Origin of the sequence: Bradyrhizobium sp. 134, assembly GCF_023074155.1 — a bacterium.
GTDB lineage: Bacteria > Pseudomonadota > Alphaproteobacteria > Rhizobiales > Xanthobacteraceae > Bradyrhizobium.
Genome location: NZ_JADPKX010000074.1, coordinates 115,343 through 172,753, shown reverse-complemented (window position 1 = coordinate 172,753; position 57,411 = coordinate 115,343). Strand labels below are relative to the sequence as shown.

The window sequence follows — 57,411 nt, the reverse complement described above, 5'->3', positions numbered from 1 at the left end:
AAGGTGGTTGTTGGTTGCGAATGCGCCGGAAGCTTAATGCTTTGCCGCGGTGATCGGGCCCCAGCACCGTCCTCCCGGTGTCACACGCGGCGAGGTCGTCGAGCCCGTCGGTACCGGTTGATCAGAATGGAGGCATGCGTCTTGTGCGGTGCACGCAAACTCGAGGCCGAATTTCTGGCTTTGACCTTGCGCCAGGATGCCCGATCATGGGCTGCGTCCATGTCCAAGCGAAACGTCAGACAGGGAGTAAGACGATGAGGATCTGGAAAACGGCAATTGCCTGTTCGCTGGCCGGCGCGGTCATGGCCGGCCAAATCGAGCCGGCCGCTGCGGGCCCGATGCCCACGAATGTCGCGACCATGAAGGCCGCGGCCGGCGATGATGTCACGCAGGTGTATTGGCGCGGCCGAGGTTTTGGATGGGGCATTGGCGGCCTCGCAGCCGGTGCGATCATCGGTAGCGCCATCGCCAGCAGCTCGCCTTACGGCTACGGCTACTATGGCGGCGGGCCTTATTATGGCGGCTACGGATACCCGGGGCCGGCTTACGGCTATGCTCCTGCCTATTATGGTGGCTATGGACCGGGTTACGGTTATGGCGGCTACTACGCGCGTCCCCGCTATTACGGCTATCGCGCCTATCGTCCATATTACGGTCCGCGCTACGGCTACTACCGGCCGTACCGGGCCTATCACCGCGGATATTGGTGATCGATCAAACGGGCGGACCGCCTCGCCGCAGCGCCACGATGCCGAAGAGGTTTGTGGGCCGCTGCAGGCAAGCGGCCCGATCGGCTTGCGCGCGTTGAACCCGGTGATGCGGCACGACGAGCCGGCCATGCCCGCCCGCGACAATCCCGATGCAGATCGCGACGATGATCGCGATCTCGATGCACCATTCGAGCGGTCCCGAGCTCATGGCAGCGCGATGGTGTTGGCGAGATCGAACTCGGACAGGCCCGGGCCGCCGCAGGCAAGGTAGATTGCGAGGAGGAAGACGCGGCTGAGGACGGTGATGCCCAATATCACCCTGACGTCGTAATGGCGAATGGCAAAAGCGAGAGGCGGGATCGCCAAATGTCTTAAAATGCTCATGGCCAACTCCTTGCCAAAATTCAGGCATCGACTGCCTGTCGACTGAAATGACAGCGTGATGAAAAGGCCGTCCGACGCCTTGCCGGCGTCTCTGAAATGGACAGGCTAATGCTAGTGCCGGCGCAGGGCGCAGGTCTTTATCGTGTCCTTACATTTGGCTGAGCTTTCCCTTAAGGTGGGGGAGCATCCGGGGGTCGGAGCCGTGCGTACAGACGCGCTTGCCTTTGGTGAATTCCGCCTCGACCGTGCCAACGCGCTATTGTGGCGAGGCGGGGAGCGGATCGCGCTGGCGCCGAAGCCGTTCGAGGTTCTTTGCCATCTTGTCGGTCGGCCCGGTGAGCTCGTCACCAAGGAAGAGTTGCTCGACGCGGTCTGGTCCGATCTGCACGTCAGCGAGTCGAGCCTCGCCGTTGCCGTGAACGCGCTACGCTCGGTGCTCGGCGACGACAGGCAGTCCCCCAATTACATCGAGACAGTCACGCGGCGCGGCTATCGCTTCATTGCGGCGGTCGCGACCGTCGAATTGCCTGCGATCGAGCGAGCGCGCGAACAGGAGGCGGCGTCCGCCACGGAGCAGGCCGTCGATCGACGCCGGCACTGGAGGGTCGGGCGCACTGGGGCACTCGATACGCTGGACAAGGCGTTGCAACTCGCCCGTACCGGACAGCGTCAGGTCGTCTTCATCACCGGCGAGGCCGGGATCGGCAAGACCACCCTCTTGCAAATGACGCTCGAGAGGATGAACCAGCAGGGACTGGGCGTGCTGCATTGTAGCTGCAACGAATTGTTCGGCACCCATGAGGCCTTTCTTCCGCTGATCGGCGCGCTGAACGAGTGCTGCCGTCGAACCGATGGAGCATCGCTGCTGACGTCGATCCGCGAGCACGCCCCGACCTGGCTCGCGCAAATGCCCGGTTTCCTCGGCGAAGCAGACCGGGCCGCATTCCAGCACGAGGTCTTCGGCGCAACCCGGGAGCGCATGCTGCGCGAATTTGCCGATCTCATGGAACATCTCGCCGTCACGCGACCATGGGTGATCATCCTGGAAGATCTGCATTGGAGCGACTTTGCCACCGTGGATGTGCTCTCCCGGCTTGCGCGCCGGGATCGGAGGGCTTCTATCCTCGTGCTCGCCACGTATCGGCCGATGGAAGTCGCCGTCGGCGGACATCCTATCCGTGCCGTTCACCAGGACTTGCGCATTCACGGCCACGCCACCGAGCTCGCGCTCGACCGACTGACCGGGACCGACGTCGAACGCTATCTTTCCCTGCGCTTCAGCTCGGCCGATTTTGCCAAAGAGCTGGTCGAGCGCATCTTCGCGCGGACCGGCGGGCATCCTCTGTTCGTGTCGTCTCTGCTCGATCATCTCGTGGCCCAAGGCGCGCTGGTCGAGCACGAATTGGGCTGGCGGCTGGTCAGTGAAGACGCGGCCTCGCAGGACAGCATGCCGCGCGATCTGGAAGGAATGATCAAGCAGCAGATCGATCACCTCACCGCGGACGAGCGCTGCCTGCTCGAGGTCGCCAGTGCGGCGGGAGCGGAGTTTTCCGCGCTCCATATCGCCGGTGCGCTGGACCGTCCCGTGCTGGATGTCGAGCAGATGTGCGAGGACCTGGCGCGGACTGATCGCGTCATCGTCGTTGCCGGCATGACCGAGTGGCCGAACGGAGGCGTCTCCGGTCGCTATGCGTTCCAGCACGCGCTTTACCAGGAGATCCTCTACCAGCGGCTCGCGCCGGCGCGCCGCACGAAAACCCATGCGCTGCTTGGGGCGGGGATCGAGCAGGGCTACGGGCCGCAGGCTGTGGAGCTCGCCGCCGTCGTCGCGCGCCATTTCGAACTGGGCCGCGATTTCCCGAAAGCGATGCATTATCTGGGCGCGGCGGCCGAGGGCTCGGCGCGAAGGTTCAGCACGCGCGAGGCCGCCAATTACCTGTCCCGCGCTTTGGACCTGGTGCCGCATCTGCCGCCGGAGTTTCGAGTGACGACACGTCTGAAGTTGCTGCTTCAGCGCGCCTGGGCCTGGCGGGCCAGTGGAGATTTCCTGAATTCGCTGCAAGATCTCAGCGCAGTCGTCGCGCACGCGGCGGAGAACGGGCACGTGCGCGAAGAGGTGAACGCGCTGGTCGATCTCAGCAGATTTTGTCTCTACGTCGATCGCCGCCAGAGCCTGCCTGTTGCGGAACAGGCGCTTGTCAAGAGCCGGGCGATCGACGACGCGGCGTTCAGCGCTCTGGTCCAGGGCAACGTCGCCAATTTGAAGCTGATGCTCCGCGGCTGGGATCGCGAGAATGCGGAGCTCGCCGAGCGTGCGTCAGCACTGATCACCGGAGAGCAGGATCTGAGCATGCGGCTGCGACGCTGCTCGATGGAGATGGTGCTGGAATTCCTGCGCGCGAATTATCCGGCCTGCTGCGATGCGACGACCAGGGGAAAGGAGCTCGCCCGCCTGGTCGGTGACGTCTATCTGTTCGTGCTCTATGAATCGGTCGAGGCCTTTGCCCAGATTTATCTCGGTGAATGGGGACGGGCGCAACGAAACGTCGTCTCCGCGTTGGCTATCTCGGAGCGGAATGCAAATCCGCAGGCCGTCGCGCTGTGTCATCTCACGATCGGATGGCTGTATTCCGAGGCGGAGGAATATGGCAGCGCGTCACGGCGTGCGGAGGATGCGCTCGGCCCAATGATCGAGGCCAATCCGTTCACCTTCTTCGTTGGCAGGAACCTGCTGGCGCGAGCTTATGTCCGGATGGGCGACCTGCCTCGGGCGCGGCAGCATCTCGATGCGATGGAGCGGCGGATGGAGGTCGACCGGGTGCCGATGGAGTCGCTGGTTATCCCGCATTATCTGCTGACCTGCTGCGACTATTGGATCGCGACCGGCGATCTGGACCGCGCGCAAACATGGGCCAGCCAGTTTCACGAGGTGACGAGCGCGGCACCCGACCGGCCGTTTCTCGCGCTGTGCTACGAGGCCATGGCGAGAATTGCGATCCTGAAGCAGGATACGCAAGTCGCTGGCGAGCATTTGTCGACGGCCATTTCGATCCTCCGCCATGCCAGGCTGCCGCATGCCAGCTGGCGGGTTTATCGCACGACCGCGGTGCTCTATGAGAGCCTCGGACAAGCGCAAAGGGCTGCCAAGTGGCAGGACCGCTCCAGCCAGGTGATCGCATCGCTGGCAGAGACGCTCGATCCCGGCGATCCGCTGCGATCGGCGTCATTTTTCGACGCAGGCCGGGACAACGGGTCCAATCATGAGGGACGGTGACCAGTTTAATCCGGCAGGTCCGCGATCTCCCGTGGTTCGCCGGGCCGTTGCTTGACCTTGAATTGATTTTGCTGCTGCCGCCGCGTGCGGGAGGCACGGTAGGCATCCCTGCGCAACCGCATGATCGAGCCGAGCGGCTGATGCGCGGCGAGACATCGCCATGGGTCGAACGAAAGCACCTCGTCGGAATAGACGCGACGCGCGGGGCTGTCGGCGGTCTGGCGCGGAAGCGTGATCTTGCCGAGTGCTTGCGGCGGCGCGACGTCTTCGGGCCAGTCGATCGAGGCATCTTCGATCGGTGTTCGCTCCAGGTCGGTGCAGAGCTGGGCAAACAGTTCGTACTCGGCCGCATTGTCCTTGAAGAACGCAACGACGCTGTTCAGCACGGCATCATCGGCATCGTGGCAGGGCTGGCCGGTGAGTTGGCGAACCGACGCCGAGATCGGTATCAGGCGAAGCCTTGCGATATAATCGCCAAACCGCAATGCTCCCTCCGTATGAAAGGTTTCTCCGAGGATATTGCTGCCGGCATCACCGAGCGCTTTCAAGACGATCGGGATCGGAATGCCTGTTCTGTCCGATGCGGCGACCAGGACGCGCGCCAAAAAGCCTATGGGTCCGTACGCCAGATCAGGCAGGAACAGGGTGTGCTCGACCTTTTGCTGTGCGCGCATATAGGCCATCGCATCCGCGAAATAGCTGGGGTGATTGACGAGCAGGAGATCCTGGTTCGTCGTATCGTCGTCGCCGAGCGCCTTAGCCCCAGTCACGCCCAGGACCTTGATGGCAAATCCCCGTGGCGAGCGTACGCGATCGCTCCTGTTGAATGCGGTGGAGAGGCGGACGATGATCGGGAAGTGGCCAGCCTGCTTGAACAGGCCCTGGCGCAGATGATCCGGCAAATCGTCGTAGACGATCAGTTCGCCCCGGAGATAGCCGGCGCCCTTGGCGTGCTGCTGTCGGGTCCCGTGCTTGTCTTTGTGAAAAGTGCGATCGCTCGTTCGCGAAATCGAAGCAACGATCGCCTCGACGGCCGCCGCTTCCTCCGGCCGGATGTGTTCGACGGACGGGTCGTAACGAAGGTACTGATCGGCTGACATGGCGCTGATCTCCAGCCCGAAGGTCGCCTTCCCATTGCAAGCGTCGACGGCCGCAGGGCGGATCACTGTAAGCCCGTCCAGTCGGGATCGGCAACCCGAGAGCGAGTTGTGATTGCCTGGACAAGCCGTGGGATGAGGCATCCTGTTACCGACGCGATCACACGGTCGATGCTAGGCCAACGGCGTCTCGTAAGTCCTTATGGGCTCCTTATGTTGTCCTGATCTTTTCCTTAAGGCCGGGCCGGCGAACGGCGGCCCTGGCTGGCGTCTAAAGCGATAGCCACACGATCAGGCCCATGCAGGCCAAATGCGCGAGCACGATCGCGGCGAGATGCAGCGGGCCCGCCTTGAGACGAAGCGCGCGCATCCCGCCGACTCTGCTCTAGTTCGATCCCGCGGCCGCAGCGGTGAAGCTGCGGTCGACGGCTTTGCTCACGTCGAGCTTCTTCGGCAGGATGCCGTAGCGCGTCGAGCGGTCCGAGGCTTCCTGCACCTCCTTCACGACGTTCTCATCAATCGGAATCGGGCTGGTGCGCTGCGCGGTGTAGGCCGAGAACAGCACGTCCTCCGGTAGCTTGGTCAACTCGGCCGTGCTCTTGGCATATTCGCCGAGATGATCCAGCGACCACAGCCGCGCCTTGTTTAGCCGCTGCACGAGGTCCTGCACCGCCGCGCGCTTGGTGGTGATGGCGCTGTCGGAGGCGACGATGAAGGTGATGGTCGGCGTCAGGCCTTCGCCGTTGGCGATCACGCGGGCTTTGTCCTTGAGCGTCGCGAAAGAGACGTAGGGCTCCCACACCGCCCAGGCGTCGATAGAACCCGCGACCAGCGCGATCTTGGCGTCGACCGGGCCGAGCGGCGCGAAGGTCGCGTCCTCCAGCTTGATGTCGGCCTTCTCCAGCGTGGCGTCGATCAGGAACTGGCCCCAGCCGCCGCGCGTGCCGGCGAGGCGTTTTCCCTTGAGGTCGGCGGCCGATTTGATCGGCGAATCCTGACGTACGAGAATGGCTTGCGTCTTCGCATCCGACCTGGTGCCGCCGATCGCCTTGATCGGCGCGCCGGCCGCGTAGACCGAAAGGAATGAAAGGTCGCCGGTGTAGCCGACGTCGAGCGCGCCGGCGTTGAGCGCCTCCAGGATTGGAGCTGCCGCGGGGAATTCCGACCACTCGATCTTGTAGGGCAGATCCTTGGCGTAGCCCGAGATCTCGAGCAGCGAACGGTTGCCGCCCTTCTGGTCGCCGACGCGCAGCACGATTGCGTCGGCCGCGAACGAGGCGGCGGCCGTCGACAGGGTGATGGCGGCGGCAAGCAGCGATGCTGCGAGCCGGCGCGTGATGGAATGATCGAGGGAGTTGATGCTCATGTGGCCTGTCTTGTTGCTTTGCCCACGACGCGTGAGCGAACGATGCAGCGAGACGATCAAGTCTATGATCGCGCGATGCGCGGTCAATGAAATGGCTAACCGTATTGCGCGCGCGATCAGCAAGGACGTTTCAACGAAGCTCTGCTTTCGAGAACGTGCGGGATGTACGGCCGAAGCTGCGCAAAAATGAAGCAGCAGAGGGAGTCGCGCCGGTCTCCGCCAACCGATGCATCGGCGGAAATCCTTTCATCGTCCTTGCACGCGCAGATGGAGAGAATGACTTCGCTTCGTGCCACATTCGAAATTCCATTTCATTGACGATACGGCGAACGCGCCGCATGATTTGCGCATCGCATCAAGGCACCGAGCAGGCGCTGGCGAAAAGAATTTCTCTTGACGCAGCTCCGCACGGAACAGGCGCAACGCAAGCCGTTGTGCCGATGGCGGAGCCGTGCCAGCGCAGGAGTGGAGACGGATGAACGACGATGACAAGCGCGACGGATCGAGGCTCGACCGGCGCCATTTGCTCCAGGCGGGATTAGCTGCGGCATTCGCTGCGCCGCTCGGTGCCTTCGGTGCGGCACAGGCCTTTGCGCCGCGGGCCATCGCGCCCGGCGTCGATCTCTCGGAGTTTCCGCTGTGCCGGACGGCGTCGGATGTGCCCGCGCTCACCGGGGCGCCGCGCAAGCTCAAGCTGTCCTGGAACGCCGGCGCGGTCTGTCTCGCCCCGGTGCCGGTCGCCATCGAGCACGGCTTCTTCCAGAAGCACAATCTCGACATCGAACTCATCAATTATTCCGGTTCGACCGACCAGCTGCTCGAGGCCATTGCGACCGGCAAGAGCGATGCCGGGCTCGGCATGGCGCTCCGCTGGCTGAAGCCGCTGGAGCAGGGCTTTGACGTCAAGATTGCCGCCGGCACCCATGGTGGCTGCATGCGGGTGCTGACGCGCGCCGATTCCAGCGTGAGCAAGCTTGCCGATCTCAAGGGCAAGATCGTCGCGGTCGGCGATCTCGGCGGCCCCGACAAGAATTTCTTCTCCATTCAGCTCGCCAAGCTCGGTATCGATCCGAACAAGGATGTCGACTGGCGCGCCTATCCCGGCAACCTTCTCAACGTCGCCGTCGAGAAGGGCGAGGTGCAGGCCTTCCTGTCGTCCGACCCGCTGGGTTATCTCTGGCTCAAGGACAGCCAGTACAAGGAGGTCGCCTCCAATCTCGATGGCGAATATCGCGACAAGAGCTGCTGTATCCTTGGCCTGCGCGGCAGCCTGGTGCGCGAGGAGCCGCTGGTCGCGCGCGCCCTGACGCAGGCGCTGCTCGATGCCGCGATGTTCACTGCGCAAAATCCGTCAGTGACGGCGAAATCGTTCCAGCCTTACGCGCCGAAGACGGCGTCGCTCACGGATATCGAGGGTATGGTGCGCTACCACACTCATCACCATCACCCCGTCGGCGAAGTCCTGAAGCGCGAGCTCAAGGCCTATGCCGACGATCTCAAGAGCGTGCAGGTGTTCAAGCAGAGCACGGATACGGCCAGATTTGCGGAGCGCATCTATGTCGACGTATTCGCTGTCTGACGGCCTTGCCTCCGGCGCGCCGCGCCTCTCGCGCGCACCGTGGCTGACGAGCTGGGTCCGGGACTCCGGTGTCGGCATTCTCGCCAGCGTGGCGTGGATTGCCTTCGGACTGTCCTGCCTGTGGTGGGAGGACGTCGGCGACTGGTCGCGGACCCATTCGCTCGGCATTGCCGCACTTGTCATCGCAGCGATCGCGCTGTTCGGGACGGTCGGCGCCGATTACCTCGGTTCGACGGGCCGGGCCTTGCGCCAGCGCGCGCCGTGGCTCGTCGTGCTCGGCGTCGTCCTGACCCTGTGGGAAGTCGCGACGGCGAAATTCGCCTGGCTGCCATTGCCGTTCTTCCCGCCGCCGCAGTCGATCATCGAGGTCTACACCGACGATCTGCCGAAACTGCTCGACAGCGTGTTCGCCTCGGTCAAGCTCCAGCTGGGCGGTTATCTGATCGGCGCGACGGTCGGCTTCCTGACCGGCGTCTCGATCGGCTGGTCGCGCGCGGTCGGCTATTGGGTGCACCCGGTGCTGCGCTTCATCGGCCCGCTGCCGGCGACCGCGTGGCTGCCGATCGCCTTCTTCACGTTCCCGTCAAGCTGGAGCGCGTCTACCTTTCTGATCGCGCTGGCAACGGGGTTCCCGGTCACCGTGTTGACCTGGTCGGGTGTCGCGAGCGTGAGCAACGCCTACTATGACGTCGCGCGGACGCTGGGGGCAAAGCCGTCCTTCCTGGTGTTGAAGGTCGCAATCCCCGCGGCCTTGCCGCACGTTTTCGTCGGCCTGTTCATGGGGCTCGGCTCGTCCTTTGCCGTGCTCGTCGTCGCCGAGATGATCGGTGTCAAGGCCGGCCTCGGCTGGTACCTGCAATGGGCGCAGGGCTGGGCCGCCTACGCCAATATGTATGCGGCGCTGATCGTGATGTCATTGCTCTGCTCCGGCGCGATCACGCTGCTGTTTGCGATCCGCGATCGCCTGCTGGTCTGGCAGAAGGGGACCGTGAAATGGTAGCCGCAACTGCACTGGCTGAAATCGACGCTCACTCGGCCGCGGGCGCCGCGCTCGACATCGAGCAGGTCAGCTACGCCTTCGACATCGACGGCGCCGAGCTGCCGGTGCTCAGCGACGTCAGCATCTCCGTCGAGCCGGGCGAGTTCGTTGCGCTGCTCGGTCCCTCCGGCTGCGGCAAGTCCACGCTGCTGCGCCTCGTCGCAGGCCTCGACAAGCCCCGATCCGGAACGCTGCGCGAGGACGAGGCGCGCATCACGAGACCGCACCCGTCGCGCGTTGTCGTGTTCCAGGATCCGACCTTGTTTCCCTGGCGCACAGTCTGGGACAATGTCGCGCTCGGGCTGGAGGCGCAGGGCATCTTGAAGAGCCAGCGTCACCGCGTCGATGCCGCCCTCGATCTCGTGGGGCTATCGTCCTTCCGCAATGCCTATCCGCACCAGCTCTCGGGCGGCATGGCGCAACGCGTCGCACTGGCCCGCGCGCTGGTCAACGATCCGAAAATCCTCATCCTCGACGAGCCGCTGGGCAAGCTCGATTCGTTGACCCGCATCACCATGCAAGCCGAGCTGGTCTCGCTGTGGCAGCGCAAGGGCTTTACCACGCTGCTGGTGACGCATGACGCCGAGGAGGCGCTGGTGCTCGCCAACCGCGTCATCGTGTTCAGCGACCGCCCGGCGCGCGTGAAGGCCGATATCCGTGTCGACCGGCCCTATCCGCGCCATCGCGGTGATCCGTATCTGGCCGATTTGCGCCGCCAGATTCTTGGCCTGCTCGGATTGGACGCCACATGGTAACTCCGATCGCCAAGGGGCGCGCGGCGCATCACGAACCCGACTACATCGCACGTGCCGAAGCGCTGGCCGAGGCTTTCGCTGCCCGTGCGGCCGAGTACGATCGGACCGGAAGCTTCCCGTTCGAGAATTTTCGCGAGCTGTCCGAGGCAGGCCTGCTGTCGCTGACGGTGCCTGCCGCCCATGGCGGCGCCGGGGCCGGCGCACGATACGCCGCACGCGTCCTCGGCATCATCGGCAAGGCCGATCCGTCGACCGCGCTGGTGCTGTCAATGCACTACATCAACCATCTGGTGATGGCACGGAGCCCGACCTGGCCGGCGCGGCTGTCGCGCAAGCTCGCGCGCGAGAGTGTCGAAGACCTTGCGCTCGTCAACGCACTCCGCGTCGAGCCCGAACTGGGTTCGCCTGCGCGCGGCGGCCTGCCCGCGACCATTGCACGCCGGACCGAGACCGGCTGGCGGCTCTCGGGGCACAAGATCTATTCGACGGGATCGCCGATCCTGAAATGGTATCTGGTCTGGGCGCGGACGGACGAAGCCGAGCCGCGCGTCGGACAGTTCCTGGTGCCGGCGGGCCTGCCGGGCACGCGTATCGTCGAGACCTGGGATCACCACGGCCTGCGGGCCAGCGGCAGCCACGACGTCATCTTCGACGACGTCGTGATACCTCTCGATGCCGAGATCGACGTGCGCAAGCCGGCGGACTGGCGCGCACCCGATGTCGCGCAGGCGACCGTCCACACGATCTTTGTCGCCGCGATCTATGACGGCGTTGCGCGGGCTGCACGCGACTGGCTGGTCGGGTTCCTGAAGCAGCGCGTGCCGGCCAGCCTGGGAGCGCCGCTTGCGACCTTGCCGCGCGCGCAGGAGATTCTTGGCGCGATCGAGGCGCGGCTCGCCGTCAATGCACGGCTGATCGCATCCTTCGCCGCTGATTTCGACGACGGTGTCGCGCTTTCGGCGGCCGAGTCCAACGTCATCAAGCTGACCGTGACCAACAACGCCGTCGCCGCGGTCGAGGAGGCCTTGTCGCTGACCGGCAATCACGGCCTGTCCCGCGCCAATCCGCTGGAGCGGCACTATCGCGACGTCCTGTGCGGTCGCGTGCACACGCCGCAGGACGATTCCACGCGCACCGGCCTCGGCCGTGCCGCATTGGGCCTCTAGCCTGCCGCCAAACATTCAGGGAGAACATCATGTCGATCGAGTTCATCGGCTTTATCGCCAACAGTAATGCGTCCGAGACCATCGTGCGTCAGGGTCCGGTGCTCGATCCGGTTTATATCGAGACCGTCGCGAAGGCGCATGAGCTCGCGGGTTTCGACCGCGCGCTGCTGGCGTTCCATTCGACCACGCCGGATGCGCTCCAGGTCGCCCAGCATGTGCTGACCATCACCAAGTCGTTAAAAGTGATGATCGCGCAGCGGCCGGGCTTTACCGCGCCGACGCTGCTCGCGCGGCAGCTGGCGACGCTTGACCAGCTCTATGGAGGCCGCGTCTCGCTGCACGTCATCACCGGCGGCAATGCAGCCGAGCTCAGACAGGACGGCAACACGCTCGACGACAAGGACGAGCGTTACGCCCGCACCAGCGAGTTTCTCGATGTGGTGAAGCTGGAATGGACCAGCGAGAAGCCGTTCAACTACAGCGGCAAGTACTACAACGTCGAGAATGGTTTTTCGCAGGTGAAGCCGCTGCAGAAGGCCGGCATCTACACCTTCGTCGGCGGTGGCTCCGACGCTGCGATCGACGTCGCGGGCAAGCATGCCGACACTTTTGCGCTGTGGGGCGAATCCTACGCGCAGGTGCGCGACGTCACCGCGCGCGTTCACAATGCGGCCGTCAGGCAGGGCCGTCCGACGCCGCGATTCAGCCTCTCGGTGCGGCCGATCATCGCCCCGACCGAGAAGCAGGCCTGGGACAAGGCGGAAGAGATTCTTGCGCGCGCCACCGCGCTCCAGGACAAGACCGGCTATCGCAAGCCCGCTGACGGCCATGCCACCGCCGGCGCGCGGCGCCTGCTCTCGCTCGCCGACCAGGGCAGCCGCATCGACAAGCGGCTGTGGACCGAGATCGCAAAGCTCACCGGCGCCAACAGCAACACCACCGCGCTGGTCGGCACGCCCGAGCAGGTCGCCGAGGTCTTCGGCGACTATTACGACCTCGGCGTCAGCCATTTCCTGATCCGCGGCTTCGACCCCCTGATCGACGCCATCGAATACGGCCGCGACCTGATCCCGCTGACGCGCGAGGTGATCGCCAAGCGGCAGGCCGTTCGCGGCGAGGCGGCGGAATGATCCGCCTCATGCTGGCCGGCGCGCTGCTGTTCGGCTCGTTCGACCTGGCAGCGGCGCAAACCACCTTGCGCGTCGGCGACCAGAAGGGCAATTCGCAGGCCGTGATGGAAGCGGCGGGCGTGCTCAAGGACGTGCCGTACAAGATCGAGTGGAAGGAATTTCCCGCGGCTGCGCCGCTGCTCGAAGCGCTCAGCGCCGGCGCGATCGAGACCGGGCTCGTTGGCGACGCACCCTTCACCTTCGCCGCCGCCTCAGGCGCGCCGGTGAAGGCGATCGCCGCGATCCGGCAGACGCGCGAGGGGCTTGCCATCCTCGTGCCCGAGAATTCGCCGATCAAGAGCTTTGCGGATTTGCGCGGCAAGAAGATCGCGACTGGCCGTGGCTCGATCGGGCACCAGTTGATCCTTGCCGCGCTCGAGAAGAACGGTTGGGCTGCGGCTGACGTGCAGATTGCGTTCCTGGCGCCGTCCGATGCCAAGATCGCCTACACGCAAGGCTCCGTCGACGCGTGGTCGACCTGGGAGCCTTATGTCAGCCAGGAGGAGGTGTTGTTCAAGTCGCGCCGCGTCATCACCTCAGAGGGCCTGACGCCGGGGCTGAGCTTTCAGGTGGCGCGGCCCGATGCCATCCGCGACAAGCGCGCGGAGCTGACCGACTTCATCCGGCGCCTCACCGCGGCGCGGGCGTGGTCGCTGAACAATGTCGACAGCTATGCCGCGACCTGGGGCAGGCTGATGAACATCCCGACCGCCGTGCCGCAAAACTGGCTGTCGCGCGCAAAAATCCGGATCGCGCCGATCGATGACGGCGTGGTCGCGGACGAGCAGAGCACGATCGATCTCTATTTTCGCTGGAGCCTTATCAAGCAGAAGCTCGATGCGGCCGAGGTCGTAGATCGCTCGTTCTCGGATGCGATTGCGAAGGCAGGGCTGTAGGGCACCCGGGTGTCCCGGACGCGACGCTTACCCCTCTCCCCTTGCGGGAGAGGGTGGCTCGCCGCGTAGCGGCGAGACGGGTGAGGGGTTCTCTCCGCGAGTAGTCTCTCACATTGAAGTGAGCCGATAGAACCCCTCATCCGGCGCTTCGCGCCACCTTCTCCCGCAAGGGGAGAAGGAGTGCGGCGAGCGTTGGTCTTCCCTCGAAACGATCCTTCTGCATTCCGCGCTCATGACAACACCCGCGTTGCTATTTGCACGACCTCCCTTGCGCCGCGCTACATCCCGGCAAAAATCATAACGACGACCGCATCGGGAGACCGGCCATGGGCCTGCAAGAAACAAAAATCGAATCGCTTCCCTTCGTCACCGCCGAACTCAACTATCTCGCGCCGGTTTCCGGCAAGCCGCGTACCTACGCCTTCGATCCGCCGCCTGGCGAGCCCAAGAGCACGTCGTTGCCGGAGCCGCATCAGGTCCCGATCTTCGATGCGCGACTGATCGCGCAGAATTTCTCGCTCGACCGCGAAGGTTTTGCGCTGGTGCGGCATCCAACCCAGGTCAAGGACTTCAGCAACGACGACGAGGTGAGGGCGGTCTACTATCCCGCCGTCGAGGCCTTCCTGCGCGCAACGCTGAAAGCCGACCGCGTCGTCATCTTCGACCATACCGTGCGCAGGCGCGTCGAGGGCGCCGCGGATATTCGCGACGGTGGCCCGCGTCAGCCGGCAACACGCGTCCACGTCGACCAGACCGCCGTCTCGGGCGCCAACCGCGTGCGCGAGCATCTGCCCGATGAGGCCGAGGAGCTGCTGAAAGGCCGCGTCCAGGTGATCAATCTGTGGCGGCCGATCCGTGGTCCATTGCGCGACTCACCGCTGGCGATGGCCGACGGTACGACGGTTAGGCCTGACGATCTCGTCGCCTCCGACCTGATCTATCCCAACCGTCGCGGCGAAACCTATTCGGTGAAATACAATCCAAACCATCGCTGGTTCTATTTCCCGGAGATGACGTCGGACGAAGCGCTGCTACTCAAGTGCTACGATTCCGCGACGGACGGCCGCACCCGCTTCGGGCCCCACACCAAGTTCGTCGATCCCACTACGCCGGCCGATGCGGCACCGCGCGAAAGTATCGAGGTTCGGACGCTCGTGTTTCACAAACAGTAACAATGTGTGATGGCACCGCCGGGCGCGACCCGGCGGCGCCTGAGGAACCCACGGGAACCAACAAACGTTGCTGGGCGGGGCAGGGCCAACCGGGAGCGGTGCCGTGCGAGCGCAGACCACGCTATTTTCTTGCCTTGCCACTTTTTCGCTTTCTGCAGTTTCCTTTGCCCAGGCCGAGAGCGGGCTTGCCTCCTATTACGGATACGGAAAAGCCGGAAAAGGCGAGCTGACCTGCGCGCACCGGACGCGCCCCTTCGGAAGCGTGCTGAGGGTGTCGTACGGGAGCCGCTCGATTCAATGCCGGGTCAACGATCGCGGCCCCTTCATCCGCGGCCGGATCGTCGATCTCTCGGTGCCGGCCGCCAAGGCGCTGGGCATGATGAGCGCCGGCGTGGTGCGGGTCTCGGTGGAATAGGTCCGCCGGCGCGCTATAGTGCCGCCCAAAGCATGGGTCAGGGGGCGCTATGGCCAGGATCAGGGTGGGACTCGTCGGCTGCGGCTTCGTGTCGGAGCTGCATATGTATGCGTTCCGGCGCGTCTACGGCGTGGATGTCGAGGTCGCGGCGGTCGCTGCGCGCGGCGACCACGTCGTCGAATTCGCCGGGCGCCACCAGATCCCACGGGTCTATCGCGGCTTCGCCGAATTGATCGCGGACCGCGAGCTCGACGTCATCGACATCTGCACGCCGCCCAATCTGCATGCCGAAATGATCGTCACCGCCATGCAGGCCGGCAAGCACGTGATCTGCGAAAAGCCGTTCGCCGGCTATTTCGGCCGCGACGGCGACCGGCAGCCGATCGGCAAGCATGTGCTGAAGGCGCTGATGTATGAGCGCGTGCTGGAAGAGATGGACGCCACGCGTGCCGCGATCGAGCGCACCGGAAAGCTCTTCATGTATGCCGAGGACTGGATCTACGCCCCCGCGGTGACCAAGACCGCGGAGATTCTAAGAGCGACCAAAGACAAAATCCTGTTCATGAAGGGCGAGGAGAGCCATTCCGGCTCGCACGCGGCCCATGCCGCGCAATGGGCGATGACCGGCGGCGGCTCGCTGATCCGGATGGGCTGCCATCCGCTCTCCGCCGTGCTGTATCTCAAGCAGGTTGAGGCCAAGGCGCGCGGCGAGACCATCCGCGTCGCCAGCGTCACCGGCGATGTCGGCAACGTCACGGCCGTCCTCAAGCCGGAGGAGCGTACCTACATCAAGGCAAATCCTGTTGACGTTGAGGATTGGGGCACGCTGACCGCGACGTTTTCGGACGGCACCAAGGCTACCGTGTTCTCCGGCGACATGATCATGGGCGGCGTGCGCAATCTGATCGAGACCTACACGTCGGGCGGCTCGCTGTTCGCCAACATCACGCCGAACAATCATTTGATGAGCTACCAGACCTCCGAGGAGAAGCTCGCCTCCGTCTACATCACCGAGAAGGTCGACCGCAAAACCGGCTGGCAATATGTCTGCCTCGAAGAGGAGTGGACGCGCGGCTATCTCCAGGAGATCCAGGACTTCATGGAATGCGCCGCGACGGGACGGCAGCCGCTGTCGGACCTCGCGCTGGCGTATGAGACGATCAAGGTGAACTACGCGGGCTACTGGGCGGCGGAGGAGGGACGGCGGGTGGTGTTATAGGGCGTGACAACGCCGATCTAGCTGAACCCGGTGCGTCCGTATTCAGCGCCTCCCGAGTGTCGTCAATGAGAAGCGCTGTGCGTCGCCTGGTCTCGCCCGCGACCTTGCCGCGACAAGGGCGCGAGCCTGATCGAGCGAATAGGCGCAGACTGTGAACAGCGGCTTCGGGCTCTGGCCGGGGATCGGCTGAAGGACTGTGAAGGACTTCGGGTTTCGCATGGCTTGCTCCGGGCTTGCGGACGACGATGCCGTCCTGTCCCGGTTCAGCCACCAGTGGGCGATGCAGTAAAACCAAGCCTTCGCCCCGAAATTCATTGTCCGACACTGATTGCGGGGCCTCATAGCCGCCGCCGATGTCGCGGCTGAAGCCGCCCCGTTGTGCCAAGGACCCCACCATCCCATCGTAGCGCTTGACGAGGGGACATGACTGGCAAATCTTTGTCGCGTTATTGGCATGGTCTGTTTGGATATGGATTAAATCATTGTGGAAAGTTCAGCTCAAACTACGCTTGGAAATACACTCGTCTCGCTCCTGATCTGGGCCTGCATGGCGAGCGCTGCGTTGGCTCAATCTGGCAGTGCAGGCGGGAGTATCTCGAATGATGAGAAATCCCTTTCCGGCTTGCGGCAGGCACCGCGCACGGTGGAGCCTGAGAAGCCCGCACGACGCAGCAAGCCCGAAGCCGCCCGGAAAAGCGGTGGTGGTGGTAGCGGTGTTAGCAGGTTCGACGGCGCGTGGCTCGTTACTGCAGTGGGCTGCGGTACCACCACCACGTCGACAGTCGTCGTCTCCGGCGGAAGGGTCAGTGGCGGGGGTGCCACCGGAACGATCAACGCCAACGGGGTCGGCCACTCCGTCGGCATCTACGATGGGGTCACCGTCACCGGTACCAGCTTTACTTCGGGCAATCGAGGCACCGGAACGTTCAGAGCATCGACTGGCTGTACAGGCACAGTCACCTCAATCAAACAGTAAAACGATTGCCTAATTGGGGAGGTGCGACCTACTCACCCGTCTCACCGCTTCGCGGCGAGCCACCCTCTCCCGCAAGGGGAGAGGGTGCACCGTCGTCGCGGCGCGTAGGCTCACGTCCCGTAGGTCGATCCCTTCGGCAGCGGAAACACCGGGTCTTGCGTCCTGATGTTGGTCGGCCACACCACCGAGATGTGCTCGCCGGCATTCTGCATCACGACGGGGGTCGAGCGTTCGTTCTGGCCGGAGAGCGGCGTGCCCGGTGGGAAGAACTTTACGCCATAGCCCTGGATGGTGCCGCCGGCGGGAATGTCGACGTCGAGCGCGGCCTTGCGGATGGCCTCGGGCTCGAAGCTGCCGTACTTTTCCTTGGCGACCGGCAGCACGCTGTTGAGCAGAATCCAGGTCTGGTTGAAACCCATCGAGCAGTGCGGCGGCACGTCGGTCGCGCCGGTCTTGGCCTGGTAGCGCGAAACCATGGTCTTGGTCAGGTCGCCGATTCCAGGCGCAAGCTTGGAGGCATCGAGCAGTTGCGCCGGCACCGGATCGATGTTGCAGAAATTGTCGATGTCGGGGCCGAAGGTCGCGCGCAGCTTGTCGAGCTGGCTGTAGCCGGCGCCCGCGCCGAACAGCATCTTGAAGCGCAGGCCGCTCTCGCGGGCTTGACGGAGGAACAGGGTGATGTCGGGGTTGTAGCCGGCATGCGAGATCACATCGACCTTGGCGCGCTTGAGCTTGGTCACAAGCACCGAGAGATCGGGCGCGGACGCCGAATAGCCTTCGCGCATCACCACCTGGATGCCCGCCTGCTTGGCATAGGCCTCGTCGGCCGCCGCGACGCCGACGCCGTAAGGCCCGTCCTCGTGGATCAGCGCAACCTTGACGTCCTTCGGGTCCATGCCGAGCTTGCCTTGCGCGTGCTCGGCGACGAAGCCCGCGAAGGCCTGGCCGTACTGATCGGAATGGATCTGCGCGCGAAACACATATTGCAGATTCTTGTCCTTGAACACGGCGGTCGAGACCGCGGTCGTGATCCAGAGGATCTTCTTCTGCTGCTCGACCTTCGCCGCCATCGGCACCGCATGCGCGCTGGAATAGACGCCGTTGATGATGTCGATCTTTTCCTGGCTGATCAGCCGCTCGGCTTCGTTGATCGCCACGTCCGCCTTGCTCTGCGAGTCCGCCGCGACCGGCACGATCTTGGTCTTGCCGCCGATGCCGCCCTTTTCGTTGACGAGGTCGATGGCGATCTGCGCGCCGACCGAGGAGGCGACCGAGCCGCCAGCGGCGAACGGACCGGTGAGGTCGTAGATCAGGCCGATGCGTAAATTTTCGGCTTGCGCCTGGGCCCGTGTCCAATCGAGGCTGAGTGCGGCGGCGGCAGCCGCCGAGCTCTTCAGCAGCTGCCTGCGTGAAGTCGGCATCCTATCCTCCCTCAAAAACCGTTTTATGATTTGGTCTTGTTATTCTTTTTCGAAGTATGGGGAGCGGGGCGGCGGAAAGTCAACATGGCGAAAGTCGGGGTCCCGCCTCCGCGGCGCAGAACGCAATTGCGAAATGGGCGGCGACGAGACCCGCGCTATTGTTTCAAGCGACGGGCGAGATAGCCGGCGGTCTTCCCGCCGGCCTTGGCCACCTCGCGCGGTGTCCCTGACGCAACAATGCGGCCGCCTTCATCGCCGGCGCCGGGGCCGAGGTCGATAATCCAGTCGCTGTGAGAGACGACATCCATGTCATGCTCGACCACGACCACGCTGTTTCCGGCGTCCACGATGCGCTCGAGCTGGGCGATCAGTCGCTCGACATCCTTGGGATGCAGACCGGTGGTCGGCTCGTCCAGGACATAGAGCGTGTGACCGCGTTGCGGCCGCATGAGCTCGGTCGCGAGCTTGATGCGCTGGGCTTCGCCACCCGACAGTTCGGTGGCGGACTGACCGAGGCGGATATAACCGAGCCCGACCTCGCGGACGACCGACAGCGACCGGTTCAGTGTTGAATCTTCGCGGAAGAATTCGAAGGCCTCGTCGACGCGCATCGCCAGCACATCCGCGATGGATTTTTCGCGGATCTTCACCTCCAGCGTCTTGTCATTGTAGCGCGCGCCCTTGCAGGTCGGGCAGGGTGCGTAGACGCTGGGCAGGAACAGCAGCTCGACGCAGACAAATCCCTCGCCTTCGCAGGTGCTGCATCGGCCTTTCGCGACATTGAAAGAGAAGCGCCCGGCATCGTAGCGGCGGGACTTTGCCTGCGGCGTCGCGGCGAACAGCCGCCGGACGTGGTCAAACAGGCCGGTATAGGTCGCAAGGTTCGATCGTGGCGTGCGGCCGATCGGCTTCTGGTCCACCACCACGAGGCGATCGATCTGGTCGAGGCCGGCGACAATCTTGCCGCCCAATGTCTCGACCGTGGGTGCTGCCAGGCTGTCGTCGTCCGCGTCCGCGGCCCGTGTATGGCCGAGATGCTCCGCCACGGCATCGACGAGGAATTGACTGATCAGGCTCGATTTGCCCGAGCCCGACACGCCGGTCACGCTGGCGAGAATCCCGAGCGGGATATCGACGTCGAGGCCGCGCAGATTGTTGCGGGTCACACCCCGGATATTCAGATGGCCCTTCGGCTCGCGGCGGACCGTCGGCAGCGGCTTTCGTGGATGCGCGAGATAATGGGCGGTTCGCGATTGCGCGACCTGCCCGAGCCCTGCGGGCGGGCCGCTATAGAGAATGTTTCCCCCGCCCTCGCCAGCATCCGGCCCGACGTCGACCAGCCAGTCGGCATGCCTGATTACCTCGATCTCGTGTTCGACCACAAAGATCGAATTGCCCGCATGCTTCAGCCGGTCCAGCGCCCGCAGCAGCGCCTCGGTGTCGGCGGGATGCAGACCTGCCGACGGTTCGTCGAGCACGTAGACGACGCCGAACAGGTTGGAGCGGACCTGTGTCGCAAGTCGTAGCCGCTGCAACTCGCCCGGCGACAGCGTCGGCGTGCTGCGCTCGCAAGCGAGATAGCCGAGGCCGAGATCGAGCAGGACGGCCAGCCGCGCCGACAGGTCCTCGCAGATGCGCCTGGCGACGATGGTCTTCTCCGATGCCCCATCCGTCGAAGCCTTCGCGAATGGCTTCATCACCTCCTGCAGCTTCTTGAGCGGTAGATGAGACATCTCGGCGATATCAAGACCGGCGAACTTGACCTTGAGCGCCTCGGGCTTCAATCGCGTGCCGTGGCAGGTCGGGCAGTCCTGGGTGATCATGAATTGCGCGACGCGGCGCTTCATCATCGCACTCTCGGACTTGGCATAAGTCTGCATCACGTAGCGCTTGGCGCCGGTGAACGTGCCCTGATAGCTCGGCTCCTCCTTGCGGCGGAGGGCTCGTTTGACTTCTGCCGCAGTGTAACCGGCATAGACCGGAACGGTCGGCTGCTCCTCCGTGAACAGGATCCAGTCGCGGTCCTTCCTGGGCAGCTCACGCCAGGGCTTGTCCACATCGTAGCCCAGCGTGGTCAGGATGTCCCGAAGGTTCTGCCCCTGCCAGGCACTCGGCCACGCCGCGACGGCGCGCTCGCGAATGCTTAGGGTGTCGTCGGGCACCATGGACTTTTCGGTGACGTCGAGCATCCGGCCGATGCCGTGGCAGGTCGGGCAGGCGCCTTCCGGCGTGTTCGGCGAGAACGACTCCGAATAGAGCATCGGCTGTCCGCGCGGGTAATCGCCGGCACGGGAATAGAGCATCCTGAGCAAGTTCGAGATGGTGGTCACGCTGCCGACGGACGACCTCGTCGTCGGTGCGCCGCGCTGCTGCTGGAGCGCGACGGCGGGCGGCAGGCCTTCGATGTCGTCGACCTCAGGGATCTGCATCTGGTGGAAGAGGCGGCGCGCGTAAGGCGACACCGATTCCAGATATCGCCGTTGCGCCTCGGCGTAGATCGTCCCGAAGGCGAGCGAGGATTTTCCGGAGCCCGACACGCCCGTGAACACGACGAGGGCGTTGCGCGGAATACTGACGTCGACGTTCCTGAGATTGTGCTCACGCGCGCCGCGCACGCGAACGAAGCCGTCGTCCTGCATCAGGCCATCGGGTCGTCTTGGTCGGTCGTCCATCTGGCTGCTCCGGCCCACGCATGGGAGGTTAACGGCAGGATCGCAGGATGGGTCCACCGATGACAGCGTACCGGTGGCGTTCTGCACAAAACAAAGGCCCGTCGCGGCTGGAGCGACGGGCCTTGCAAAGGCGATGGGGCGCTCGGGACCGAGCCCGGTGCCCAGTCCGGCGTATTACTGCGACAGCTTCACGAAGCTCGGAAATTTCAGCTTGCCTTCCGCGATCTTCTCGGGCCAGACCACGACCTGCTTGGAGTCCTGCCACTGGAAGACCAGACCGGATACGGTCGTCGGACCGGACTTGATGCCGTGGGTGAACTCGTCGTCCTTGCCGTAGAATTGGATGCGGCCGATCGTGCCCTCGTAGTCGGTCTTTTCGAGTTCGGCGACCATCTTGTCGGGATCGGTCGAGCCCGCGCGCGTGATCGCCTCCGTGATGAAGTAGACCTCGTCATACGCGGTGTAGCCGGTATAGGCCGGCGGCGAGCCGAACTTGGCCTTGAACGCGGCCGCGAACGGTTTCGTCTTGGAGGTCACGGCAACGTCAGGCGTTGCGACCGCCAGCGACGGGACGCCGTCGGCGGCGCCATTGGTGTCCTTCCAGAAGGTCGGGCTCAGCGCCTGCGCGCTGATGCCGAACATCGGGATTGGTACCTGCTGGTTCTTCCACTGCACCGTCGGCTGCACGCCGACATGCGAGATGCCGGTGACGATCACGTCCGGCTTCTTGCCCTCGATATTGTTGAAGATCGGCGTGAAGTCGGTGGTGTCAGGCGAGAACCGCACGTGCTCGACCACCTTGAGGCCTGCTTTCGGAAGACAGGCCTCGTAGCCGACGTCGAGCGGCTTGGTCCAGGCGGCGTCCTCGCTCATGATCGCGACCGTCTTGAACTTGAGCTTGTCGACCAGGAGATCCTTGGCGGCGTCGCAGACGAGCTGCGCTTGCGCGGCCGAAGTCAGATAGCCGTGGAAGGTGTACTTGTTCTTCTCGTAGTCGTTATGGATCGCCTTGGTGATCTCGTTCGAGGCGGCGCCGGGGGTGATCAGCGGCATCTTCAGCCGCGCCGCCCAGGGTTCGAGCGCGAGGACGACCTCGCTGATATAGCTTGCGATCACGGCGGAGACCTTGTCCTCGCTCACCGCGCGCTGGAACGCACGCACCGAGTCCGCCGAGGAGCTTTTGTTGTCGTAGGTCACGATCTCGATCTTGCGGCCGAGAATGCCGCCCTTGGCGTTGATTTCGTCGGCGGCGATCTGCGCGCCGCCAGGCGTCGCGGCACCCGCGATCGACTGCACTTCGGCGATGACGCCGATCTTGATGGGCTCGTTCGACTGCGCGTAGGCGGGAGCAGCGAGGCACAGCGCCAGCGCGGAGGCGAGGAGAAAGCTGCCGCTCAAATTCGTCGATGGTCGCATGGTCGTTTCCCTTTTGCTTGTTTGTTGTTGATATGCGCGAACTAGAGAAAATCGGCGCCAGCCTCCGCGGCGAAGCGGCCAGGATCGCCCTCCCAGACGATCCTTGCATGTTCGAGCACATAGACGCGGTCGGCATGCGGAAGCGCGAAGGTCACGTTCTGCTCGCCGAGCAGCACCGTGATCGACGTCGTCTGCCGCAGCCTCGTTAGGGCCTTGGACAGGAGTTCGAGAATGACGGGGGCGAGGCCCAGCGTCGGCTCGTCCAGGATCAGGATCTGCGGCTGCATCATCAGCGCGCGGCCGATCGCAAGCATCTGCTGCTCGCCACCGGAGAGCGTTTGCGCCATCTGGCCCTGGCGCTCTTTCAGGATCGGGAACAGCTCGAACAGCCAGGCAAGCTGTGCCGCGCGCTTGTCGTCGGCGAGGTGTTGCCCGCCGAGATCGAGGTTTTCGCGCACGCTCATCTCGCCGAACAGCTCGCGCGATTCCGGGCACTGCACGAGGCCGCTGCGGGCGATTTTCGCTGGGCTCGTGCCGCGCAGATTCTCGCCGTTGCGTACGATCTCGCCGGTATAAGGCAGGAAGCCGGAGATGGTGTTGAACAACGTGGTCTTGCCGGCGCCGTTGAGGCCGACAATGGAGACGAACTCGCCCTCGTGGACGTGGATCGAGACGTTCTCCAGCGCCTGCGCCTTGCCGTAGAACACGCTGACGTTCTCGACCTGGAGCAGCGGCACCTTGTCCTTGAAGCTGGTCTCGGGCCGCGCATGGGTCTCGATGGCGCCGCCGAGATAGACCCGCCGCACCGTCTCGTTCTTCATGACGTCCTCGGCTTTGCCGGTGACGATCTCCTCGCCGAGATACATCGCGAGCACGCGGTCGACCAGCGCCGCGACGCTCTTGACGTTGTGGTCGACCAGCATCACCGCGCGGCCCTCGTCGCGAAAACTGCGGATCAGGTCGGAGAAGATTTCGACTTCCGCCCGCGTCAGCCCGGCAAAGGGCTCGTCCACCAGCACGACTTTGGGGTCGCGCGCGATCGCCTTGGCCAGCTCGAGCCGGCGCAGGTCGGCGAAGGGCAGCGTTGGCGGGCGGCGGTTCATCACGTTGCCGAGGCCCACGCGGTCGGCAATCCATTTGGCGCGCTCGACCAGCGCCTTGTCGGGAAACAGCATGAACAGGCTGTCCGGCAGCAGCGCGACCATGATGTTCTCCAGCACGGTCTGCCGGTTCAGCGGCCGCGAATGCTGGAACACCATGCCAAAGCCTTTGCGCGCGATCTTGTGCGCGGGAAGGCCGGCGACGTCCTCGCCCTCGAAGATCACTTCGCCGGCGGTCGGGCGCTCGATGCCCATCACGCTCTTCATCGCGGTCGACTTGCCCGAGCCGTTCGGCCCGATCAGGCCAAAGATCTCGCCGCTATTGACCTCGAAGCCGAGGTTCTTCACCGCCGTCAATCCGCCGAAGCGCTTGGTCAGGCCACGGACTTCGAGCACGGCCCTGTTTGAAGTTCGCATATCCATCACGAGCGCGCCTCACGCGAGAGGGCCGCTCCGAGGAAGCCGCCGGGGAAGAACAGCACGACGAGCAGCGCGACGGCCGAAACGATGAAGGTCGCAAGCTCGCCGGTCGGGCGCAGGAACTCGCCGGCGACGATCAGGAAGATCGCGCCCAGCGCCGCGCCAAGCACGGTGCGCCGGCCGCCGAGCACGGCTGAGACGATCACGTTGACGCCGACCGCGACGTCGACGACAGTGCCGACCGAGGCGGTGCCGAAATAGAATACCAGCAGCGCCCCCGATAGCCCCGAGAAGAACGCGCTGACGATGAAGGCGGCGAGCTTGTGCTTGACGATGTTGAAGCCGAGCGCGCCGGCCTGCACCGGATCCTGGCCGCTGGCTTGCAGAACCAGGCCGATCGGCGACTGCGACAGGCCATAAAGAATGGCCGCCGAGATCGTCATGAAGCCGAGCGCGATCCAGTAATTGGCGCCGGCGTTGATGGTGATGACGTCGGGGATGGTCAGGCCGATCTCGCCGCCGGTGAGGTCGGCAAACACCACGATGAAATTCTGCAGCATCAGCACCGCGACCAGCGTGGTCAGGCCGAAATACGGTCCGCGCACCCGGAGCGCCGGCAGCGCCAGCACGAGGCCGGCGATGACGGAGGCGAGCGCGCCGAGCACGATGCAAGCGTAAACCGACCAGCCGAATTGGGCATTGAGGATGCCGGCGGTGTAGGCGCCCACGCCGATCAGGAAGGTCGGCCCGAAATTGACCTCGCCGGCGAAGCCGAACAGCAGGTCCCAGGCCATTGCGAACACGCCGAAATAGAAGGCGACAGTGAGAAGCCCGAGCACGTAGCCGGAGACATAGAGCGGCAGCGTCGCCGCAATGACGACCAACGCAAGCGAGATGAAGAACAGGCGGGTCGTAAAGAAGCTGGCCATCTCAGCGCCTCCCCAGAAGGCCCTGGGGCCGGATGTACATCACGAACACGAGCAGCAGCAGCGCCGGAATGGTGCGGTAGGCCGGCGAGATCAGGTAGGCCGTGAGCGTTTCGAGATAGCCGACCACGAAGGCCGCGATCAGCGAGCCGGAGACGCTGCCGAGGCCGCCGAGCACGACGATCGAGAACGCGCTCGCGGTCAGCGGTCCGACGCTGTAGGAGCTGACGCCGAGGAACATCCCGAGCAGCACGCCGGCGATGCCGGCGAGGATGCCGTAGATCGCCCATACCACGACGTAGATGTTGGTGAGCTCGAGGCCGAGCAGCGTGACGCCACGTGGGTTCATCGAGGCGGCCAGCACCGCCTTGCCGGTGCGGGTGCGGTTCACCAGGAGCCACAACAGCGCGATGACGAAGCAGCACACGATCGCGGTAAAGATCTCGTTCCTGGGCGTGCGTACGCCGAGGATCTCGACGACGCCCTCGACGATCGGCAGCACGGTCTTGGCGTTGTTGGTGAAGAAATAAGCGATCACCTCCTGGATCATGATCCCCCACAGCAGCGTGCCGGTGAGGACGAAGATCTCCTTCTCTTCATTCGGGATGCGCCGGGAGTCCTGGATCGGCTTCACTACCGCGAAATAGGTCGCAAAGGATGTCAGGAGGGCGACACCGACCCCGATCAGCGCGCCGGCATAGGTGCCGACATTCAGGATGCTGGCGGCGGCCCAAGCCGCCACCGCTGCCGCCACCATGATGGCCCCGTGGGAGAGGTTGAGGACGCCGGACACGCCGAAGATCAGCGTGAAGCCGGTGGCACCGAGAGCATAGAGAGCGCTGATGGCAAAGCCATCGATCAGAATCTGGAAAGCACGCATCTAGGGTTAGCAATCTGATTTATGAGAGACGATGTTGCTGGAGCAACGTGCTGCGGGGCCGCATGTGGAAGCTCCCGGGAGCTGGTCCCGGGAGCGTGTCCTGCTAGTTCGAGAGCTTGATGAAGCTCGGGAACTTGATGTCGACCTTGGCGACTTCCTTGGGCCAGACCGCGCTCTGCTTGCCGCCCTGCCATTGCAGCATCAGCCCGGTGATCAGGCCCTTGCCGTATTTGATCGAGTGCGTGAACGGATCGTCCTTGCCGTAGAACTGGACGCGGCCGATCGTGCCTTCCCAGTCCGTCGTCTCCAGCGCGGCGACCAGCTTGTCGGCGTCGGTCGAGCCCGCGCGCTTCACGGCGTCGGCGATGTAGTAGACCTCGTCATAGGCGGTGTAGCCGGCATAGGAAGGATAGTTGCCGAACTTCTTCTTGAACGCTTCGGCGAACGGCACCGATTTCGGCGTCACCGCGACGCCTGGCCCGGAGACGCCCTGATAGAGCACGCCTTCCGCCGCCTGATTGGTGTCCTTGCCAAAAGTCTCGTTGGTGGCCTGCGAGGCGATGCCGAACATCGGGATCGGCACCTGCTGGTTCTTCCACTGCACCGTCGGCTGCACGCCGACGTGCGAGATGCCGGTGATGATCACGTCGGGCTTGGAGCCCTCGATCTTGTTGAAGATCGGTGTGAAGTCGGTGGTATCAGGCGAGAAGCGGATGTGGTCGAGCACCTTCAGCCCGATCTTGGGCAGGCATTCCTCGTAGCCGATGTCGAGCGGCTTGGTCCAGGCGGCGTCCTCGCTCATGATGACGGCGGTCTTCATGTGCATCTTGTCGACCAGCAGGTCCTTGGCGCCGTCGCAGACAGAAAGCGCCAGCGCGGCGGAGGTCAGATAGCCGTGGAAGGTGTATTTGTTCTTCTCGTAGTCGGCATGCACGCTCTTGCTGATCTCGTTGGACGCGGCACCGGGCGTGACGAACGGCGTCTTCAGCCGCGAGGCCCAGGGCTCCAGCGCCAGCACGACTTCGCTGATGTAGCTGGCGATGACCGCATTGACCTTGTCCTCGTTTACCGCGCGCTGAAATGCGCGCACCGAATCTGCCGAGGACGAGTGATTGTCGTAAGAGACGATCTCGATCTTGCGGCCGTCGACGCCGCCATTGGCGTTGATCTCGTCGGCGGCGAGCTGTGCCGCCTGAGGGATGGAGGCGCCGGCAATCGCCTGCGCTTCCGCGATCACGCCGATCTTGATCGGATCGGCTGCAAGTGCCGCGCCTGACGTCATCAACACAGCGGCCGCGGCGGTACCGAGTGCTATTCGCAACGCAACAGAGAGCGGTTTCTTCATCTTGTTCTCTCCCTTAACAGGCCTCTTATGAGCCATTATGCCGCGACTATACCGGCGGAGACATTCTCGGCAAGTGAAACCGCGTCCCGGATCGTGAGGCACGGACTAAAGTCTAGCGCTGCGCAAATAGCGGGCAGGAAAGCTGTCGGACCCGTTTCACGCGTAGGCATGCAGATTTCGTTGGTAGGCATGCGCAGCTATCGCGGGCGCACAGCAACGCGATCGATGAATGCGATGCCGTCGCGTCGGCTCAGCGCGCTCGCAGCAGCGATGGTTCGAGCGGCGCGAGCCGGGCCGGATCAAATGGCGAGATGTCGACGCTGCGCGTCGCACCCTCCGCGATCAGTTGCGCCATGGCCTCGCCTGTAGCGGGCGCATTCAGGATGCCCCACACATTGTGCCCCGTCGCAACATAAAGACCTTCACTTCGCGGCACCTTGCCGATCAGGGGCAGGCCGTCCTGTGTCACCGGCCGGAAGCAAGCCTGCCGCGCGATGATCCTCTCGGAGCGGAACTGCGGCGACAGCCGCTCGGACATGGTTTGCAGGCGCGCGATCGCGTCGTGGTCGGGCGTCACGGCGGCCGGATCGAGCGGAAGCGGCGCGATGTCGGAGAGAGCGGTGATATGCGTGCTGCCGTCGGCGCGAGGAAAGACCTCGATCGACACGGCACTGCCATTCTCTTCAGACTCCAGGAACAGCGCATCGGCCGGCGCATCCGTGCCGGTGTCGTACACGATGCTTGGGCTGCGCTGGCCGTAGATGGCGGGCAGGCTCATCCATTGCGCGGCGAGCAGCGACCATGGTCCCATCGCGATTACGACGGCGTCCGCCTCGACGATGCGGCCGTCGACCTCGACGCCCGTCGCGGTCGTGCCGTCCGCATCGCGCATGATACCGGTCACCTGGCCGATGCGAAGCTCGGCGCCTTGCGCGAGCGCCGCGTTCATCACGGCCGAGGTGAATTTTTTGGGGTGAACGATCGCGGTGGTCTCCGTCGTGCCGATGCGCTGCGTGATGATGACGCCGTTGCTGAGCCAGCCAAGCGCGGACGGTGTATCCCGGCGTGGATGGCCGTCGGCGGCAACGGAGCCGCTATAGGCACTCATCGGGCGATAACCCCAATCGCCTGCGATCTCGTCCGGCAGCTGCGCATGGATCGCAAAGCTCCGTCGCGCCAGCGCGTCGAGCGGCGAGCCCTCGCACCAGTCGCGCGCGAGGAAGCCGCCCGCCTTACCTGACGCTGCGGCCGCGACGTCCGTCCGCTCCACGACGATGACATCGATGCCGTTCCGGCGGAGAAACCAGGCGGTGCAGGCGCCGATGACGCCGCCGCCGCAGATCACAACGCGCACGAATGCTCTCTCATACAATGAAATCCTTTGCATGGAGATCCGCGGTATGGACCCCCTCCAGCGTAATCGTATCGGTCGCCGTCAGATGGATCACCGCGTTTCCTGTGCTGTCATCGCTGATCAGGCTTTTCAGCGCCGCCCAGTCTGCGAAGCCGTAATCGTGCAAATTGATCAAATCATGCTCTCGCGCCGTGCTGCCGACAGCCTTGTTGCCCTGGTCGAAATCGTTGATCACGTCCAGGCCCGAGCCCTTGTCGAAGACGAATCTGTCGTCGTTCGGTCCGCCCCAGAGTTGGTCATTTCCGCCACCGCCGTTCAGCATGTCCTTGCCGCCCGTGATCGAGCCGGCCGTGAACGGGGCGTAGGACTGTGCGTCGCCATACAGCAAATCGTCGCGGCTGCTGCCGAGAAGAATATCATCTCCGCCATGCGCGTTGCCTGACATGTTCGAGGCATCTCCGACGAGCACGATGGACGTGGAGTCCGGGTTGCCGTTGACAGCCGCGATCAGGATATCGTTGCCGCCGCGGCTATCGTCGCTCATGTAGCCGGCGTCTCCAACCAGAGACGCGCCTCCCGATCGGGCGGTGGCGCCGACGGTGTAGCTGAGGATATCGTTGCCGCCGCGCGCATCGCCGCTCATGGACACGAGGGCGTCGCCCGATATCGAAGCGCCGCCGTAACTGCCGACCTGGGTCACGCTGAGGATATCGTTGCCGCCATGTGCATGATCGCTCATGGAACTGCCGGAGTCTCCGCTGAACGCGCCGGACGATCTGTTTCCCATCGATGCAATGACGACGTCATTGCCGCCGCTCGTGTCGGCCGACATGGCGGTTTCGGCATCGCCAAAAACACCGAGGGTCGCGTAGATCGATGTCGATGCATCGACATGAAGCACATCGTTGCCGCCACGGGCGTGGCCGGACATCGCCTGCGCATCGCCGTCGACGAACACGTAATCGCCGAAGCCGGTGACGGTCGCAGCGAGATGGTCGTTTCCGCCGTGAGAATATTCTTGCAGGGTCTGGTCGTCGCCAACGAATATCAGGACCGCGTTGCCCCCGTCGACGGTCGCGATCATCTTGTCGCTGCCGCCGCGGCCGTCGTTCGGCAGGCCCGGGTCCCCGAACTCGGTCACGAATTGCTGGGACCCAACGCTGACGATGATGGTGTCGTTTGGCATACGGCGCATCGCGCAACTCCCCGTTCAAGTCGGGCGCGGGAACGAAGGGCATCATGCCTTCGCACCGCGCTGCGGCCCTGCCGCGCGATACAATCTTCGTTGGATTGATGGCGGAGATTTGCCCGGGGCGTAGCTTGATTGCGATCAGGGAACCGAGGGCGCCGGCGGTCCATGCCGACGCCCGTGCTTGTGGTCTCTCGCGCGGGCTTAGCCCGGGCCTGCGCCTTGCGTGGCCGTGTACACCGCATAGAGCGACTGGCTCGCGGCCATGAACAGGCGGTTGCGCTTGGGGCCGCCGAAGCAGATGTTGCCGCACACTTCGGGCAGCCGGATGCGGCCGAGGAGCTTGCCGTCCGGCGACCACGTCGTCACGCCGCTATAGCCGACGGCGCGGCCCGCATTGCTGGAGGCCCAGACATTGCCGTTGACGTCGCAGCGCACACCGTCTGGCCCGCACTTCACACCGTCGATCACGCACTCGCTGAACCGCTTCTGGTTGGTGAGCTTGTTGTCGCCGCCGACGTCGAACACGAAAATCTCGCCCTTGCCGCCGGGCCCGGTGTCGCCGGGTCCCTTGCCGGTTGAGACGACGTAGAGCTTCTTGAAGTCCGGCGAGAAGCACAACCCGTTTGGATCTGGCACCTGCTCCTCGGTGACGACGAGGTCGACACGGCCGCTAGGATCGATGCGATAGCAATTGGTCGGCAGCTCGCGCCTGCCCGGTGCGAAGCCGGCCGGCTGTCCAATCCGTGGATTGAGCTTGCCGCTGGAATTGCTCGGACCGCCCGCGGCGTCGGGCTCACCTTCGTAGAGCTGGCCGCCATAGGGCGGATCGGTGAACCAGTAGCTGCCGTCAGGATGCGCGACGACGTCGTTCGGCGAGTTCAGCTTCTTGCCGTTGTAATTGTCGCAAAGCACGGTCGCGGTGCCGTCATGTTCATAACGCGTCACCCGCCGGGTCAAATGTTCGCAGGAGAGTTGACGGCCCTGGAAATCGAACGAGTTGCCGTTGGAATTGTTGGACGGCGAGCGGAACACGCTGACGCGACCGTCGTCTTCGCTCCAGCGCATCTGCCTGTTGTTGGGAATGTCGCTCCATAGCAGATAGCGGCCCTGTGCACTCCACGCCGGGCCTTCAGCCCACAGCACGCCCGTATAGAGACGCTTGATCGCCGTGTTGGGCTGCGCGAGATCGTTGAAGGACGGATCGACCGCGATGACGTCGGGGTCCCAGAAATAAGTGGTCGGCGCGCCGTTGGGACCGAAATCGCGTGGTGGGGTGGTAATCGTCGTCGGCGGCGCGGCAGGTCCGGTCTGGGCCAGCGCGGAGCCGGCGCCAGCAAAAGTGGCGGCGCCGAGCGCAAGCCCCTGAACGAGCGTTCGTCGTGAAAGCGCAGCATCATGGTCACGCTGCTTTTGGCGTATCATCGCGTCCTCCCGGTCATGTTCGGCTAGCCGGTTGATCCGGCCGAGCAGGGCGAGGTTAGTCCGGTCCGATGACGGTTGCGAGGGGGAGGTACGCATCCTCAGCGAGATATCGGGGCGGCAAAAGCGCTGCAACATCGAACACGGAAACGACAAATTCGTCCGGCGCGACGGAGTTTACCGAAACTGCGTTCGGGACATTGCCAAGCTGTGGAGCATGTCAAGCCTTGACCTCCTGCGCGAGGCTGGCAGAACGTCATTGGGGGCGTAAGTCGGAGTTTACTGTGGTCGCTGTCGTCGTACTGGTTTTGCTGCTCGGGATTGCATTTGCGGCCGGCTATTTCACCCGCGACTACGTGTCCCGCAAAAGGCGGGCCGAGGCGCGCCGCTGGCGTGAGTACAGCGAGCCGGATTGGCTGAGTGCCAACGCACCGGCCAATACCAACGAGATCGCGATCGCCGGCAAGGCTGCGCCGGTTGCCACCGGCGAGCTCGGTCAGATGCTGAACCGCTGGGAGAGCAGGGCTCGCGCTCGCCGCACGGCGTAACTCGACGGTCTTGCCGACGCTCGGTCGGTCACACACCCGGCACCGGGTCCTTCCACGCATCCGGCGCTGCGATCATGTCAGCCCTTCTGTCCATCTTTTGGCGTTGCGGTTGCTGCCATTTCTCGTCTAGAAACGGTAGATCGAGCCTCCCGGCAACCAACCGTCAACGGTTTTGACCGAGGATTGAGGGCTCAAAGGGTCTGGCAATGCTGATTCGCGGCCAAATCGATGGGATTTCGGGGGAGGTGGCTCTGGCCGCCGCCACGATCCCGGCCGCGCTGCTGCCCACCCTCCTGATTGGCGGGCTTCTTCTTACTTGCCCCTGAGGGCCGGCTGGGCGCCATGCGCCTGGGCGCTCAGGGGTTGGTCGAGATCACCGGACACCTCAAGCGCCTAGAAGACTGACGGCGCAAAAGCTCAAAAGGAAATTCAAATGGCCCCCGTGAACAAGTCCGATAAGGACCGCGTCATCATTTTCGACACCACCCTGCGCGACGGCGAGCAGTGCCCCGGCGCCACCATGACCTTCGAGGAGAAGCTCGAGGTCGCCGAGATGCTGGACGATATGGGCGTCGACGTCATCGAGGCCGGCTTCCCCATCACCTCGGAAGGCGACTTCCAGGCGGTCAGCGAGATCGCTCGCCGCTCCAAGAACGCCGTCATCGCCGGTCTGTCGCGCGCCCATCCGGCCGACATCGACCGCTGTGCCGAAGCGGTGAAATTTGCCAAGCGCGGCCGCGTCCACACCGTGATCGCGACGTCGCCGCTGCATATGCGGGTGAAGCTGAACAAGACCCCGGAACAGGTGCTCGAGACCTCGGTTGCCATGGTCGCGCGCGCCCGCAACCAGATCGACGACGTCGAATGGTCGGCCGAAGACGGCACCCGCAGCGAGATGGACTATCTGTGCCGCATCGTCGAAGCCGTCATCAAGGCCGGCGCCACCACGGTGAACATTCCTGATACCGTCGGTTACACCACGCCCGACGAATACACCCACTTCATGAAGACGCTGATCGAGCGCGTGCCGAACTCGGACAAGGCGGTGTTCTCCGTGCACTGCCATAACGATCTCGGCATGGCGGTGGCGAATTCGCTGGCCGGCGTCGTCGGCGGCGCGCGCCAGGTCGAGTGCACCATCAACGGCATCGGCGAGCGCGCGGGCAACGCCGCGCTGGAAGAGATCGTGATGGCGATCAACGTGCGCAACGACAAATTCCCCTACTGGAACAAGATCGACACCACGCAGCTGACCCGCGCCTCGAAGGTGGTGTCGGCGGCGACCTCGTTCCCGGTGCAGTACAACAAGGCCATCGTCGGCCGCAACGCGTTCGCGCATGAGAGCGGCATCCATCAGGACGGCGTGCTGAAGGACGCTTCCACCTACGAGATCATGCGGCCCGAGATGGTCGGCCTGAAGCAGTCCTCGCTGGTGCTGGGCAAGCATTCCGGACGCCATGCCTTCGTGCACAAGCTGGAGGAGATGGGCTACAAGCTCGGCCCGAACCAGCTGGAAGATGCGTTCACGCGGATGAAGGCGCTGGCCGACCGCAAGAAGGACATCTACGACGAGGACATCGAGGCGCTGGTCGACGAGGAGATGGCGGCTTCGCACGACCGCATCAAGCTGACCTCGCTGACCGTGATCGCCGGCACCCATGGCCCGCAGCGCGCGACCATGAAGCTCGATGTCGACGGCCAGATCAAGATCGAGGAGGCCGAGGGCAACGGTCCGGTCGACGCGGTTTTCAACTGCATCAAGCGCCTGGTGCCGCACGAAGCCAAGCTCGAGCTGTACCAGGTCCACGCAGTGACTCAGGGCACCGATGCGCAGGCCGAAGTCTCGGTGCGGCTGTCGCATGAGGGACGTGCGATGACCGCGCGCGCGGCGGATCCGGATACGCTGGTGGCCTCGGCAAAGGCCTATCTCGGCGCGCTCAACAAAATCGTCATGAAGCGCCAGCGCGACACCGTGACGACCGCCGCCGCGAGCTGAGGTTGCTACCACCGCCTCTTCCGGAAGCGGAGAGGCGGTGATTGCGGCGTTCACCATGAATGGCTGCCCTGCTAACGGCCAATAGCAGCTTGTGATGTCGACCTGTATTGATGCTAACGGCATAGGCCACCCGTGCGCCGGGTGGCCCAAATAACAACAGGGAGAGATTATGCGCACCTTCGCGATCGCTGCGTCCATCGCGGTCTTGGCTCTTGGCTTGACCGGGCCGGCATCGGCCCAAGCGCCCATCATCATCAAGTTCAGCCACGTTGTGGCCACCGACACGCCGAAGGGCAAGGCGTCGGAGAAATTCAAGGAGCTCGCCGAGAAGTACACCGGCGGCAAGGTCAAGGTCGAGATCTATCCGAACTCGACGCTCTACAAGGACAAGGAAGAGCTCGAGGCGCTCCAGCTCGGCAGCGTGCAGATGCTGGCGCCGTCCAACTCCAAGTTCGGCCCGCTCGGCATCCGCGAGTTCGAGGTGTTTGATCTGCCCTACATCCTCCCCGATCTGAAGACGCTGCGGAAGGTGACGGAAGGTCCGCTCGGCGCCAGGCTGCTCAAGCTGCTCGAACCAAAGGGTATCACCGGCCTTGCCTATTGGGACAACGGCTTCAAGGAGATGAGCGCCAACAAGAAGCTGGTGACACCGGCCGACTATCAGGGCGTCAAGTTCCGCATCCAGTCCTCGCGCGTGCTCCAGGCGCAATTCAAGTCGCTCAGCTCGCTGCCGCAGGTGATGGCGTTCTCGGAAGTCTACCAGGCGCTGCAGACCGGCGTGGTCGACGGGCAGGAGAACACATGGTCGAACATCTATACCCAGAAGATGCATGAGGTGCAGAAGTACATCACCGAGACCAACCACGGCTATATCGGCTACGTCGTGATCGTGAACAAGAAGTTCTGGGACGATCTGCCGGCCGACATTCGCGACCAGCTGACCAAAGCGATGAAGGAAGCGACCGACTTCAACAATACGCAATCGCAGAAAGAAAATGAGGACGCGCTCGCCGAGATCAGGAAGAGCGGCAAGAGCGAGATCATCAAGCTCACTCCGGAGCAGGATGAGGCGATGCGCAAGGCCATGGAGCCGGTCTACAAGGACGCGGCAAGCCGTATCGGGCAACCGTTGATCGACGAATTCCAGAAGGAAGCGAAGAGCACGACGAACTGATTTGAACGGATGATGAATGGGGGCTTCCGTGCCGGGCGCGGAAGCCCCTTTTTGTTGCGAATGATTTCCGATTGCGACTGAATAAAGGTTCAGGAGCGTTACATCTTCGAAAGAACCCGCTCCCTGTCCAAGTTGTAAGTTGCGCGTAAGCCGCGCTGCGCTCATCCTCATGACATCCTTCCAGAGGAGAGTTCGCATGAGGAAGTTCACCATCGCCGCCATCGCCGTGCTCAGCATCGCCGGCTCGGGCGCGGTCTATGCCCACTATCATCGCCCGTGGATGCACGAGCACATGCGCCACATCCGCATGAATCCGGAAGACCGCGCCGCCATGGTCGACGCGCGGATCGCCGCCGTCCATGCCGGGCTGAAGCTCAACGCCGACCAGGAAAAGCTGTGGCCGCCGGTCGAGGCCGCCGTGCGCGACTTCGCCAAGCTGCGCATCGATCGCGCCAATGCGCGGATGAATGCCGGTCCCGGCGATGCCGGCAAGGACGCGAATAAGGACGCCAACAAGGATGCCGACAGGCCGGAGGATCCGGTCGCCCGCCTGCGCCAGCGCGCCGAGGACATGGGGGCGACGTCGGCGGCCCTGAAGAAGATCGCCGATGCCGCCGATCCGCTCTACAAGACCCTGGACGAGGGCCAGAAGCGGCGCCTCGCCGTGCTGACCCGCCACCGCGGCCCGTTCGGCGGTGACGAAGACGGCCCGCGCCGCCACTTCATGGAGCGTGGCATGGACCGCATGATGGAGCGCGGTATGGACCACTTCCACCGTGACCGTTTCGACCGCGACGGCGGCCCGGACCGGGACCGCGAGGGCCGGCTCTGAGCTGCAAGGGTTGCCGCGATCAACCTTGGCGAAGCCGCTGGAATCCAGCGGCTTTTCGCTTTTTTGGGGGATGTGGGCATACCCTTGGAAAACTTACGTACCATCGCTTGCCAGACCCGGATCGCTTTGCTAAACGACCGGCCTCGCAAGGCATTGACCGCCTTTCGGGCGCATAGCTCAGTTGGTAGAGCAGCTGACTCTTAATCAGCGGGTCCCAGGTTCGAGCCCTGGTGCGCCCACCATATAAATCAAGCACTTAGTATCAGACGTGACGTGGTAAGGTGGCTTATTTTACAGGTCATTTTACAGTTTTGTTCTCGCTTCGAGCTTCAGTACCGCAGCTTCAGCGAGCTGAATGTCGCGACCGAGGTAGTGCGCGTCGAGGATGGCCTCGACGTCCTTGAGCGAGTGGCCAGTCACAGCAGCGATCTGCGGCACGGTCGCGCCGGCGATGGCGAGCCTTACCACGGCGGTGCCTCTCAAATCGTGAAAGGTAAGGCCGCTCACACCGGCGCGCTCGCAGGCCTTCCCCCACGATGTACGAAATCCATCTGACGTCCACGGCCGGCCCAGCGTGTTCGTCAGAATCAGTGGTCCACGACGCTCAGTGGCTTCAAGGAGAACCCGCAGCGGCGTACCCGCCGGCATCGCCACGCGCCGACCGCCCTTGGACTGCCGTAGGCGAATGTACGGGCTCTCGTAGGCGGACCAGGGCAACCGCAACAGGTCGCCCTGTCGTTGGCCGCTCCACAGAGCCAGTATGAGGGCGAGTTGGATCTCGCCGGACGCGACCGAGAGAACGGCGGCAATGTCCTGTTCCGACCAAATCTTGTCTTTGCGGTCAGCCACATAGAGGCGGCCGCCACGCTCGCATGGGTTGGTGGCGATAATGCCGCGGTCTTTCGCGAACGACATCAGTCGGGCTAACGTCGTCCACGCGTAGTCGGCCTTGCGCGGCGTGTTCGCGAACTTGTCACGCCAGCTCTTGAATTCGCCGCGAACTCTTCGGTCGGTCAGTGCGGCGATCGGCAAGTCACCGAATTCGTCTTCGACCAGCTTGATATAGGCTAGGTATGCGCGCATCGTCGATTGAGCGAGGCCCGTGAATTCCGGCGCCGCCTTGTATTGGGCGACGATCGACATGAACGTGCCAGCACGCGGCTGTCGAATGCTGGCATGCGCGTCATTGAATTCGCGGATGAATTCTGGCGTGCCCGACTTGGCCTTGATTTGCGGCCCGCCTCGCCAAGCATAGTAGTAGATCTTGACTTCGCCCGCAGCGAGGCGGGCCTTGACCTTATGAATTCCTTTCAGAACGACGCGCACGTTTGGCTCTCCATTCATCTAACGCAGACGATTCTTGTTCTGGCTGCTGCAGACCACTCAATGCGTCCAATGCGAGATCGATAGCTTTTAGATCCCAGCGGGTCGTGCCGGGAAGGGGCGAGGGCAGCTTGCCAGACCGCACCCAGACGGAAAAAGCACTCGGCGATAGATTGCAGTAGGCAGCTGCTTGCTGCCTGCTCAACAACCGCGGCGTGAGCTGTCGGCAGGGCGCCGGGTCGACGTCCTGGGTCGTGGTTGAATTTGAGATAGCCGCACTGGTGCTTCCACGAGATGTGCGGCGATCAGAAGCGGAAGAATGTTCGTCCTTGAGACGCGCGTTGGTCGCGCGACCAGCAGATTTCGACTCCATTTTGACGTGCCAGTCGCCGATACCAACGGCGATTGTTTCACGTGACTCGTCCGAAGACTGAGTGGGAGGAGAACTAGCTTGACACCGGATAACCGTGTGTAAGCGGCAAATTATCTCAAAACCGCAGCAAAGTCAAAGGCGAGATTGGAGAGGGAGCTGCCAACGATCTGCCCGACTTAGTGTCATGCGCTACTCGTTCGGCGACCCCAGTTGATTTCGAGTGACCGCCTTCGAACACCGTCAGGCCAAATGAATTGTCCCTGGTTTTCATTCGACCTTGATCGAGTGATCCAGTTTCGTCGCGCCAGTTCGTCCAGCACGAGCTTGCGCTCCAGGGCATTGACGAAGATGCGATTGAACTTGTCCGTTTTCATGACGCAGCGATATCGATCACGTTGCCGTTCGACATATCCGTCGATCATGTCATACTCATTGCGCGTGATCGCCGAAGCTCTAGGTAAGCTCATCAGTCGCACCTTGAGCGATTTCCAGCCAGCGTCGAGGATCCGCTGCTCGGTTGAGAGCGTATCGAGAGCGGCGTTGCAGCATTTCGTAGTTGCATCCAAAAGCTCCGCCTTTTTCCAGGGGAGGTGTACACCTTCGATGGCAAGTGCGCCGCCCGCGTAGACAAGGCCGAATTTTCGGATGATGTCGGCGTACACGATCCCATCGGCCCTGCCGGCGGCATTCGCTCGAAACCGGTTCACGTGCCTGGTGATCTTGTCCCGAAGCACTGTCCGAGACCTGATCAGGAATCGAACATACTGTGCGAAGACCTGGCCGTGATCTTTGGCGCACGCGGTGTGAACCGACGCGAACAGTTGCTGCAATTCTGATTGGCCGAGCTGGCCAGCGTCTGGCACTCGATCAAAGATATGATCAAGACCGTCCAAGTAAATGGGCACATCGATTAGGCGACGAGCATCCCCGCCTCTTTGCTCACCGCACTTGGCCGCAAGCTCAGCTATGGTGGTCTCGGCGGACGTCAGCGAGATCACTCGGTACTGCTCGCCGTTGTCCGAGGTTTCATCAAACGTGGGGCTGCGTAGCTTGGTCGAGCCGGTGCCAAGGTTGTGCGCAAAGTTGCTTGTGCTGCGGTGCTTCTCTCTGTCCGATGCGGCCTGCATCTTGTTGAGATCGTCGACGACCATCAGGCAGTCGTTATGTGAGCGCAGGGCGGGCTCGAGGCCAGCTAGCGTGGCATTCCAGGTGAGCAGCTGGTCGATTTGACCTGCTCCGCAAACTGAAGAGCCGACCAAGGTAGCGGTCGTTTTTCCTCCTCCGGTCTTCCCTGCTAGACAAACTCCAAATGATTGCTCGCCCACAATGCGTAAGAGGGGCGCTGCAAATGAGCAGGCTGTGGTCAGCATCATGCCCGACGATTTCGCGGCAAGCGACCCCACAGATTTCAGCCAATTCTTAGACGAGCCCCGCGGTCGCGGTCTATGGGCCTCAGGCGGCAGGCCGCAGATCTTCTTCGTGTTGGCTCCAATAACCCGATTGGGCAGCACAAAAGTCTTACGGCCGGGGCGCCAACCTGCAGCGGCGGCATAAGCGAACCGTGTGTGTGGTGCTGATGCCGCAGCCGCTTCGACCGTCGACTTAGTCAGCAGGGAAGGATGAGCATTCCTATTGCGCAGCCGGTCACGAAACGACCGCCAGTTGTCAGCTTCGGCAGGGCGCACTTCCATAAATCCCTCGCCTTTATCCTCCCTCGTGAATGCATATCGCTGAAAGAACTGACCGTCGGACAGATCCTCAATCAATGCGGTCTTCTTCAAAATGGGCAAACGAGTCTCCTGCTCTGAGCCTGCACGCGATGCACGGCCGATTTCCAAGGCTCGAGACTACTGATTTGAGAGAAGAAGCGTAATAAGCCGGAGGTTTGCTGGTCTAGGCCACCAGTTTACTGGCCTACTTTGGAGGTCTGTAGTCCTTGTCAATCAATTTTGGAGGTCTGTAATCTTTCAGAATCGCCGCTTGCGCGGAGTCTAGTTCTGAAAGCCCGACGTCCACTGCCGCTACGTTCGGTGGAAATTTGAGAAAGCGAAAGCGAGCTCGGCTCCTCTCGTCCAAACGAGGAATCAGCCTGTCCTGACAGAAGCGAGCCAGCTCAAAGAATTCCATGACCTCGTCCTTTCTTGCTAGAAACTTGTCGACCCTGTTGATCGTCGATTTAAGATCCGGGGAAAGACGGGTGATGAACTCGTACTTGGATTGCATCGCGGACCAGATGAACGGGCCAGCTATGGCGTAGTTCACCCAGCTGACCTTCAGTGTAGATCGAGACCGTGTGTGCGCGTGTCGATCGGTCTCTTTAACATCGTCCGGTACAAAACCTCCCTGCTCAATGAAATGCAGTGCCTTCAGCAAGGATGGCCTTTGCTCAATTGGGCAGATCATAAAGAATTCGATCAACTCGGTTATGTTAGCGAGCTCATTGAAGGCAGATTCAAACTCCATTCTGAACGTGTCACCCAAAGGAAACTTCAGCAGGGTTTTTGCAAACACGTCCTGCGCAAAATAGGGATTCGTGCGAGCGAGAGTGGCTCGACGTGATTTCGGAAGTTGAAGAAAGTAATTCGCCGCACCAATAATCTGTGCTGTTTGAACGGTCTGAGCCTTCGTCGGAAACAACATCCACGTGACGAAGCCCAAGAAAGCCAACTCGCGCTCCAAGGGAAATCGTTGTCGTCGATAGCCTGTTATGACAGCGATGGCGTCGGATGGATCGAATTTGTGAGCCGAGATTTGAATTACCATGGGCGGATTGAGACCGTGCATTCCGTGCAGTGATTCGAGTTCTCAATCAGATTGCGTGGCTAGGGTCGAACGTGCAATGACGACTTTTAGCTTTGCACGGATTGCACATCCGCTGGCGAAGCGGGCATGGGGTCCAGCACGATTGCGACGCACTGCACGACTTTCCTTGGTCTATGATACGAAGCAGTTGAGGCTGGGTTGGCATTCTTCGGCTTCATAACTGTTCATTGCGGCTGCTTGCTTGCTGCTTGCTTGAACACACCAATGAACCAATAGACGTTCTACAGCACCTAGATGGGCTGTTTGAGCCGCCTACGATCGAATCTGCGTGACGCGACAACCTTGTAAAGCATCTCCAGTATAGGACTGGAGATGGACATGACATTCTATCGAAAAACGCGGATTGAGTATTGGCAGTCGCGAGAGCATTCCGCGCTGCAAAGGGCATTCGAGAAATCGAAGAAACGTCACACCTTATCGCGTGGTGATCGAGAGCTGCCGAAGGGTAGATTTCGACATGATCTGCTGGCCGTAAATTCTTTTTCACGTCGGATCTGGGGGCAAGCTGTTAGCAACGAACTGTCGAGCTTCTTCTGTGACGGAGGGGATGGTTCAACGCACAACCAGGATGTATTTTTTGTTTCCCTCATGGACGTGCGGTGCGCGAGACCGCCCGAAGATCGCATGACTATTGGGGACCTGGAGTTCATCAAGAACCGGCTGAGGTATGGCTTACGGGGGTTCTCGTATTTTGGCGTGGTCGAGCCAGCCTATTACGTCAATTTGCAGCACGGAGTGCGATATGCGGGCAAGCTTTGCATGTTCTGGCACCTGCATGCTCTGGTCTGGGGCGTTGCGCGTAAGGAGCTGAAGAAGCAGCTCCGAAAGCTTGTGCGCTCGGGCCACTATAGCGCAATCGCCGATGGTCTGCGCGCTACTCACATCCGAAAAATCAAACAGGGTAGATTACCCAAGCATGTAGCCTATCTACTGAAATCGCCATGCAAAGGCTATCGACTCTCGGTGCGAGATCGAGAAGATGAGTTGGGGCGGCCGATCACCGACGTTGATGGTGTGGTATTGCGGCAATTCAAACAGGGTAAGGAGGATCTTCGACATGGAGAGAGGATCGCAATCTTCCACGCCGTGAAGCACCTCCACCTTGACAAGCTCGCTGTCGCTGGCGGCGACGGTGCAAAGCTTCTGAAGACTGCCAAGCGCATCGCTTTGAGGGGCGATACTACGACGCTCAGAAGCCGCATTCCCGGTCCGATCCGAAGGAGGCACAGGCAAATCACAATGGCGCGGCCCTGAATTGACCCCTACTTCTCGGCACGGATACCGCCCTTGTACCCTCGCTGGGTCTCCATTTCCGGATCGTGATTTTCACTGAGTGGCGGGGCGATTAGAGCACTACGACAGAGGCGCTCAGGCGAACTTGTAAAAGATCCTTGTCCAGCCGCGACGTTGCGGCCAACAAGGAGAAATTCAATGGACGTTAAGCTTGACGCTATCATCGCCGAGATCGCCCGAACTCTCGATTTTAGTCTACTAATGCATGATCCCCGAGTTCGCGGCCTTGCCGAAACCTCAAAGGATGCACTTTGTCACGAGGTGCCTAGCAGGTCATGGCATTACAAGAGGCGAAAAGTACGGCGGGAGAAAGGTTCGGCGCTGGCGACAGTCGCGGCATTTCGAAAGAAACTTCGGTGTGAAGGATCATGGAATACCGGACGAGATCGAGCGGATCGAGGCACCAATAGCAATCTCGACGCTTGTCGATGAATTTTCCAAACTTCTGGATTTCAATGATGAACCGATCAACACGGTGATAAACTACGCTTGTTGGAGCATCAACGGTTTGATCTGGGAGATCCCGCCGACGGAATGGTAGCCAAACCGACGTATCCTATAGGCTGACCACGTACTGCTGATCTGTCGGGCAACATCCAATGAGCTGAGTGGCGGTGCGCGGATGAAGGCTACGAGCTCTGCTGAGCCGACGGGGCTCGTAGCTTTTGATACCGGCGTGAAAAGGGCCGATGCGTCAATTTTTCGGCTCAATCGCCCCAATCGCCCTCTGGAAAATCGCGAAGCGACCGCCTCCGCTTCCTTTTAATCTCCACGGCTGCCCGCGCGCATCCGGCCAATCCATCGTGTAGTCGTGCGAACTGCCGTAGCCTAGTGGCCGGGACATCTTGTGAGTAGATGTATTCCAGGGCTCTTACCCAGCGGCTCTTTTGCTTGTGGTTCGCCTCAGGCAAGACTGCCTCGATCAAAATGCGGATCGAGGTCATGTCTTTGCGCTCTGCAATTCCTAGCTGGCCGGCAAGGGCGCGAGCTGACCGCTTCGCGATTTTGCGATGCTTCCAATCCATGTAGACGGAGTAGACCGCTTCCATGACGTTGTAGATTTCGAACCGGCCGCCACGCAGCCTCAGTCTGGTTGCTGCTTCCATTGCAGGGCGAATGGCCGCTGCGAGTTCGGGTGACAAGCGCGACGCCCGCCTTTTGCCCTGTTGGGTGGTCTGCATGATGATTTTTCCCATTTTTCTCAGGCGATATGTCTGAGAAATTAGGGTCACCTGAGGCGATCATTCGTGCGGAAAGCGGGTGCTATCTCACCCAGAAAAGATTGCCGATTCAGATCGGCTAAATTTCGCGAAAACACTCGAGAACGCGTTGTTGAGCGGCATTCTGGACGACTGCAAAGATATGCGGCCACCGGGCACGCTCAATGAATCGTACAAAGAAGCGCTCCCGCGATCCGGAGGTTGTCTTGCTGGGCAGCAAGTCGTTCCGTCTTCAATATCGCAGTATAAAGTTCGCGCCGGATATCGGGCAGAAATAACCTCACCACTTTGCCCGAGCCCAAAACGTGTCCCACCGGCAGTTTGCTGGCCAATGCGCACACCTCGGCGGGCTGCCGGATTAGAACCCGGCAGTTCATGTCCATGGCCGCGGAAACGATGCTGTCCCTCAGAATAGTGAACCGAGCGCCCCGCGGTCTTCCATTGGCGTCGAGACCTAAGACATAGACTTGGTAGGCCCCTGGCGGTTCCGATTTCTGGCCCATAACAAGGTCCTTGTACAAGGAGTCATCGGAGCTCGATGCCTTTGACGAACTTCTTTGTTTTGACCGTGGAGACAATGGTCTGCATCATGTCCTTTTCCGCGGTCGGTTCGTAGCTGAGGTGCCAGCCCATGAATTCGTGTGCAGGTGCATTCACCGGGAAGCCGTGGTTGGCACCGTGGTACTCGATCATCCGCACGGGAACCGACCGTTTCCTCTTCACGAGTTCTTCGCACCATTTTGGATTGTTCGCGTCATCCTGGTCCCCCATGAAGAGGATGATGGGACCCGTATAGAGCGCGGAATGCTGCAATGACGGACTACAACCCGGCGCAATCGCGAACGCTGCTGCAAAGTGGTGTGAATGATCTGCTTCCTGCGTTGTCATTGACACCAACGTCGTTGTGCCGCCGTTACTATAGCCCATGAGGTAGACTTCATCGGCCTTTGCGAGCTTCTTCTCAATCAGGTAGTCGAGAGCAGAGTAGGCGTCGTCGGCGCGACGGCGGCCCCAATGCAGATCGGCGAGGCCGCACGACTTGTCCACATACCGCGTGGTGAAGCTGTCGAGCACCAGCACACCGACGCCTTCCTTGTTGAGAAGATCGGCAACGTGCGCCGCCCACTCTTTGGCCTCGGTGCCTAGACCGCCGCAACCATGCAACAGAATGACGAATGGTGTCGGTCCCTTCGCGGCCTTGGGAGAGTAGATAAAAGCGTTTAACTCGCCGTCCTTCTCTACTTCGCCGAACTCCTCCGGCGTGCCGTTCTTGAAATTCTTCGAGAACCCGGAATCGTAGGGGTTTTCCTTCGTCCAGTGCTTCCCCGAGTTGTGAGCGTAGTCACCTTTCCACGGAATTCTCACCTGTTCGGCCGAAGCTGCCGTGGACAACAGCACGAAGATCAGAAGGAATATGGGTTTCATTTCTTTTGGCTCGTTTCGCTTGCCGTCTCAGATGAGCATAAGCGGAAACGCACGCTGAGCGTCGGGGGGAAGCCGCTGCACGCGGGGAGGGAAAGACCGGGCTCGGGATGGAGCCCGGCATATAGTTGAGTCTGGCCTTCGACAGATGCGTATATCAGGAAACCGACTATAAAGCTGATGATCCAGGCGACCGCGTAGTATGGGCGCTGCTTAAGGTGTTTCGCCCTCAGAAACATATACACTGGCGCAAACAGCACGGCTGTGACGCGAGTTAGCCGAGAACCATATCCCGCCTGTTTCAACCGGCGATCATCGAGCCAGCCGAGCAAGGCGTTGATGACGACGGGTACCTGGAACGGCAGTCCCCTGCTTGGGTGATACGGAAACCCCGGTACTAGAGAACGAGCCGCGGCTTCCTGGTTGGTCGCGCTCACTGCTGCCTCGATCACCCCGAAAACGAGTGGCAAGAGAGCCAGCGTCCAGACGTAACCGTTGCCAATGTGCTGGGACGAAATCGCAGGTGGCTCGGCAGCCACCAAGTCAGCAAGGTCGCTTTCCCGGAGAGGCTTCCATTCGGGCATGCCCTTCCGCCAGACCTCCGTATCCGTTTCGAGTTCTTTTTTGCTCAGTAGATTCCTGATGGTCGTAGCTGTCGTCGGACCTTGCCGAGCGCCGTTCGCGACATTGTACCACCGTTGGCGTGGTTGCTTGCCTCTCCGAGATTTGGAAGTGGGGGTGGTGCAGAGAGTTCTTCAGTCACTTTGGTTTTCCGATTTCTAGAGCAGGTTTTTGGAGGTGCCCTCGCTTCGACCCAAAATCTTACCAATAGGGAATATAGTCCCTAGAGACTATATGCGCCCGATGGTGCTCCATCCCGGAATGCAGGATTGGCGCGTCATTGTTGGCAAGAACGTCCGGCGTATTCGTCAGCAGCGTCGAATGACCCAAGAGAAATTGGCGTTCGAGGCTGACCTGGATTTGACCTACATCGGCGGGATCGAGCGAGGGCGGCGTAACCCCAGCCTATTGGCTATGGCTCGAATTGCTGAGGCCTTGTCGGTACCGCTCGTCAAACTCTTGAACGAGCAGTGAATATAGATGTTTAGTCGATTCCGAGGGCGCTAATATTCGTCCGCCCTCATAATCGTGATGATCCGCTCGGTGACGGCGGGGTCTGCTGGATTGGGCGAATGAAAGTTGAGGGATTTGTCGTAGTAGTCAATTTTGAACATGACGGCAGTCCCTTCGAAATTAAAGACGCCGGCGTCGTGTTCTTCGTGGGGATCGTTGGCGTGGCAAAAGTCGTCGAAAATTGCGATGGTTTTGACCAAGCGCTCGACGGCCTCGGGGCCTAGTTCTGCGATGCCAGCTGTGATGACGGCCCCGCCGCCGAGAAGGTGCTGCCGAAGCTCGTCATTGAGCGTGCGGATGCGATCCGCGTCCGTGTGCATGGACATGGTTGTTCTCCAAAGTGTGTTGTTTGATGTGCCTGGCTCGCGTCCGCTCAGCATCAGGCATGGTCAGGTTGCAAAAGCCCGGGCCACGGCCCGGGCTTGGGAGCTAGCCGCGAGGTTACTCTGGACCGGGATTTACGAGCCCCACCTGAGCGATGTGCCGGACGTAGGTGCCTTTGTCCGGGTAATCGCGAAGCCGAAGCGTCAAGACCTGGTCCTCGCGCTTGGTCACAAGGCACGGCCACCAGCCAAATCCGGGGTCATCGTCCTCAACGAGCACCATTTGGCCGACATCGATGCTCTCCCACGTTCGTGGCAGGCCAGCAGCAACAACGTCGCCCGTCGCCTTGGCCCTTTCGGGAGATGGCGCTGGCGCGGGTTGCTGAACGTGGCTTTTGTCGCCAGGCACCTCTAGCGCTGCTTTGAGCTTGCCCAGGAGATCCCGTCGGATCGGTGGCACAAATGCCTTGCCGCTCGCGTACAGCCTTCCCACGGGCAGCTTCATCGCGATCTCGGTGACTGCTGGCGAGGCCGCGTGCACGGAGGCCAACATCATTTGGCTCGCGGCGCTTACGACTTTCTCGTTGAACTCCGGAAACCGGGCGCCTCGTGGCTTTCCATCCTCATCAAGTCCGAAGACAAAGAGCTTGTCTGTAGCGTTGGCCGTCTTCTTGTCTGGCTGCTTTCCCATGTTTCTCCTCCTCATAAGCAGACGGGGCCCAATAGGGCCCCGTGTTCTGCGGTTCTAGCGATGTCATGGCTTGGCCATGGTGGCGGGCCCGGCGCCCGCCGGGGCAAATCAATCACAGATGTCTCTCCACTATAAATTGCAAAGTCGTTATAGACCTTGTAGAGCGAGTATAGGCTAGCCGTGGTGCTGTCTCAAGCGAAATCTGTGCCAAAACGCGTTCTAACTAATTGTTTTTACGCCGATTTTAGCCATTTTTCAGCGGTATTCGGCCGCACCTTTGGTGCAGGTGGCAGTAGCCGATTTGGCAGGCTTGCCGGTCGTCAATTCGGTTACCATTACACAGGTTGAGGCCGTCCAGAGAGCACAGCCTCCAAATGGCATTTTGCACGTACCTGGCGAACCTCTTCGGGAATACAGGGTTCAACGTGCGCGTATCGATACGGCCGGCCACGGTCCTGATGATCTCGGCACAGCCACCCGGGCCGTAACAAGCGGCGCCATAAGCGTGAGAGCTACCGCAGTCTTGTAAAATGCCCGTGCGATGCAGAAAATTATGAACCAGCGTGTCCACCGCGATCATCGCGGTACCGGTTTTAAGCCAGAGCGGCCGGTGCTCGCGTACGCCGATCAGCAGCGTCGAAAGCGTCATCATCAATATCTTGTCGGAGACGCCGTAGACGTTTCGGAGGGGGCCGATCAATGCCTCCTGACGTGCCGCTTCCAACTCGGCGATTGTAGCGCCTTTCGCGCCGTCGAGTTGGCCGTCGATCCAGCCCACCAGATCGCCGTTGGCGAGGTCGCGGACGAACAAGAAGAGCGAGTACGCGGTTTGGTTCAATCGGCCATTGCGAAGGCGCGGCCGGGGAAGGGCGCACGCATCGATGTGATCGGGCTCCGCGCAGGTAAAGCTGGTCTTGTCGTATCGGCAGCCTTCGAAATGCCAGTAGCTGCGCAGCTTGGGGCAAGAGGGCGCATTCTTCTGGCTCGCTGCCATTGCTGACCAGGATGCGGTGCCATGCTTGTGGATGTAGTCGCGCGCGACGCGGTCGGAGATGCCTTGGAAGCTAAACGTCGTGACGAGCCAATCAAAAATCGGCGGCGTGTCAGCGAGGGCGACAGCTCGAATTAGGCCGGCGTCCCGAGCCTCGTCGTCGATCTCGTCAAGGAACGACATCGAACCAGCGACCGCACAGACCGTCCGGATCAAGCTCTCGGCGCGGCTCAGCGGATCGGAGGTTCTTGCCGCGACCGATTTCCTGCTGGTCGGGTTCTTTGCCGAGCGTTGACCCGGAACGCTGGTTACTAGATGAGGGATACCAGCCTCCGTTGAGCGTCACTATCGCCGTCGATGTAGCGTTGCGTTGTCTGAATGGATCGATGGCCGGCCAGCAGTTGAACGTCGCGCAGCGAGCCGCCTGCCTTGTGAACCGAGCGCGCCGCTCGCGTGATAAAAGTCCGACGCCCCGAGTGCGACGAGCATCCCTTGAACCCGAGCTCTTCGTAAGCGCGGTTGAACCAGACAACGATGCTCATTGGCGTCATTGCGCCGCCGCGCTCGGATCGAATAAGTGGGCCATCCCCCTCACACTGCCGACGCGCCTCGACGAGGATCTCTCGGAGCTCAGGATGAATCGGAATTGAGCGGCCGCCGCGTTTCTTGGCGATCTCGTCGCGAACCTCAAGCGTACTACCAACCTCGCCGCTTGGGTCGAGCAGCATGGCCCACCTCAACTTGGCGATCTCGGCAGCGCGAAGACCTGCCTTGACCGAGAGCAAGACGATGAGACGGTTGCGAAGTGGGTGGCGAGAGTGCGCGGCGAAAAACAAGAGATCGTCGATATGATCAGTTGAGAGTGTCTTGGCTTGCTTGCCGGCCATCGTGCTTAAACCAGTTACAGCAAGATTCTAGACGATCAGGCTCTGCGTGCAAGGGAAAATCGCGCATGTCTCTGAGTGGTAAGGTTTCAATATTTCCTTATCAGTCCGCATCTGCTGTGCGTTCGGCCTGCCTAAGATTTGTCATGTGCAATGTGTGCAGCACGGTGTGCACAGACTGCACGCCGCTACGTAGTCGCGCATGGCGAATGCAAATTGCAGTTCAGTCACGTTCAGAAAGACGGGAGATTTTCTGCCGCAAAGGCGGAAATTGAACTTGTAAAGGATGGGCCGTGACCGTTGCCTCGGGCAGAGCGACGCTCTGAACTAGTGGTTCGCGATAGTGTCGTTCTCCAATCTTGTAAATCAGGAAGGACGCAGCGGACGGCTGCGTCGCGATGAAAAACAAGCGTAAGGAGCGTGCACGATGAAGAAGAGACTAGTGAAAGTAGACCTCGACGAAGGTAGTTCTCGCATATGGAATGGAGAGTCATTCGCCGGGACCACGGTTCTGTACGGTGCTAAGGATGACGACGCGTTCGGAATGCAGTGCGATTATGAGCTGTCGACGTTGACGGAGGTAAGTCCGGAGGAAGTTCGGGCCTTCCGTGAGAGCCGCAGGCGTGGCGGTGGTAAAGTAAAGAAGCTACCAAATAATCGGATTCGAGATGAATTGGTCGTCATTTTCGGCCCGGACATGAGCGCCAAAAGTGCAGTCACGACGTTGAAGCACCTCGTCAAGAAAATAGAAGAGGAGGGCCTTCTGATAGGAAGAGACCAGGCAGACGAATATGTCGTTGAATCTGTCGGTGGTGCGCTCTCCTCATAGATTGGCAATCTAACAAGCTGCGCTCGATGTTCGGTCGAGCGCAGCGGACTGATAAGGAAATCAGAATTTTCTTATCAGTCCATTTTCGGCGCCTCCCCACGGCTTCATTTCGCAATCTGTAAATAGAATCGTGCGGCGAGAACGCCGGTGCGTTCGATGCGCGTTCTATGAAAATGAAGAACTGAGACGAAGCCCCGGAATCGATCTTGTAAATGACGTCGTGATCGCAATCGGCGGTTCACTCAATGTAACGGGAGAGAAGTCGTGAAAGATGTATTCGTTCAGCTGCAAACTTTCGAGGTCGTCAAAGCTCTCGAGAAAGACTTGTCCAGAAAAATTGGATTGGGGTTTCCTTCAAATAAGATGCAACATCGGTTGGTGGTAATACTCCTTGCTCTAAAAGATCTCGATTTTGTCAGTTCGTCTGATCGCGGTCGCGAAAGATGGTTTTTCTTTGATCTGAGAGAAAATCTGTCCGACCATGTGATCCGGTTCAACCTTAGCGAACCGGAGGTGGTACGTTCGATCGAGCTATCTAAGCGGATCGCTCCGGCCTTGAAAGAGTTGTGGTCGACCTTGGTGAAAAGCACCAGTTTGGAAGCGGGGGAGCGTCAAAGCAAAAATTTCGAACTGGATCCATTTGTTTCCCAGTTGGCGCTTGGGATCGATAAAGAAGTCGTAGGAGAGCGACCTCAGTTTGAGGTCCTTGACCTTGCCGAGAGAATGGCTCGGATTTGCCTGGAACTGCAAGCAAAGGGCGTTGTGATCAAGGAAGGTACCAGAGACGCCACGCTTTGGCTTACAGCGCCGAAGATCGATCAAAGGATCGGCGGGGCTAAGGTTTCGCGGAATGCGCGGTTCGCGCTATCAAGCGGCGGAAATGCTGCGTTGCTTGGTCAATTCCACCTAGCCATCAGAGTTCATCTTAAACGGCGATTGACTTCGATACTCGAAACCGTGGAGGCATTCTTTCAACTCCACAACACGGGCATGATGACAATTGCAGCAATCGATTCGGCTGGTCATTACTACTGGGACGTTACGGATGAAGGGCGCCGTGTCTTTGGCGAAGGGGCACTAGAATAAGTCAGAGCACACGTTGGCCGAATTATAGATAGCCGAAGTTTCGTGTCGAAGTGCCGGTCGTTTGACTGATAAGGTTTCCGCAGAAACCTTATCAGTCTCGGACTGGGTATATTTTGAGAGAAAGCTTATCAGTTGCACTTGTGGCAACGTCTATCATGCCAAAGCGAAAATTCGTGCTGCGACTGATATCCGGGAGCCTCAGCGTGAAGGTATCGCCGTTGCCAAGCGCAAAGGCGTCTACAAGGGACGCCGCCGCTCCTTAAATGAGGAGCAGGTCGCCCAGATTATCGCAGACGTGCGGGGGGCGTGAAGAAGGCGGGTTTGGCGCGGAAGCTCGGGGTCAGCCGGGAGACCATTCATCGCTATCTTCGGGCTGCCAATGCTTTCCCGCTGGTTCAACAAAAAGAAAAGGAGGAAATGGCATGACCGCAATCGTGCTTACTCGGATCGACAATCGCCGCAATATGGCACGGTTCTACAAGCTGGACCTTCAGCCGACCCTGTTTGACGAATGGTCTATCGTAAGAGAGTGGGGAAGAATCGGCCGGGCCGCCGACGCGAGGTAAAGACGATGTAGCCATGGCGCTTAACTGGGTGCGGAAGCTCAAAAAAGGCTGTCGCTAAATCGCACAATCGTATTTGCGATTTTGCGGCGATGCCATTGGTCAGTCTGGCGCGGGACCCTTCGGCCAAACCCAGTCGTGGCCGGTCTTCGCCTTCAGTTTAGCCAGCAGCTTCTCCATCCTATCAACGGTCATTAAGTCAAGAAATTTGGCTAATTCCTGCCACTCTGGGGCGCCTCCAATCTGAAATTCGAGAGTGAGATTGAAGCCGACAATAAAGCGATCACCTTCAAAACCGATCTCCATCGCGTTCGACACAGAGCGATGACCATCGTTATGAGCAAACCTCTTGTTTCTCATATCGATGATTTGATCATGGGCCTGCCGGAGTTTCTCCGGAAGGATGTCGCGGGCGAACCCGCTGCCGATTCCGCCCTGATGCAGGCGCACATACGTCACGACGAATGCCGTCGTGAGCATGTCGAGCTCCAGAAAGGCCTTCATATCAGCGGCGAATTTATACTTCGACAGACGTGCTGCCGCGTACTTCAGCGCCACCAAAGAGGTGAACGAGTTCGATATCCTGATCAGCTGCGACAATTCCTTGTCGACGGATTCCAGAACGGCGCGACCGTTGTCGGCCATGGCCTGGAAGTGATTTCGCCACTCCTCGGGAAGGAACTGAATCGCTTCTTCTGGTAAGGAATAATATTCGTGCTCTTCCTCGCGTTCAGTTGTTTTGCTTTCCACGGCTCATTCCTTTGCTCAAACACACGAGCGGTGCACCGACACTCATTGGGCCTCCTGTCCCTACTTGCCGAACAGCTTGCGCAGGGTCCGCACTAGCCACTGCCAGAGCTGGTTGAGGATACCGGGCGGCTGCTTCGAAGCGTAGTAGGCCTCGCGGCGCTGCTGTTCAGCGCGGCGGCCCGACAGCACCTGGGCCTCGGTCCAGGCGCCGGCCCAATCTATACGCCCTTGGTTGATGACGTAGTGGGACCGGCAGGGCAGCTGCCAGTTGCCGATCGACGGCCAGAGAGACGGCAGGCCGTTGTGTTCAGTAAAGGACCACTCCGCGGGCCTGAGAGGGGTGATGACCTTGTTGCCGCAGCCGCAGGCGCAGAGATGCCCGGCGACGGCATATTTCTCCGACACGTAGAGGACGCCGGGGGAGAGCTGCTTCGGCATGTACTGCACGCGCTCAAGCCTAATCTTGTTCACGGCCCCTCCTGCCCGAACAGCTTAAGCCCGGCGGTGTCAAAGAGCATGTGGATTGACGCCTGCTTGTTCAGGTAAAAGCCGCGCAGCTGCTTATAGCGCATTACGGCGAGGCAGGCGTTCATGGCGTTCAACTCGGAGATCTGGACCTGGGCTCGGTAGACGTCGTCGGGATGGTCCGCCAGTTCGGCGAGCTGCATATCGCGCACGGCCGCGGCCTTGTCGGCCGGGAAGTACGTGGCGCGCAACGCGCCGGCGAGCGGTCCCTCCTTGCGGTTCAGGCCCATGCCGACGTCGATGAATGGAATGCCCAGTTTGATCAGCAGGTCGAAGATCTCGGCGCGCGCCGAGCCCTTGTCGACGCAGACGAAGGCGAAGGTCACGCCTTCCAGGTCGGCGGCCGATGACCCGTCAATGTATTTCCGCTCAAGCTTGAGATTATGACGAAAGTTATCATAACGCCGGGCATAAACCGCCGCCTTGGCCTGACCGAGGTCCTGCTCGTCGAGATGGCCGGGCGAGCGGTAGGCGTTGTGGACGAAGTAGAAGTCACCGTCGAAGCCGCGGATCTCCTTGACCGGCGTCTTCACCATGAAGTCGAGGATGTAGCAGCCGGTGCCGCCGAGGCCGATGATCGCGATGACCTCGCTCTTGAGCAGGGCCGCAAGATCGCCAATCTCGGCGCGGCTGGTCAGCGTGTCGCGGAACTTGAACACCGAGTCGCCAACGACGTCGTGGTCGACGCGGAAGGTGTAGGGGTTGAACCCGTGCAGGCTCATCGCCGGCCCGCCGATCAGGTTCAGGTAGTGCTCGATCTTGGCGAAGAAGTCGGGAAAGCCGCCGGACGAGGGCTTGTTCGAGAAGCTGCGCTCGACGATGACGTCCGGCTTCGCCAGCGTCAGTGACGCGGCGCCGCCGCCGAGGTTCGGCACCGGCTTGCCGTCGAGCCCGTGCGGAACGGACCCGGCGAAGAAGACCTGGTGGTCCTGCTGCTGGACGCGGACCTTGTCCACGAACACGAGTTTGGCGACGATGGCTCCTACCTGGAGCGCCTTGTTGGCGTCCAGGTAGGGGATGTCGCGAACGACCAGGTACTCGCTGTCGTACCTCAGGGCGAAGCCCTTATCGAGGAGACGGCGGATACAGGGGATGTCGATCCCGAGCTGATCTGGAGCATTACGCAGGATAATCTGCCAGCTCTGCTGCAAGCGCTACGCCAGCTCGCAATGAGCCTTCGTGGAGGCGCGCCAACCCCAGCTTAAAACTTGTCGACCAATCGTATTTGCGGTTCAAGGCGACCAACGCCGTCGCTGGTCGGATCGTCGAACGCCTGATAACGCCGGGGACGTGGCCGGCGCCTTGGAAAGTGGGGGATTGCCCCAGCCAAATGCGCAAAACCGCTGCTTCCGGCTTGACCCTCCAAACGGGCTTGTTCTAATTTTGTTCTCGTGGCGGGTGGAGGCCGATTCCACCAGCCCCGTAGCCATTTTGATGACAACAGCGGCCCCACCGATCGGACAGCAACTATGCACGAGATCATCTGTCCACACTGTGACAAGGCCTTCAAGGTCGATGAGACCGGCTACGCCGAGATCCTGAAGCAGGTCCGTGACGCCGATTTCGCAGAACAACTCCACGAACGGCTGGAATTGGCTGAGCGTGACAAGCAGAGCGCTGTTGAATTGGCCAAGGCCCAGGTCAGTAACGATCTTCAAAAGGCCGCGGCGGCCAAGGACGCCGAAATCTTGGAGTTGAAGTCCAAGCTTGAGGGGAGTGAGGTCGTCCAGAAGCTTGCTGTCAGCGAAGCGCTCAGCGCCGTGGAGAAGGAGCGTGACCGGCTCGCAAACGCGCTGGCCGAGTCTGAGCGCGAAAAACAAGCGGCCTCGGAGCTTGCTGAAGCGCTCCTTGCCACTGAGCAGCACAAAATCACTGCTGCTAAGGAAAAAGAAATCCAAGAGCTGAAGGCCAAGCTCCACGCCATTGAGCTTGAGAAGAAGCTCGCCGTGGCCGAAGCGGTCGGCGCCATCGAGAAGGAGCGCGATGAGCTGAAGAACGGCATCAAACAGGTGCAGCTTGAAAAGCAGCTTTGCCAGCAGTCGCTCAAGGACAAGTACGAAACCCAGATCAAGGATCGCGACGACGCGATCGAGCGCCTGAAGGACATGAAGGCCCGCCTGTCGACCAAGATGGTTGGCGAGACTCTGGAGCAGCACTGCGAGACCGAGTTTAACCGGGTGCGCTCGATGGCCTTCCCGCGGGCGTATTTCGAGAAGGACAACGACGCGCGGACCGGCAGCAAGGGCGACTACATCTTTCGAGACTCGGACGAGGCCGGCACCGAGATGATCTCGATCATGTTCGAGATGAAGAACGAGAGCGATAAAACCGCGACTAAAAGCAAAAACGAGGATTTCCTCAAGGAACTCGACCGGGATCGCACCGAAAAGGGCTGCGAGTACGCCATCCTGGTCTCATTGCTTGAACCCGACAATGAACTCTACAACGCGGGCATCGTCGACGTCTTCCACCGCTATCCGAAGATGTACGTCATCCGGCCGCAGTTCTTCCTGCCGATGATTACGCTTTTGCGGAACGCCTCTCTCAACTCATTAAAGTACAGGACGGAGCTGGCGCTCGTTAAAGCGCAGAATATCGACATCACGCAGTTCGAAAGCCAGCTTGAGACTTTCAAGAACGGTTTTGCCAAGAATTATGACCTCGCCTCCAGAAATTTCCAGACGGCAATCGCCGAGATCGACAAGTCCATCGATCATTTGCAGAAGACCAAGGATGCTTTGATGGGTACGGATCGCAACCTGCGCCTGGCCAACGACAAGGCGCAGGACGTGACGATCAAGAAGTTGACTCGATCTAATCCCACGATGGCGACGAAATTTGCAGAGCTTAAAAGCTCCGTCGCTGAAGCCGCAGAGTGAGGCAGCCGAAGGACAGGCAGAAATGGCCTTTTAGCGGTTGTGTCGGCTTTGTCGCCTTGAAGCAGACTGCCGAGTTGAGGAGCGATTTTCAGGTTATTTTCCTTCAACGTCAGCCTCATTGGATGACACGGAAGCCGGAGAATCGAAAAAAGAGTTCTCAGAAAGGTCGAATCGGCCTCGGACATTTTCCCTTACCTTCACGCATGCATTCCAGGACCTCTGGCGGGTTGGGTGCAAGAGAGCAACAACACATGGAATCATCGTCTGGGAGGGGCGCGCTAAAAACCGGCGGCACTAGCGACTATATACGTTCTGCAAATCCGACGGCCGCCGCGTGATCCTTCGCCCGTGCGGACCCGTTGCGATGCCTACGGTAATCTTCAATCGGGATGCGCAATCATCTCCGGATGCGAGTTAGGGGCGATCAGTGAGGCGATGTCTTCGAGCGGACGCCGGCTGAAGTCCTTTGCGAGTTCCCCTAAGATCTTGTCTGTCGCCCTCGAACGGTACCGTCAAGGTGAGTTGCAGGGCGGGCACCGAGATAGCGCGCCCATAGTCAATCACCTGCTGCATGATTTCACGAGGTTCGCTAAGTATCTCCTGGTCTCGGCGCAGTTTGGGAATCTCTACCCGGTAATGCGCCTCAATGATATCGGCAAGGTCGTCTGCCGGCTTCTGCAGATGTCCTCAGGTCCATGCCGGCGATGGCGTTGCTGGCGTCGCGACCCCTCTGATGCATGTGTCGCTCAGGCGATGGTCTGAAAACAGATAGTCCGACATAAACGTCCTTCCAATCAAACGCTCTGGAGGAAAGGCACAAGGTAGATCGGTCGGTTTGCCGGTCAATCCTTAGGTGGTTCCAGGCGTTGTTTCCCACCAGAGCATGTGGCCTCGAGATTTTCTGTTTTACGAACAATGGCTTGGTGTTGATTTCGCAAAAAAAAGAAATTCGGCTTGCGCCGACTGCGGACGGGCACGGAATGGATTTTAGTTAATCGGCCTCACTTAACACCGTGCGGGCCAATGCAGAATCAGCTCCGGGATTCGCCTCCCGGGGAAGGAGATCGGCTGTGTCTGACAAAGACGTGCGGAACGAAAACCTGGTTGAGGTCCTGAAACGGAGCAGCGCCATCCGTAAGGACTGGGGACTGTTATTCGGGAGCTTTATCATGCAACGGTCCCTGAATGCGGCAGCTGGTCGTAGACCCTTTCTGTGGAGCTGGCTGGTTGCTGCTGGGGTCGGAGCGGTTACAGCCTGGCTGCAAGGAAAGGGTTGGCTCTCAGTGCTACCGTGGGGGCGATGATGCAGAGACGCCCGAACTTTAGTGTAAGAACGCGCCGGGTTTGATCCGCGGCCATTGTCAACTATCGGTTGATCTCCTAGCATCCGCGCCTTTCCGTTAGTGCGATTAACTGCATGGCAAAGCTCGTAAATCCAAAGGTTTTCAGTCAGCAATTTGGAATCCCATCCGCCGCACTGGATGCTGAAGGTCTACTGGACCCGGTGCTCAATGCTGACACCAAGCTCTTCGTGGACCCGTTGCTCCTGAAGAAGAGCATCCATCCAGTGATGGCCAGCTTCGGTGTGCAGGCATTCGAGAAGCGAATGTCGGATATCATCGAGCTGTTGGCGGAGTCGAAAGGGCCGGTTGACGCGCCTTGGACGGCTGCCATGAAGTGGCTGGCGCTGCATGAGCGCAGCGAGACCTGCCTGGGGTACGGAGGAGCGGGGACTTCAGGACGGGACCGCCCGGACAGCCTGAAAGAGAAGATCCTCACGACGGCCAAGCAGATCGTGGACGTGGGGGTGCGAAACCCCGAGCTGATTATTCTGATGGGCATGTTCGAGAGCGGAGTCGGCCCGGACAGCATCAGCGACCTGACGACCAACTCCATCTTGCGGGTGTTGGAGCAGATAACGAAGGATTTTTGCAACCGTCATGCCATTCCGCTCACAAAGTTCTTTCTTGAGTTCGAGGAGTACGAGCTGCCGGCCAACCAGACCCGGCCCGGGAGCGGTATCTTCCTGGTGCCCAAGGATATCCTCAGGGAATTGCCAGTTGCCACTGACTGGGCCGATATCGATCGCGTGGTCAGCTTCAACTCGCAGCTGCGCCACATGGTCAACCAGATGATTGGCAACATCACCAAGGCGACCGTCACGCAGAAGAAGTCCGCCCTCAAGCACATCGCGCTCAGCAACCCGCACAACTTCCAAATGTTGATCCGTGACCTGCTAGCGAATGATCCAGCAGGCTATGACTTCGAGAAGGACAAGAAGGGCTTCGAGGCGCTTCGTCAGGCGCTGCTCACGGCTGCTCAGCAATACCCGCTGACCATAGCCCCGCCTTCGTCGCCCACGCTGCCTGAGCTTATGCGCGTGGTCGGAG

49 protein-coding genes, 1 tRNA gene and 2 pseudogenes (1 of these 52 running past the window's edge) are annotated in these 57,411 nt (G+C 61.3%); 25 read left to right on the top strand and 27 right to left on the bottom strand.

Features of this window, described 5'->3' with window-relative positions; genetic code table 11:
• Positions 1-254: 254 nt before the first annotated feature.
• The gene (locus IVA75_RS30990) at positions 255-710 is read left to right on the top strand and encodes a hypothetical protein (protein WP_027570834.1); all 456 of its coding nucleotides are present in this window, start codon (positions 255-257) and stop codon (positions 708-710) included.
• A gap of 4 nt (positions 711-714) precedes the next feature.
• On the opposite strand, the gene IVA75_RS30985 is transcribed toward IVA75_RS30990, so the two are convergent.
• Complete coding sequence (locus IVA75_RS30985; RefSeq protein WP_027570835.1) at positions 715-918, bottom strand: hypothetical protein; 204 nt, start codon at positions 916-918, stop codon at positions 715-717.
• On the bottom strand, positions 915-1,094 hold the full coding sequence (locus IVA75_RS30980) for a hypothetical protein (RefSeq protein WP_027570836.1): 180 nt from the start codon (positions 1,092-1,094) through the stop codon (positions 915-917). The genes IVA75_RS30985 and IVA75_RS30980 overlap by 4 nt, the downstream gene beginning before the upstream one ends.
• Positions 1,095-1,296: 202 nt before the next feature.
• Here IVA75_RS30980 and IVA75_RS30975 point away from each other — a divergent pair, with 202 nt between their 5' ends.
• A complete protein-coding gene (locus IVA75_RS30975) occupies positions 1,297-4,368 on the top strand; it encodes an AAA family ATPase (protein WP_247288118.1) in 3,072 nt (1,023 codons plus the stop codon).
• Positions 4,369-4,373: 5 nt separating this feature from the next.
• Here IVA75_RS30975 and IVA75_RS30970 read toward each other — a convergent pair whose 3' ends face one another.
• Positions 4,374-5,468 carry a catalase family protein gene (locus tag IVA75_RS30970; protein WP_247288119.1) on the bottom strand — a complete coding sequence of 365 codons (1,095 nt, stop codon included), beginning with the start codon at positions 5,466-5,468 and terminating at the stop codon, positions 4,374-4,376.
• A gap of 382 nt (positions 5,469-5,850) precedes the next feature.
• On the bottom strand, positions 5,851-6,831 hold the full coding sequence (locus IVA75_RS30965; protein WP_247288120.1) for an ABC transporter substrate-binding protein: 981 nt from the start codon (positions 6,829-6,831) through the stop codon (positions 5,851-5,853).
• 475 nt (positions 6,832-7,306) lie between these two features.
• Between IVA75_RS30965 and IVA75_RS30960 the strand changes: the two genes are divergently transcribed.
• From IVA75_RS30960 to IVA75_RS30920, 9 genes are all read left to right on the top strand, one after another.
• The gene (locus IVA75_RS30960; RefSeq protein ID WP_247288121.1) at positions 7,307-8,410 is read left to right on the top strand and encodes an ABC transporter substrate-binding protein; all 1,104 of its coding nucleotides are present in this window, start codon (positions 7,307-7,309) and stop codon (positions 8,408-8,410) included.
• Positions 8,388-9,410 (top strand): ABC transporter permease subunit, encoded by a 1,023-nt coding sequence (locus IVA75_RS30955; RefSeq protein WP_247288122.1) that lies wholly within the window; start codon positions 8,388-8,390, stop codon positions 9,408-9,410. The genes IVA75_RS30960 and IVA75_RS30955 overlap by 23 nt, the downstream gene beginning before the upstream one ends.
• Positions 9,404-10,204: an ABC transporter ATP-binding protein gene (locus IVA75_RS30950; protein ID WP_247288123.1), complete on the top strand. Its 801-nt coding sequence runs from the start codon at positions 9,404-9,406 to the stop codon at positions 10,202-10,204. Before IVA75_RS30955 ends, IVA75_RS30950 begins: the two co-directional genes overlap by 7 nt.
• The gene (locus IVA75_RS30945; RefSeq protein ID WP_247288124.1) at positions 10,198-11,370 is read left to right on the top strand and encodes an acyl-CoA dehydrogenase family protein; all 1,173 of its coding nucleotides are present in this window, start codon (positions 10,198-10,200) and stop codon (positions 11,368-11,370) included. The genes IVA75_RS30950 and IVA75_RS30945 overlap by 7 nt, the downstream gene beginning before the upstream one ends.
• Positions 11,371-11,399: 29 nt before the next feature.
• The gene (locus IVA75_RS30940) at positions 11,400-12,500 is read left to right on the top strand and encodes an LLM class flavin-dependent oxidoreductase (protein WP_247288126.1); all 1,101 of its coding nucleotides are present in this window, start codon (positions 11,400-11,402) and stop codon (positions 12,498-12,500) included.
• The gene (locus IVA75_RS30935) at positions 12,497-13,435 is read left to right on the top strand and encodes an ABC transporter substrate-binding protein (RefSeq protein ID WP_247288128.1); all 939 of its coding nucleotides are present in this window, start codon (positions 12,497-12,499) and stop codon (positions 13,433-13,435) included. The genes IVA75_RS30940 and IVA75_RS30935 overlap by 4 nt, the downstream gene beginning before the upstream one ends.
• Before the next feature lie 326 nt (positions 13,436-13,761).
• Complete coding sequence (locus IVA75_RS30930) at positions 13,762-14,607, top strand: CmcJ/NvfI family oxidoreductase (protein WP_247288130.1); 846 nt, start codon at positions 13,762-13,764, stop codon at positions 14,605-14,607.
• 103 nt (positions 14,608-14,710) lie between these two features.
• Positions 14,711-15,022, top strand: a complete 312-nt coding sequence (locus tag IVA75_RS30925) for a septal ring lytic transglycosylase RlpA family protein (RefSeq protein WP_007601095.1) — start codon at positions 14,711-14,713, stop codon at positions 15,020-15,022.
• A 49-nt stretch (positions 15,023-15,071) separates the two neighbouring features.
• Positions 15,072-16,241 (top strand): Gfo/Idh/MocA family oxidoreductase, encoded by a 1,170-nt coding sequence (locus tag IVA75_RS30920; RefSeq protein WP_247288132.1) that lies wholly within the window; start codon positions 15,072-15,074, stop codon positions 16,239-16,241.
• A gap of 1,086 nt (positions 16,242-17,327) precedes the next feature.
• Here IVA75_RS30920 and IVA75_RS30915 read toward each other — a convergent pair.
• From IVA75_RS30915 to IVA75_RS30870, 10 genes are all read right to left on the bottom strand, one after another.
• On the bottom strand, positions 17,328-18,638 hold the full coding sequence (locus IVA75_RS30915) for an ABC transporter substrate-binding protein (RefSeq protein ID WP_247288133.1): 1,311 nt from the start codon (positions 18,636-18,638) through the stop codon (positions 17,328-17,330).
• Between the two features lie 155 nt (positions 18,639-18,793).
• Positions 18,794-21,310, bottom strand: a complete 2,517-nt coding sequence (gene uvrA, locus IVA75_RS30910; RefSeq protein WP_247288134.1) for an excinuclease ABC subunit UvrA — start codon at positions 21,308-21,310, stop codon at positions 18,794-18,796.
• A gap of 174 nt (positions 21,311-21,484) precedes the next feature.
• Positions 21,485-22,726: an ABC transporter substrate-binding protein gene (locus IVA75_RS30905; RefSeq protein WP_027570851.1), complete on the bottom strand. Its 1,242-nt coding sequence runs from the start codon at positions 22,724-22,726 to the stop codon at positions 21,485-21,487.
• A 41-nt stretch (positions 22,727-22,767) separates the two neighbouring features.
• On the bottom strand, positions 22,768-24,249 hold the full coding sequence (locus tag IVA75_RS30900; RefSeq protein WP_247288135.1) for an ATP-binding cassette domain-containing protein: 1,482 nt from the start codon (positions 24,247-24,249) through the stop codon (positions 22,768-22,770).
• The gene (locus IVA75_RS30895; RefSeq protein ID WP_247288136.1) at positions 24,249-25,175 is read right to left on the bottom strand and encodes a branched-chain amino acid ABC transporter permease; all 927 of its coding nucleotides are present in this window, start codon (positions 25,173-25,175) and stop codon (positions 24,249-24,251) included. The genes IVA75_RS30900 and IVA75_RS30895 overlap by 1 nt, the downstream gene beginning before the upstream one ends.
• 1 nt (position 25,176) lies before the next feature.
• The gene (locus IVA75_RS30890) at positions 25,177-26,052 is read right to left on the bottom strand and encodes a branched-chain amino acid ABC transporter permease (protein ID WP_027570854.1); all 876 of its coding nucleotides are present in this window, start codon (positions 26,050-26,052) and stop codon (positions 25,177-25,179) included.
• A gap of 103 nt (positions 26,053-26,155) precedes the next feature.
• Positions 26,156-27,397 carry an ABC transporter substrate-binding protein gene (locus IVA75_RS30885; protein ID WP_247288137.1) on the bottom strand — a complete coding sequence of 414 codons (1,242 nt, stop codon included), beginning with the start codon at positions 27,395-27,397 and terminating at the stop codon, positions 26,156-26,158.
• Positions 27,398-27,647: 250 nt separating this feature from the next.
• The gene (locus IVA75_RS30880) at positions 27,648-28,751 is read right to left on the bottom strand and encodes an FAD-dependent oxidoreductase (RefSeq protein ID WP_247288138.1); all 1,104 of its coding nucleotides are present in this window, start codon (positions 28,749-28,751) and stop codon (positions 27,648-27,650) included.
• A 10-nt stretch (positions 28,752-28,761) separates the two neighbouring features.
• Positions 28,762-29,946: a hypothetical protein gene (locus IVA75_RS30875; protein WP_247288139.1), complete on the bottom strand. Its 1,185-nt coding sequence runs from the start codon at positions 29,944-29,946 to the stop codon at positions 28,762-28,764.
• Between the two features lie 198 nt (positions 29,947-30,144).
• Positions 30,145-31,365 (bottom strand): SMP-30/gluconolactonase/LRE family protein, encoded by a 1,221-nt coding sequence (locus IVA75_RS30870; protein ID WP_027570858.1) that lies wholly within the window; start codon positions 31,363-31,365, stop codon positions 30,145-30,147.
• A 281-nt stretch (positions 31,366-31,646) separates the two neighbouring features.
• Between IVA75_RS30870 and IVA75_RS30865 the strand changes: the two genes are divergently transcribed.
• The 5 genes from IVA75_RS30865 to IVA75_RS30845 all read left to right on the top strand — a co-directional run bounded on the left by IVA75_RS30865 (position 31,647) and on the right by IVA75_RS30845 (position 36,154).
• Positions 31,647-31,910 carry a hypothetical protein gene (locus IVA75_RS30865; protein WP_247288140.1) on the top strand — a complete coding sequence of 88 codons (264 nt, stop codon included), beginning with the start codon at positions 31,647-31,649 and terminating at the stop codon, positions 31,908-31,910.
• Positions 31,911-32,343: 433 nt separating this feature from the next.
• Complete coding sequence (locus tag IVA75_RS30860) at positions 32,344-33,906, top strand: 2-isopropylmalate synthase (RefSeq protein ID WP_027519477.1); 1,563 nt, start codon at positions 32,344-32,346, stop codon at positions 33,904-33,906.
• A gap of 169 nt (positions 33,907-34,075) precedes the next feature.
• Complete coding sequence (locus tag IVA75_RS30855; RefSeq protein WP_247288142.1) at positions 34,076-35,080, top strand: TRAP transporter substrate-binding protein; 1,005 nt, start codon at positions 34,076-34,078, stop codon at positions 35,078-35,080.
• A 196-nt stretch (positions 35,081-35,276) separates the two neighbouring features.
• A complete protein-coding gene (locus tag IVA75_RS30850) occupies positions 35,277-35,912 on the top strand; it encodes a Spy/CpxP family protein refolding chaperone (protein WP_247288144.1) in 636 nt (211 codons plus the stop codon).
• 166 nt (positions 35,913-36,078) lie between these two features.
• Positions 36,079-36,154 (top strand) — tRNA-Lys (locus IVA75_RS30845).
• Positions 36,155-36,215: 61 nt separating this feature from the next.
• Here IVA75_RS30845 and IVA75_RS30840 read toward each other — a convergent pair.
• From IVA75_RS30840 to IVA75_RS30830, 3 genes are all read right to left on the bottom strand, one after another.
• The gene (locus tag IVA75_RS30840) at positions 36,216-37,238 is read right to left on the bottom strand and encodes a tyrosine-type recombinase/integrase (protein ID WP_247288147.1); all 1,023 of its coding nucleotides are present in this window, start codon (positions 37,236-37,238) and stop codon (positions 36,216-36,218) included.
• Between the two features lie 552 nt (positions 37,239-37,790).
• Positions 37,791-39,398, bottom strand: a complete 1,608-nt coding sequence (locus IVA75_RS30835; RefSeq protein WP_247288149.1) for a DUF927 domain-containing protein — start codon at positions 39,396-39,398, stop codon at positions 37,791-37,793.
• A 124-nt stretch (positions 39,399-39,522) separates the two neighbouring features.
• A complete protein-coding gene (locus tag IVA75_RS30830) occupies positions 39,523-40,392 on the bottom strand; it encodes a hypothetical protein (RefSeq protein WP_247359588.1) in 870 nt (289 codons plus the stop codon).
• A gap of 357 nt (positions 40,393-40,749) precedes the next feature.
• Between IVA75_RS30830 and IVA75_RS30825 the strand changes: the two genes are divergently transcribed.
• Positions 40,750-41,685 carry a hypothetical protein gene (locus IVA75_RS30825; protein WP_247288153.1) on the top strand — a complete coding sequence of 312 codons (936 nt, stop codon included), beginning with the start codon at positions 40,750-40,752 and terminating at the stop codon, positions 41,683-41,685.
• A gap of 244 nt (positions 41,686-41,929) precedes the next feature.
• Entirely contained in the window at positions 41,930-42,265 is a 336-nt protein-coding gene (locus tag IVA75_RS30820; protein WP_247288155.1) for a hypothetical protein, read from the top strand.
• 166 nt (positions 42,266-42,431) lie between these two features.
• Here the strand turns inward: IVA75_RS30820 and IVA75_RS30815 are convergent, their stop codons facing one another.
• The 3 genes and pseudogenes from IVA75_RS30815 to IVA75_RS30805 form a co-directional block, all read right to left on the bottom strand.
• A complete protein-coding gene (locus IVA75_RS30815) occupies positions 42,432-42,905 on the bottom strand; it encodes a hypothetical protein (RefSeq protein WP_247288156.1) in 474 nt (157 codons plus the stop codon).
• A 564-nt stretch (positions 42,906-43,469) separates the two neighbouring features.
• Positions 43,470-44,369, bottom strand: coding sequence for a prolyl oligopeptidase family serine peptidase (locus IVA75_RS30810; RefSeq protein ID WP_247288158.1), 900 nt, complete (start codon positions 44,367-44,369; stop codon positions 43,470-43,472).
• Positions 44,366-45,049: pseudogene (locus tag IVA75_RS30805) on the bottom strand (DUF4339 domain-containing protein); the annotation flags it as partial. The pseudogene IVA75_RS30805 and the gene IVA75_RS30810, both read right to left, overlap by 4 nt.
• Before the next feature lie 172 nt (positions 45,050-45,221).
• On the opposite strand from IVA75_RS30805, the gene IVA75_RS30800 reads away from it, so the two are divergent.
• Positions 45,222-45,461, top strand: coding sequence for a helix-turn-helix transcriptional regulator (locus IVA75_RS30800; protein ID WP_247288160.1), 240 nt, complete (start codon positions 45,222-45,224; stop codon positions 45,459-45,461).
• A 29-nt stretch (positions 45,462-45,490) separates the two neighbouring features.
• Here the strand turns inward: IVA75_RS30800 and IVA75_RS30795 are convergent, their stop codons facing one another.
• From IVA75_RS30795 to IVA75_RS30780, 4 genes are all read right to left on the bottom strand, one after another.
• Positions 45,491-45,826, bottom strand: a complete 336-nt coding sequence (locus tag IVA75_RS30795; protein WP_247288161.1) for a DUF3768 domain-containing protein — start codon at positions 45,824-45,826, stop codon at positions 45,491-45,493.
• 115 nt (positions 45,827-45,941) lie between these two features.
• Entirely contained in the window at positions 45,942-46,514 is a 573-nt protein-coding gene (locus IVA75_RS30790) for a hypothetical protein (protein ID WP_247288162.1), read from the bottom strand.
• 244 nt (positions 46,515-46,758) lie between these two features.
• Entirely contained in the window at positions 46,759-47,688 is a 930-nt protein-coding gene (locus IVA75_RS30785; RefSeq protein WP_247288163.1) for a hypothetical protein, read from the bottom strand.
• Positions 47,689-47,816: 128 nt separating this feature from the next.
• Positions 47,817-48,392, bottom strand: coding sequence for a site-specific integrase (locus IVA75_RS30780; RefSeq protein ID WP_247288164.1), 576 nt, complete (start codon positions 48,390-48,392; stop codon positions 47,817-47,819).
• A gap of 424 nt (positions 48,393-48,816) precedes the next feature.
• Here IVA75_RS30780 and IVA75_RS30775 point away from each other — a divergent pair, with 424 nt between their 5' ends.
• The 4 genes and pseudogenes from IVA75_RS30775 to IVA75_RS30760 all read left to right on the top strand — a co-directional run.
• Positions 48,817-49,218: a hypothetical protein gene (locus IVA75_RS30775; RefSeq protein ID WP_247288165.1), complete on the top strand. Its 402-nt coding sequence runs from the start codon at positions 48,817-48,819 to the stop codon at positions 49,216-49,218.
• Between the two features lie 264 nt (positions 49,219-49,482).
• Positions 49,483-50,304, top strand: coding sequence for a hypothetical protein (locus IVA75_RS30770; RefSeq protein WP_247288166.1), 822 nt, complete (start codon positions 49,483-49,485; stop codon positions 50,302-50,304).
• 61 nt (positions 50,305-50,365) lie between these two features.
• Positions 50,366-50,614 carry a hypothetical protein gene (locus tag IVA75_RS30765; RefSeq protein ID WP_247288168.1) on the top strand — a complete coding sequence of 83 codons (249 nt, stop codon included), beginning with the start codon at positions 50,366-50,368 and terminating at the stop codon, positions 50,612-50,614.
• 112 nt (positions 50,615-50,726) lie between these two features.
• Positions 50,727-50,855, top strand: a pseudogene (locus IVA75_RS30760) (WGR domain-containing protein); the annotation flags it as partial.
• Between the two features lie 114 nt (positions 50,856-50,969).
• On the opposite strand, the gene IVA75_RS30755 reads toward IVA75_RS30760, so the two are convergent.
• Genes IVA75_RS30755 through IVA75_RS30745 form a run of 3 tightly spaced genes read right to left on the bottom strand, consistent with a single transcriptional unit; the run spans position 50,970 to position 53,293 of the window.
• Entirely contained in the window at positions 50,970-51,617 is a 648-nt protein-coding gene (locus IVA75_RS30755; RefSeq protein ID WP_247288171.1) for a hypothetical protein, read from the bottom strand.
• 60 nt (positions 51,618-51,677) lie between these two features.
• The gene (locus tag IVA75_RS30750; RefSeq protein WP_247288173.1) at positions 51,678-52,088 is read right to left on the bottom strand and encodes a DUF6527 family protein; all 411 of its coding nucleotides are present in this window, start codon (positions 52,086-52,088) and stop codon (positions 51,678-51,680) included.
• On the bottom strand, positions 52,085-53,293 hold the full coding sequence (locus tag IVA75_RS30745; RefSeq protein WP_247288175.1) for a ThiF family adenylyltransferase: 1,209 nt from the start codon (positions 53,291-53,293) through the stop codon (positions 52,085-52,087). The genes IVA75_RS30750 and IVA75_RS30745 overlap by 4 nt, the downstream gene beginning before the upstream one ends.
• 318 nt (positions 53,294-53,611) lie before the next feature.
• Between IVA75_RS30745 and IVA75_RS30740 the strand changes: the two genes are divergently transcribed.
• On the top strand, positions 53,612-55,021 hold the full coding sequence (locus IVA75_RS30740) for a DUF2130 domain-containing protein (protein WP_247288176.1): 1,410 nt from the start codon (positions 53,612-53,614) through the stop codon (positions 55,019-55,021).
• Between the two features lie 1,417 nt (positions 55,022-56,438).
• A protein-coding gene (locus IVA75_RS30735; protein ID WP_247288177.1) for a chromosomal replication initiator DnaA crosses the window boundary here: on the top strand, positions 56,439-57,411 show its 5' portion. 458 nt of this gene lie beyond the right edge of the window; only the first 973 of its 1,431 coding nucleotides appear in the window; it begins with the start codon at positions 56,439-56,441; the stop codon falls past the right edge of the window.

Coding starts and splice junctions, on each gene's coding strand:
- IVA75_RS30990 (WP_027570834.1), top strand. CDS start 255: ATGAGGATCTGGAAAACGGCAATTGCCTGTTCGCTGGCCGGCGCGGTC.
- IVA75_RS30985 (WP_027570835.1), bottom strand. CDS start 918: ATGAGCTCGGGACCGCTCGAATGGTGCATCGAGATCGCGATCATCGTC.
- IVA75_RS30980 (WP_027570836.1), bottom strand. CDS start 1,094: ATGAGCATTTTAAGACATTTGGCGATCCCGCCTCTCGCTTTTGCCATT.
- IVA75_RS30970 (WP_247288119.1), bottom strand. CDS start 5,468: ATGTCAGCCGATCAGTACCTTCGTTACGACCCGTCCGTCGAACACATC.
- IVA75_RS30965 (WP_247288120.1), bottom strand. CDS start 6,831: ATGAGCATCAACTCCCTCGATCATTCCATCACGCGCCGGCTCGCAGCA.
- IVA75_RS30960 (WP_247288121.1), top strand. CDS start 7,307: ATGAACGACGATGACAAGCGCGACGGATCGAGGCTCGACCGGCGCCAT.
- IVA75_RS30955 (WP_247288122.1), top strand. CDS start 8,388: ATGTCGACGTATTCGCTGTCTGACGGCCTTGCCTCCGGCGCGCCGCGC.
- IVA75_RS30950 (WP_247288123.1), top strand. CDS start 9,404: ATGGTAGCCGCAACTGCACTGGCTGAAATCGACGCTCACTCGGCCGCG.
- IVA75_RS30945 (WP_247288124.1), top strand. CDS start 10,198: ATGGTAACTCCGATCGCCAAGGGGCGCGCGGCGCATCACGAACCCGAC.
- IVA75_RS30940 (WP_247288126.1), top strand. CDS start 11,400: ATGTCGATCGAGTTCATCGGCTTTATCGCCAACAGTAATGCGTCCGAG.
- IVA75_RS30935 (WP_247288128.1), top strand. CDS start 12,497: ATGATCCGCCTCATGCTGGCCGGCGCGCTGCTGTTCGGCTCGTTCGAC.
- IVA75_RS30930 (WP_247288130.1), top strand. CDS start 13,762: ATGGGCCTGCAAGAAACAAAAATCGAATCGCTTCCCTTCGTCACCGCC.
- IVA75_RS30920 (WP_247288132.1), top strand. CDS start 15,072: ATGGCCAGGATCAGGGTGGGACTCGTCGGCTGCGGCTTCGTGTCGGAG.
- IVA75_RS30915 (WP_247288133.1), bottom strand. CDS start 18,638: ATGCCGACTTCACGCAGGCAGCTGCTGAAGAGCTCGGCGGCTGCCGCC.
- uvrA (WP_247288134.1), bottom strand. CDS start 21,310: ATGGACGACCGACCAAGACGACCCGATGGCCTGATGCAGGACGACGGC.
- IVA75_RS30905 (WP_027570851.1), bottom strand. CDS start 22,726: ATGCGACCATCGACGAATTTGAGCGGCAGCTTTCTCCTCGCCTCCGCG.
- IVA75_RS30900 (WP_247288135.1), bottom strand. CDS start 24,249: ATGGATATGCGAACTTCAAACAGGGCCGTGCTCGAAGTCCGTGGCCTG.
- IVA75_RS30895 (WP_247288136.1), bottom strand. CDS start 25,175: ATGGCCAGCTTCTTTACGACCCGCCTGTTCTTCATCTCGCTTGCGTTG.
- IVA75_RS30890 (WP_027570854.1), bottom strand. CDS start 26,052: ATGCGTGCTTTCCAGATTCTGATCGATGGCTTTGCCATCAGCGCTCTC.
- IVA75_RS30885 (WP_247288137.1), bottom strand. CDS start 27,397: ATGAAGAAACCGCTCTCTGTTGCGTTGCGAATAGCACTCGGTACCGCC.
- IVA75_RS30875 (WP_247288139.1), bottom strand. CDS start 29,946: ATGCGCCGTATGCCAAACGACACCATCATCGTCAGCGTTGGGTCCCAG.
- IVA75_RS30870 (WP_027570858.1), bottom strand. CDS start 31,365: ATGATACGCCAAAAGCAGCGTGACCATGATGCTGCGCTTTCACGACGA.
- IVA75_RS30860 (WP_027519477.1), top strand. CDS start 32,344: ATGGCCCCCGTGAACAAGTCCGATAAGGACCGCGTCATCATTTTCGAC.
- IVA75_RS30855 (WP_247288142.1), top strand. CDS start 34,076: ATGCGCACCTTCGCGATCGCTGCGTCCATCGCGGTCTTGGCTCTTGGC.
- IVA75_RS30850 (WP_247288144.1), top strand. CDS start 35,277: ATGAGGAAGTTCACCATCGCCGCCATCGCCGTGCTCAGCATCGCCGGC.
- IVA75_RS30830 (WP_247359588.1), bottom strand. CDS start 40,392: ATGCACGGTCTCAATCCGCCCATGGTAATTCAAATCTCGGCTCACAAA.
- IVA75_RS30825 (WP_247288153.1), top strand. CDS start 40,750: ATGACATTCTATCGAAAAACGCGGATTGAGTATTGGCAGTCGCGAGAG.
- IVA75_RS30820 (WP_247288155.1), top strand. CDS start 41,930: ATGATCCCCGAGTTCGCGGCCTTGCCGAAACCTCAAAGGATGCACTTT.
- IVA75_RS30815 (WP_247288156.1), bottom strand. CDS start 42,905: ATGCAGACCACCCAACAGGGCAAAAGGCGGGCGTCGCGCTTGTCACCC.
- IVA75_RS30810 (WP_247288158.1), bottom strand. CDS start 44,369: ATGAAACCCATATTCCTTCTGATCTTCGTGCTGTTGTCCACGGCAGCT.
- IVA75_RS30800 (WP_247288160.1), top strand. CDS start 45,222: ATGCGCCCGATGGTGCTCCATCCCGGAATGCAGGATTGGCGCGTCATT.
- IVA75_RS30795 (WP_247288161.1), bottom strand. CDS start 45,826: ATGTCCATGCACACGGACGCGGATCGCATCCGCACGCTCAATGACGAG.
- IVA75_RS30790 (WP_247288162.1), bottom strand. CDS start 46,514: ATGGGAAAGCAGCCAGACAAGAAGACGGCCAACGCTACAGACAAGCTC.
- IVA75_RS30785 (WP_247288163.1), bottom strand. CDS start 47,688: ATGTCGTTCCTTGACGAGATCGACGACGAGGCTCGGGACGCCGGCCTA.
- IVA75_RS30780 (WP_247288164.1), bottom strand. CDS start 48,392: ATGGCCGGCAAGCAAGCCAAGACACTCTCAACTGATCATATCGACGAT.
- IVA75_RS30775 (WP_247288165.1), top strand. CDS start 48,817: ATGAAGAAGAGACTAGTGAAAGTAGACCTCGACGAAGGTAGTTCTCGC.
- IVA75_RS30740 (WP_247288176.1), top strand. CDS start 53,612: ATGCACGAGATCATCTGTCCACACTGTGACAAGGCCTTCAAGGTCGAT.